This window comes from Chryseobacterium polytrichastri, assembly GCF_900142445.1.
In the GTDB taxonomy this organism is placed as follows: Bacteria; Bacteroidota; Bacteroidia; order Flavobacteriales; family Weeksellaceae; genus Chryseobacterium; species Chryseobacterium polytrichastri.
In genome coordinates, this window is the sequence record NZ_FRAV01000031.1 from 1 (window position 1) to 57671 (window position 57671).

Annotated in this window: 47 protein-coding genes and 1 pseudogene (1 of these 48 running past the window's edge); 27 read left to right on the forward strand and 21 right to left on the reverse strand. The window is 34.1% G+C overall.

Annotated elements, in window-relative coordinates; genetic code table 11:
• Positions 1-211: 211 nt before the first annotated feature.
• Both BUB80_RS17080 and BUB80_RS17085 read right to left on the reverse strand, forming a co-directional pair.
• On the reverse strand, positions 212-547 hold the full coding sequence (locus BUB80_RS17080) for a DUF3276 family protein (protein ID WP_034679055.1): 336 nt from the start codon (positions 545-547) through the stop codon (positions 212-214).
• Between the two features lie 99 nt (positions 548-646).
• Complete coding sequence (locus BUB80_RS17085) at positions 647-2317, reverse strand: ABC transporter ATP-binding protein (RefSeq protein ID WP_054511517.1); 1671 nt, start codon at positions 2315-2317, stop codon at positions 647-649.
• Between the two features lie 90 nt (positions 2318-2407).
• Between BUB80_RS17085 and BUB80_RS17090 the strand changes: the two genes are divergently transcribed.
• The 6 genes from BUB80_RS17090 (at position 2408) to BUB80_RS17115 (ending at position 7201) form a co-directional block, all read left to right on the forward strand.
• Complete coding sequence (locus BUB80_RS17090) at positions 2408-3313, forward strand: transcription antitermination protein NusB (RefSeq protein WP_073295372.1); 906 nt, start codon at positions 2408-2410, stop codon at positions 3311-3313.
• A 1-nt stretch (position 3314) separates the two neighbouring features.
• Positions 3315-3842, forward strand: a complete 528-nt coding sequence (locus tag BUB80_RS17095) for a DUF1573 domain-containing protein (RefSeq protein WP_073295375.1) — start codon at positions 3315-3317, stop codon at positions 3840-3842.
• Positions 3843-3846: 4 nt separating this feature from the next.
• Positions 3847-4221, forward strand: coding sequence for a preprotein translocase subunit YajC (yajC, locus tag BUB80_RS17100; RefSeq protein ID WP_073295378.1), 375 nt, complete (start codon positions 3847-3849; stop codon positions 4219-4221).
• Positions 4222-4455: 234 nt separating this feature from the next.
• Positions 4456-5190, forward strand: coding sequence for an SDR family NAD(P)-dependent oxidoreductase (locus BUB80_RS17105; RefSeq protein ID WP_073295380.1), 735 nt, complete (start codon positions 4456-4458; stop codon positions 5188-5190).
• Positions 5191-5389: 199 nt separating this feature from the next.
• Entirely contained in the window at positions 5390-6235 is an 846-nt protein-coding gene (locus BUB80_RS17110) for a mechanosensitive ion channel family protein (protein WP_073295383.1), read from the forward strand.
• Positions 6236-6430: 195 nt separating this feature from the next.
• Positions 6431-7201, forward strand: coding sequence for a hypothetical protein (locus BUB80_RS17115; protein ID WP_139262758.1), 771 nt, complete (start codon positions 6431-6433; stop codon positions 7199-7201).
• 125 nt (positions 7202-7326) lie between these two features.
• Here the strand turns inward: BUB80_RS17115 and BUB80_RS17120 are convergent, their stop codons facing one another.
• Both BUB80_RS17120 and aspS read right to left on the reverse strand, forming a co-directional pair.
• On the reverse strand, positions 7327-7911 hold the full coding sequence (locus BUB80_RS17120) for a hypothetical protein (protein ID WP_073295388.1): 585 nt from the start codon (positions 7909-7911) through the stop codon (positions 7327-7329).
• Between the two features lie 35 nt (positions 7912-7946).
• Positions 7947-9701 carry an aspartate--tRNA ligase gene (gene aspS, locus BUB80_RS17125; protein WP_073295391.1) on the reverse strand — a complete coding sequence of 585 codons (1755 nt, stop codon included), beginning with the start codon at positions 9699-9701 and terminating at the stop codon, positions 7947-7949.
• A gap of 292 nt (positions 9702-9993) precedes the next feature.
• Between aspS and BUB80_RS17130 the strand changes: the two genes are divergently transcribed.
• Both BUB80_RS17130 and BUB80_RS17135 read left to right on the forward strand, forming a co-directional pair.
• Positions 9994-11388: an MATE family efflux transporter gene (locus BUB80_RS17130; RefSeq protein WP_073295394.1), complete on the forward strand. Its 1395-nt coding sequence runs from the start codon at positions 9994-9996 to the stop codon at positions 11386-11388.
• A 156-nt stretch (positions 11389-11544) separates the two neighbouring features.
• Positions 11545-11664, forward strand: a complete 120-nt coding sequence (locus BUB80_RS17135; RefSeq protein ID WP_073295397.1) for a 30S ribosomal protein THX — start codon at positions 11545-11547, stop codon at positions 11662-11664.
• 59 nt (positions 11665-11723) lie between these two features.
• On the opposite strand, the gene BUB80_RS17140 is transcribed toward BUB80_RS17135, so the two are convergent.
• Entirely contained in the window at positions 11724-12383 is a 660-nt protein-coding gene (locus tag BUB80_RS17140; RefSeq protein ID WP_073295400.1) for a DUF937 domain-containing protein, read from the reverse strand.
• A gap of 145 nt (positions 12384-12528) precedes the next feature.
• On the reverse strand, positions 12529-13038 hold the full coding sequence (locus BUB80_RS17145) for a DUF2480 family protein (protein WP_073295402.1): 510 nt from the start codon (positions 13036-13038) through the stop codon (positions 12529-12531).
• A 162-nt stretch (positions 13039-13200) separates the two neighbouring features.
• Here BUB80_RS17145 and lpxB point away from each other — a divergent pair, with 162 nt between their 5' ends.
• The 9 genes from lpxB to BUB80_RS17190 all read left to right on the forward strand — a co-directional run bounded on the left by lpxB (position 13201) and on the right by BUB80_RS17190 (position 24240).
• Positions 13201-14304, forward strand: coding sequence for a lipid-A-disaccharide synthase (gene lpxB, locus BUB80_RS17150; RefSeq protein ID WP_073295405.1), 1104 nt, complete (start codon positions 13201-13203; stop codon positions 14302-14304).
• A 129-nt stretch (positions 14305-14433) separates the two neighbouring features.
• Complete coding sequence (locus BUB80_RS17155; protein WP_228433872.1) at positions 14434-16221, forward strand: ComEC/Rec2 family competence protein; 1788 nt, start codon at positions 14434-14436, stop codon at positions 16219-16221.
• Between the two features lie 144 nt (positions 16222-16365).
• Entirely contained in the window at positions 16366-17028 is a 663-nt protein-coding gene (locus BUB80_RS17160) for a succinate dehydrogenase cytochrome b subunit (protein WP_073295410.1), read from the forward strand.
• 15 nt (positions 17029-17043) lie between these two features.
• Positions 17044-19056: a fumarate reductase/succinate dehydrogenase flavoprotein subunit gene (locus tag BUB80_RS17165; protein WP_073295413.1), complete on the forward strand. Its 2013-nt coding sequence runs from the start codon at positions 17044-17046 to the stop codon at positions 19054-19056.
• A 24-nt stretch (positions 19057-19080) separates the two neighbouring features.
• Positions 19081-19848 carry a succinate dehydrogenase/fumarate reductase iron-sulfur subunit gene (locus BUB80_RS17170; RefSeq protein WP_054511535.1) on the forward strand — a complete coding sequence of 256 codons (768 nt, stop codon included), beginning with the start codon at positions 19081-19083 and terminating at the stop codon, positions 19846-19848.
• Positions 19849-19985: 137 nt separating this feature from the next.
• Entirely contained in the window at positions 19986-21524 is a 1539-nt protein-coding gene (locus BUB80_RS17175) for a TlpA family protein disulfide reductase (protein ID WP_073295416.1), read from the forward strand.
• 117 nt (positions 21525-21641) lie between these two features.
• Positions 21642-23048, forward strand: coding sequence for a 23S rRNA (uracil(1939)-C(5))-methyltransferase RlmD (gene rlmD, locus BUB80_RS17180; protein WP_073295418.1), 1407 nt, complete (start codon positions 21642-21644; stop codon positions 23046-23048).
• A 36-nt stretch (positions 23049-23084) separates the two neighbouring features.
• Complete coding sequence (locus BUB80_RS17185; protein WP_228433874.1) at positions 23085-23606, forward strand: DUF6452 family protein; 522 nt, start codon at positions 23085-23087, stop codon at positions 23604-23606.
• Entirely contained in the window at positions 23572-24240 is a 669-nt protein-coding gene (locus tag BUB80_RS17190) for a DUF6048 family protein (protein ID WP_073295421.1), read from the forward strand. The genes BUB80_RS17185 and BUB80_RS17190 overlap by 35 nt, the downstream gene beginning before the upstream one ends.
• Before the next feature lie 6 nt (positions 24241-24246).
• Here BUB80_RS17190 and BUB80_RS17195 read toward each other — a convergent pair whose 3' ends face one another.
• Entirely contained in the window at positions 24247-24714 is a 468-nt protein-coding gene (locus BUB80_RS17195; protein WP_073295423.1) for a hypothetical protein, read from the reverse strand.
• An 87-nt stretch (positions 24715-24801) separates the two neighbouring features.
• Here BUB80_RS17195 and BUB80_RS17200 point away from each other — a divergent pair, with 87 nt between their 5' ends.
• The 3 genes from BUB80_RS17200 to BUB80_RS17215 all read left to right on the forward strand — a co-directional run bounded on the left by BUB80_RS17200 (position 24802) and on the right by BUB80_RS17215 (position 34482).
• The gene (locus BUB80_RS17200; protein WP_073295425.1) at positions 24802-26820 is read left to right on the forward strand and encodes a M43 family zinc metalloprotease; all 2019 of its coding nucleotides are present in this window, start codon (positions 24802-24804) and stop codon (positions 26818-26820) included.
• Between the two features lie 629 nt (positions 26821-27449).
• Complete coding sequence (locus tag BUB80_RS17205; protein WP_073295428.1) at positions 27450-30473, forward strand: reprolysin-like metallopeptidase; 3024 nt, start codon at positions 27450-27452, stop codon at positions 30471-30473.
• Positions 30474-30861: 388 nt separating this feature from the next.
• Positions 30862-34482: a fibronectin type III domain-containing protein gene (locus tag BUB80_RS17215; protein ID WP_083547220.1), complete on the forward strand. Its 3621-nt coding sequence runs from the start codon at positions 30862-30864 to the stop codon at positions 34480-34482.
• Between the two features lie 97 nt (positions 34483-34579).
• On the opposite strand, the gene coaE is transcribed toward BUB80_RS17215, so the two are convergent.
• The 4 genes from coaE to ruvB all read right to left on the reverse strand — a co-directional run bounded on the left by coaE (position 34580) and on the right by ruvB (position 38017).
• Positions 34580-35206, reverse strand: a complete 627-nt coding sequence (coaE, locus tag BUB80_RS17220) for a dephospho-CoA kinase (RefSeq protein WP_073295437.1) — start codon at positions 35204-35206, stop codon at positions 34580-34582.
• 9 nt (positions 35207-35215) lie between these two features.
• Positions 35216-36082, reverse strand: a complete 867-nt coding sequence (locus BUB80_RS17225) for an MBL fold metallo-hydrolase (protein WP_073295440.1) — start codon at positions 36080-36082, stop codon at positions 35216-35218.
• A 103-nt stretch (positions 36083-36185) separates the two neighbouring features.
• Positions 36186-36794 carry an FMN-binding negative transcriptional regulator gene (locus BUB80_RS17230; RefSeq protein ID WP_073295443.1) on the reverse strand — a complete coding sequence of 203 codons (609 nt, stop codon included), beginning with the start codon at positions 36792-36794 and terminating at the stop codon, positions 36186-36188.
• Positions 36795-36994: 200 nt separating this feature from the next.
• Positions 36995-38017 carry a Holliday junction branch migration DNA helicase RuvB gene (gene ruvB, locus BUB80_RS17235; protein ID WP_054511546.1) on the reverse strand — a complete coding sequence of 341 codons (1023 nt, stop codon included), beginning with the start codon at positions 38015-38017 and terminating at the stop codon, positions 36995-36997.
• 137 nt (positions 38018-38154) lie between these two features.
• Here ruvB and hutI point away from each other — a divergent pair, with 137 nt between their 5' ends.
• From hutI to BUB80_RS17260, 5 genes are all read left to right on the forward strand, one after another.
• Entirely contained in the window at positions 38155-39378 is a 1224-nt protein-coding gene (gene hutI / locus BUB80_RS17240) for an imidazolonepropionase (protein ID WP_073295445.1), read from the forward strand.
• Positions 39379-39448: 70 nt separating this feature from the next.
• Positions 39449-40369: a formimidoylglutamase gene (gene hutG, locus BUB80_RS17245; protein ID WP_073295448.1), complete on the forward strand. Its 921-nt coding sequence runs from the start codon at positions 39449-39451 to the stop codon at positions 40367-40369.
• Between the two features lie 134 nt (positions 40370-40503).
• Positions 40504-41796, forward strand: coding sequence for an aldehyde dehydrogenase family protein (locus tag BUB80_RS17250; RefSeq protein WP_073295450.1), 1293 nt, complete (start codon positions 40504-40506; stop codon positions 41794-41796).
• Between the two features lie 186 nt (positions 41797-41982).
• A complete protein-coding gene (locus tag BUB80_RS17255) occupies positions 41983-42777 on the forward strand; it encodes a hypothetical protein (protein ID WP_073295453.1) in 795 nt (264 codons plus the stop codon).
• Between the two features lie 8 nt (positions 42778-42785).
• Positions 42786-43106, forward strand: a complete 321-nt coding sequence (locus tag BUB80_RS17260) for a hypothetical protein (protein ID WP_073295456.1) — start codon at positions 42786-42788, stop codon at positions 43104-43106.
• 59 nt (positions 43107-43165) lie between these two features.
• On the opposite strand, the gene pyk is transcribed toward BUB80_RS17260, so the two are convergent.
• Genes pyk through BUB80_RS17285 form a run of 5 tightly spaced genes read right to left on the reverse strand, consistent with a single transcriptional unit; the run spans position 43166 to position 47346 of the window.
• On the reverse strand, positions 43166-44611 hold the full coding sequence (gene pyk, locus BUB80_RS17265) for a pyruvate kinase (RefSeq protein WP_073295458.1): 1446 nt from the start codon (positions 44609-44611) through the stop codon (positions 43166-43168).
• A complete protein-coding gene (locus tag BUB80_RS17270; RefSeq protein ID WP_073295461.1) occupies positions 44604-45077 on the reverse strand; it encodes an IPExxxVDY family protein in 474 nt (157 codons plus the stop codon). The genes pyk and BUB80_RS17270 overlap by 8 nt, the downstream gene beginning before the upstream one ends.
• On the reverse strand, positions 45055-45816 hold the full coding sequence (gene rnc / locus BUB80_RS17275) for a ribonuclease III (RefSeq protein ID WP_073295463.1): 762 nt from the start codon (positions 45814-45816) through the stop codon (positions 45055-45057). The genes BUB80_RS17270 and rnc overlap by 23 nt, the downstream gene beginning before the upstream one ends.
• Before the next feature lie 9 nt (positions 45817-45825).
• Complete coding sequence (fabF, locus tag BUB80_RS17280; RefSeq protein WP_073295466.1) at positions 45826-47070, reverse strand: beta-ketoacyl-ACP synthase II; 1245 nt, start codon at positions 47068-47070, stop codon at positions 45826-45828.
• Positions 47071-47106: 36 nt separating this feature from the next.
• Entirely contained in the window at positions 47107-47346 is a 240-nt protein-coding gene (locus BUB80_RS17285) for an acyl carrier protein (RefSeq protein WP_002976354.1), read from the reverse strand.
• 412 nt (positions 47347-47758) lie between these two features.
• Between BUB80_RS17285 and BUB80_RS17290 the strand changes: the two genes are divergently transcribed.
• Positions 47759-48655 carry an oxidoreductase gene (locus BUB80_RS17290; protein WP_073295468.1) on the forward strand — a complete coding sequence of 299 codons (897 nt, stop codon included), beginning with the start codon at positions 47759-47761 and terminating at the stop codon, positions 48653-48655.
• Between the two features lie 73 nt (positions 48656-48728).
• Positions 48729-49532 (forward strand): helix-turn-helix domain-containing protein, encoded by an 804-nt coding sequence (locus BUB80_RS17295; protein WP_073295471.1) that lies wholly within the window; start codon positions 48729-48731, stop codon positions 49530-49532.
• Between the two features lie 679 nt (positions 49533-50211).
• Here BUB80_RS17295 and BUB80_RS17300 read toward each other — a convergent pair.
• From BUB80_RS17300 to BUB80_RS17320, 5 genes and pseudogenes are all read right to left on the reverse strand, one after another.
• On the reverse strand, positions 50212-50640 hold the full coding sequence (locus BUB80_RS17300) for a hypothetical protein (protein ID WP_073295474.1): 429 nt from the start codon (positions 50638-50640) through the stop codon (positions 50212-50214).
• Positions 50641-51407: 767 nt separating this feature from the next.
• Positions 51408-51617, reverse strand: a pseudogene (locus tag BUB80_RS24150) (RHS repeat-associated core domain-containing protein); the annotation flags it as partial.
• Positions 51618-51988: 371 nt separating this feature from the next.
• A complete protein-coding gene (locus BUB80_RS17310) occupies positions 51989-52231 on the reverse strand; it encodes a hypothetical protein (RefSeq protein WP_073295479.1) in 243 nt (80 codons plus the stop codon).
• Positions 52232-52235: 4 nt separating this feature from the next.
• Positions 52236-56000 (reverse strand): DUF6443 domain-containing protein, encoded by a 3765-nt coding sequence (locus tag BUB80_RS17315; protein WP_073295482.1) that lies wholly within the window; start codon positions 55998-56000, stop codon positions 52236-52238.
• A 79-nt stretch (positions 56001-56079) separates the two neighbouring features.
• A protein-coding gene (locus tag BUB80_RS17320; protein WP_073295485.1) for a hypothetical protein crosses the window boundary here: on the reverse strand, positions 56080-57671 show its 3' portion. Its footprint extends 1234 nt past the window's final position; 1592 of the gene's 2826 nt are visible here — the last part of the coding sequence; the start codon falls outside the window, past its right edge; it ends in the stop codon at positions 56080-56082.

The window sequence follows — 57671 nt, forward strand, 5'->3', positions numbered from 1 at the left end:
ATGTAGAATTTGGTTTTCTTCTTCAAATTTTACAATCTCAAAATATTCAATCAACAGTTCAGGTAAAAATAATTTAAGCAGTTCGGCATCATTTAGCATTATACAAAAATAGCATTTTTTATTTTCTCCCCAACTTTTGAGACTGATCCATATTGAGCATAAAAAAAGCATCTTTTTTCAGATGCTTGTGTTTTTAAGATATTGTTTTGGCTTAAACCTCGTCGTCAGAATCTATTGTGTAAGATTTGCTTTTGAAGTCCTTGTCATGCTTTTCTGATATTACATCCTCACCTTTTTCGTTAATGATGAAATCTGTGGATTCATTAAACATCTCCTGAAAACTTTTAAAATCCTCTTTGTAAAGATAAATTTTGTGTTTCTCGAATGTAGCCTCTCCATTCTCTCCGAAGTTCTTTTTGCTTTCGGTAATCGTAAGATAATAATCTCCTGCTTTCGTCTCGCGCACATCAAAGAAATAAGTTCTTCTTCCTGCTTTTAACACCTTCGTGAAAATTTCATTTTCATGGCGTTCCTTGTATTCACTCATTGTTAGATATTTTTTAATCTTGTTAAGAACAAATATAAAAGTTTTCTTTTAATCACAAAATTTTTTTTATGATTTATTTAACAATTCCGAACGAAATGGCTAAGCAGTTAAAGAATTGGTAATTTCGGTAAGATTAATAATTTTATCTGCTCTCTGAGCGCTAGACTCTCTGTGTGTGATAATTATGGACGTTGCGTTATGAATTTTTGTTTCTATATTTTCCAATATATTCTGTTCCGTTTCAGTATCCAAAGCAGACAGAGAATCATCGAAAATAATGATGTTTGGATCTTTAATTAAGGCTCTGGCAATACAAATCCTCTGCTTCTGGCCTCCCGAAAGCATTACACCACGCTCACCAACCAGTGTTTTATATTGATCTTTGAAGCCGGTAATGTTCTTATCTACATCAGCGATCTTGGCATATTCAACTACTTTTTCGTGGGAAGGGTTGTCTATTGCAAACCCAATATTAGTCTCAATAGAATCTGAAAACAGATAACTTTCCTGAGGAATATAGCCAATATAATTTCTGTAGTTGTCGAGGTTATGCTCTTTCAGGTTTTTACCATCAATTAAAATTTCACCTTCTGTAGGATCAATTAATCGGCAAAGAAGTAAGGCAATGGTAGATTTTCCACTTCCTGTCTTCCCCATTATAGCAAGAGATTGTCCGGCATCTATTTTAAAACTTAAATTATCTAAGGCTTTAATTCCGGTATTTGGATAAACGTAAGAAACATTTTTAAATTCAATATCTCCTTTAATAGGATAAACGTCGAAGTTTTCATTAACGATATCCGATTTTTTATCTAAGAACTCATTAATTCTCTGCATAGATGCTTCTGCTCTTTGGTTTACGGAAGTAACCCACCCAACCATAGAAAAAGGAAAAATCAAGGTGTTGATATACATGAAGAAATCGGCAATTTTACCGATGCTTAATTCTCCGTCAATATATTTTTGTCCGCCAATTAAAATAATAGCTACGTTCAATAATCCGATTACGAATAAAATAATAGTAAAGAAGTATGCTTCAGTTTTAGCTAAATCCAACGCTTTATCTTGATAGTCGGTTACTTTTACGCTGTAATTTTTCTTGATGTATTTTTCTTTTGCAAAAAACTTTACCACACGAATTCCCGAAAAGCTATCCTGAACAAAAGTGGAGATGGCAGACTGACTTTTCTGCATGATCTTCGACTTTTTATTAATAATGGAACTTACTTTATAGATTAGAAATGATAAAATAGGAAGTGGCAACAATGTCCAAAGAGTCATTGAAGCATCTGTTTTTACCATGTAAATACTTGTGATGAGTAATAAGACAATTAAGTTGGCCACATACATTACACCAGGTCCTAGGTACATTCTCACGGCTACTACATCTTCACTTAATCGGTTCATTAAATCTCCGATGGTTGTTTTTTTGTAGTCGGTAAGTGATAATTCCTGATAATGTTTGTAGATTTTATTTTTAAGCTCGTATTCAATTCTTCTTGAAGCTACAATAATAGTCTGTCTCATCATAAAGGTGAAAAACCCTGTTAGAAGTGAGCATCCAACAATAATGGCAACGTAAATTAAAACCTGTTTACTGAAACCAACATGGCCTTCTTTGGCAAAGCTGGCAAGGATATCAACAGACTTACCAACAAACTGTACCTTATAGATATTAAAGAAATTGCTGGCGATAATGAATAGTACCCCCCAAAACAATAATATTTTATGTTTCCAAAAATAAGGGTTTAGAGTTTTTAAAGCTTTCATAAAGTTTTACAAAATTACAAAAATACCATCACACTACGAATTTCATAAATTTTAAATTTCGTATCTTTGCACCCATAAAAAGCTCTTTGAATGTTAGGACGACGACAAATCCGTGAAAAAGTAGTAGAAAGTGTGTATTCTTACTACCAAAATCCAATAAAATTTGATGTTTTAGAGAAAAACATGTTCTCTGGAATAGAAAAAATCTATTATCTGTATATCTATGAACTCAACTTTTTAGTGGCGTTGAAAGATCTAGCAGAACATCAGATCGAAATCGGTAAGAATAAGTACATCAAAACCGATGCTAATACCAATCCTAATCAAAAATTCATCAGCAACCAGGTATTAATTAAGCTTGAAGAAAATCCTGAGAGATTATTTTTTACTGGTCAGCATAAACAATTGAAGTGGGATCTTCATGATGATTTATTGGTGAGAACTTTCCAAAGAATTACTGCAGGAAAGCGTTACCAGGATTTCATGAAAGAAGATGGGTATTCTTTTGAGGAAGATCAAAAATTTATTGGAAAATTATTTTTAAGATATATTGCTGAAAATGAAGATTTTCATGAATATCTTGGAGATAAAGAATTAACTTGGTATGATGATATTCATATTGCCAATTCAATGGTTCAAAAAACGATTGGTTTTCTAAAAGAAGATGAAGACAGTAGAACATTGATTAAAATGGTGAAAGATGATGAAGACAGAGATTTCGCAGGTAAATTGTTGAGAGACACACTGAACAACTGGGAAAGCAATGAGAAAAAGCTGAGCGAAAGATTAGAAAACTGGGATTTGGAAAGAGTTTCTTTAATGGACAAAGTTATTTTAACAACAGCAATTGCTGAGCTTGATAATTTTGCTTTTACCCCTTCAAGAGTAATTATTAATGAATATATAGAGATTGCTAAAGTATTTGCTACAGACAGATCAAATATTTTCATTAACGGAATTTTAGATAAATATTGTAAAGATCAAAATAGAATTTAACATGAAAAAGACGTTATCAATTATCGCTTTGTCTATTATAGGCCTTGGTTTAGTTTCTTGTAAAAAAGAAAATAAAGAAGTTCAGGGATCAGATGCTGTAGCAGTAGATTCTAGTGCTGCGAATAATTTGCCACCAGCTGATTCTTCGGCAGCTCATGTAGGGGAGGCAGCGGCTGCTCCAGCAGTAACAGCAACTCCGGCTCCATCTAACCAACCATTAACAACAGTTGCTTTATCTGAAAATAGCTTCGATTTTGGAAAAGTTAAAAAAGGAGATAAAGTAGAGCACGTATATGAAATTACAAACACTGGAAAGAATCCTTTGGTAATTTCTGAAGTGAAGCCTGGATGTGGATGTACAGTTCCTGATTTTACAAAAGAGCCTATCTTACCTGGCAAAAAAGGAAAAATTACGTTGCATTTTGATTCTTCAAGCTTTGACGGAAACGTAAGTAAGTATGCAGATGTTTTTGCTAACGTAGAGAAAGCGCCAATTAAATTAACATTTACAGCTAATATTCAACCATAATATAATGAATATACTAACAGTATTTTTACAAGCACCAGCTGGAGGTTCGTCTCCAATGATGTTGGTCATGATGGGAGTGATGTTTGTAGGGTTTTATTTCTTAATGATAAGACCACAACAAGCAAAGCAGAAAAAAGAAAAACTTTTTCAGGAGAATCTAAAAGTTGGAACTAGAGTAGTTCTTACTTCTGGTCTTCATGGAAGAATTGCTCAGGTTCAGGATGACGGTTTCGTTATTGAAACATTATCTGGGAAATTGAAATTCGAAAAAGCAGCAGTTTCTAGAGAATTTACAGAAACTCGTTTTGGAGAAAAAGCAGTAAAAGCAACTGATAAACCAGTTGAGAAAAAAGAAATCGAAACTACTGAAAATAAATAATTTTTAGTTTTTAAAATATTACGTTTCGGCGCGGTGAGCTTTGCTCACCGCGCTGATTCTTTTATAATAAGTATCTATTCATTTTGTTATTCCGCAGGAATCTAAACTCCTAAAAAATAATATATAGCTAGATCCTTCTAGGATGGCAAACATGGTGTTTAGTTTATGGACTAATAATTTGTGCTATTCGTGAAAAAATTTGTGAAATTTGTGTTTAAAAAATATCTTTACCCAATGAATCAAAACACAAACAAAACCGTTCTTATTCTGGGCGCAAACTCCGATGTAGCCAAGCAATGTATCATTCAATATCTTGAAAAAGGATTTTCAGTGATTGCAGCTTCCCGAAATACACAATCGCTTGAGGATTTTGTTACCAGTAATAATATAGACTCATCAAAAATTACGGTTTTATATTTTGATGCAGCCGATTTTGATTCACATCAAAAATTTTATAATGAACTTCCTATAAAACCTAATATTGCGGTGTATGCAGCCGGTTTTTTGGTTGATAACGAAAAGGCTCTGAGAGATTTTAAAGGCGCTCAACAAATGATGATTACCAATTATATGGGAGCCGTTTCTATTCTGAATATTATAGCAATGGATGAAGATAATAGGAATTTAGAAAGAATTATCGGACTGTCTTCGCTTTCAGGGGTGAGGGGCCGGAAAAGTAATTTTGTTTATGGAAGTACAAAAGCGGCATTTACTCAGTATTTAGCGGGATTAAGACAGGAGTTAGCATCTAGAAAAATAACCGTAAATGTTTTAGTGATTGGCTATATCAGGACAAAAATAAATGAAGGATTAGAGTTAAATGAATCTTTGATTATGGAGCCAGATTACGTAGCCAGATTTATTGTGAATGCAAAAAGCTCTTTTAGTATTGTTCCTAACTTTAAGTGGAAAATTATTTATCATATTTTAAAAGTTTTACCAGAAAGTCTCGTGGCTAAATTACCATAATATTTTTCGCTGTATTTCTATTTTTAACAATATCTTTTCATTGATTTTTCATAATCAGTTTATTTATCGTTTTCAGTGTTTTAGATTGATGTATGTTTCAGATTAATAATAGTTTACATACGTTCAGGTTTGGTGTTTTTTTTATTATTTTTAGGAGTTGATTACTATTTAATAGATCAATAATAAAATAAAAAAACAGATGAACGATTTAAAATTGAACAACATTGAACAGCAATGGGATACCTTCATGTATTCAGCTATTGCATGGGCACCCAAGATTATTTCAGCGGTGATTTCAGCAGTTCTTATATATTTTATAGGATCTTGGCTTATACGAATGGTCAATAGATTACTCGAAAAAGCTTTTACAAAGCGTAATATGGATGCTTCTTTACAGCTATTTCTTTTAAACATTATTAAGTGGGGACTCAATATCATGCTCTTTATTATTGTGGTAACACAACTGGGCGTACAGACTTCTGTATTTGTCGCAATAATAGGAGCAGCTGGTTTAGCGATAGGTTTGGCATTACAAGGCTCACTGACCAATTTTGCAGGCGGTATTATTATTTTATTGTTAAAACCATTTAAAATAGGCGATTTTATTTCGTCTAGTTCAGGAGTTTCGGGGACGGTAAGTGCAATAGATGTTTTTCATACAAGAATCATAACTCCACAAAATCAATTGATCATTATTCCTAATGGAGAGATTTCAAATAAGAGCATCACTAATTTTACACAATTAGGAACACGAAGAACATGGTTTGATATTGGAGTTTCTTATCATACAGACCTGAAAAAGGCAAAAGAAATATTATTAGAAGTTATTAACAATAATCAACATGCTCTTAAAAATCCTACGCCACAAGTTGTAGTAACTGAACTTAGGGATAGCACAATCAATTTATCTATAAGAGTTACGGCATCCAATGAAAATTTTTGGGCAATGAATGAAGAATTAACCATAGAATGTAAAGTAGCTCTAGACCGTGCCGGAATTGAAATCCCTTTTCCACAGCGAGATATTCATGTTTACAATAAATAAATGATTCTTATTACTTTTGAGACTCATTACCATTATTCCTGCGTTTGATTAATGCAGGGATTTTTTTAATATCTAAAATATTATGGAATTGATCAATTTCTTGCTAAAAACAACAATAAGTGAAAATATAGAAAATAAAGAGATCGTCAGGTACATTTATTATTTGTAATTTGTGCCAAAATAAAATATAACTTCATGAAAACAGTTTTTACTTTTGTATTGATACTTGGAATAAACATGTTCCTATCTGCTCAGAAGGTTGATTACAAAAATAATATCATTGCAGTGGATGGTAATAAAATAGGAAAAGTTGAAGTCCAGAAACAAAACTTTGGTCTTACTAAAAATTTCAATCTTTATTCGATAGATGGCGAAAAATTAATAATTGCTGTTTTGAGTACAGAATTTGAAGGTGATAAAAATGACAATACGAGTATGTATTATCGCTTTACTTTTTTACCTACAAATCAGGTTGGAATTTTCAAACTGTCAACATTAGGGATGGAGAAAGGTTTTGTAAACTTAATTGGCAAAGGAGGAATTATTGATGGAAATACACTCAATGCGAATAAAGTAACAGAGCTGATTGCTTCAAAAGGAGTGTCTCCAAGAACGGCTGTCAATTACACGTTGGTAGCTCGTAACAGGAATTGGCCAATTGAGTTGAGGGAAAACAAATCTATTGAGCAGGGAGAAACAATAGGTTTCTTTAATTATACAGGAAGTATGGGTAGTCAAGATGCCTATGAATTTTTTATTCCCGGTGGTATTATGGTGGCTAAAGTAAGTTTTGCAGGGGGAAATAATGCGCAGAATTTTGAATTGTTTACGGCTAGTGATAAAGTTCGAAGAGTAGTTCCAATTCCACAGAAAGATAAAGTAACTTCGCTTTCTTCAAGTATAGATCCTAATCTGCTTACACTCAAAAGGATTACGGCTTGGCTAGTGCAGAATAATTATCTGTAAATTAATTTTAAATGAATGACTTTAAATATAATGTGGAGAAAAACTTCTCCACTTTTTTATGCAGTTAAAATGATGTTTTCGTACTGATTTTTATCAATTCTTGTTTGGTCATTTTTTATCAAACATTATATTGTTTGAGCAGTTTCCATAATACCTAAATCTATCAAAAACTCCAAATCTATATAATAGTTATTGGGAATATATTTATCAAAGTAAACTTTTGTGGTGGAATGTTTTTGAAAAATTTCGTTTAAAGTAATCTTATCAATGTTTGTAAATGCTGTGAGGATTGGTAAAGATTTATCATAATTTTGAATTGTAATTTTGGTTTTTACGAATTCAATATCATTTTTATTATAGAAAATGTTAGCATAATCATTTTGATTTTTGCCGACACCAAAAACATAACTTTCTATCACAGCATGACTCAAATCTATATTTTTAAAGATTTTATGGCGTTTTATATCTTGAACCACAATGTCTTTATGAAAATTTTCCAGTGGAAAGCCTTTTTCGCTTTCGATAGTAGAACGAATATATAGGTAAATGGGAGCAACAATCAGAATTCCTATTACAAAATAGCCTCCTTTGAAATCCAGAGTATCACTGTGTTTTGAATAACCAATTCCGTGAAAAAGTGTAAATAAACCTATAAGCCAAAGAATGGCAATTGGTATTTCCCATGCTTTCCATTGATGTTTTTCTTTCATAATAAAAAAGCGGAGATTTTTTCTCCGCTCTAAATTTATGCTTTTAAATTCAATTGTAATTCCAATTCATCGAGCTGTGCTTCTGCAATAGCAGCTGGCGCATCGATCATTACATCTCGTCCTGAGTTATTTTTAGGGAATGCGATATAATCTCTGATTACCTCATTTCCATCAAGAATCGCCACCAAGCGGTCAAATCCGAATGCTAAACCACCATGAGGCGGAGCTCCGTATTTAAAGGCGTTCATTAAGAATCCAAACTGAGCTTCTGCTTCTTCTTTTGAGAATCCTAAAAGATCAAACATTCTTGATTGAAGATCTTTGTCAAAAATTCTGATAGAACCTCCACCGATTTCGTTTCCATTCAATACCATATCGTAAGCGTTGGCTCTTGCCTTTCCGGGATCTGTTTCCAATAAATGAATATCTTCAGGTTTTGGAGAGGTGAAAGGGTGGTGCATGGCATGGTAACGCCCGCTTTCTTCATCAAATTCCAATAACGGGAAGTCAACAACCCAAAGTGGTGCAAATACATCTCCTTTTCTTAATCCTAAACGGTTTCCAAGTTCCATTCTCAATGCAGAAAGCTGCGTTCTTACTTTGTGCTCGTTTCCAGAAAGGATTAACATTAAATCGCCTTCTTTCGCTCCAAACTTTTCGATGATCTTCGCTAAATCTTCTTCATTGTAAAATTTATTTACAGAAGAAGTTTTTACCCCATCATTTTGGAATTTAGCCCAAACCATTCCTGAAGCTCCAATTTGAGGACGTTTTACCCAATCAACTAATTCATCGATTTGCTTTCTTGTGTAGTCTGCGCAACCTTCAACATTGATTCCGACAACCAATTCAGCGTCATCAAATATTTTAAAATCCTTTCCTTTTACTAATTCGTTTAATTCTACGAACTCCATTCCGAAACGAATGTCCGGTTTGTCATTTCCATATTTCTGCATCGCATCGGCGAATGTCATTCTTGGGAAAGTTCCAAATTCCTGACCTGTAATATCTTTGATCAAAGTCTTAGTCATTCCTTCAAAAACATTCATCACATCTTCCTGCTCTACGAAAGCCATTTCGCAGTCGATTTGTGTAAATTCCGGCTGTCTGTCGGCTCTTAAATCCTCATCACGGAAACATTTCACGATTTGGAAATATTTATCCATTCCACCAACCATCAACAATTGTTTGAAAGTCTGTGGAGATTGTGGTAAGGCGTAAAACTGTCCCGGATTCATTCTGCTTGGTACAACGAAGTCTCTTGCTCCTTCCGGAGTAGATTTGATTAAAACTGGAGTTTCAACTTCGATAAATCCTTCGTCTGAAAGATAATTTCGTACTTTCTGCGCCATTTTGTGACGGAAGATCAATTTATCTCTTACCGGAGCTCTTCTGATATCCAGATAACGGTATTTCATTCTTAATTCTTCACCACCATCTGTTTCATCTTCAATAGTGAAAGGCGGAAGTTGAGATTCATTAAGAACTTCTAATTTTTCAACTAAAATTTCAATTTCTCCTGTTGGAATGTTTGGGTTTTTGCTTACTCTTTCGATTACTTTTCCTGTAACCTGAATTACGAATTCACGTCCCAATTTTTTTGCATTTTCCATCAATTCCGCTGAAGAGCGGTCTTGGTCGAAAACCAACTGAGTAATTCCGTAACGATCTCGAAGATCTATCCAAATCATAAATCCTTTATCACGAATGGTTTGTACCCATCCTGAAAGCGTAACTTCTTCATTAAGATTTTTCAGAGATAATTCTCCGTTTGTGTGCGATCGAAACATAATTATTTGTTTAAAGTTCAATGTTTAAGGCTCAAAGTTTTGAGTCTTTAATTTTCGTTTGCAAAGATAAGATTTTTGAAGGTTTTAAAAACAAAAAAACTTGTGAAAGGAAGTTTTGATTTATTATTGTAAAGTTGCAGTCAATGAAAGAAGATTCTATTCGATCAATATTCTTATGAATTTAGTTTTATCATACATTGCTGTGCGTTTTGTTTTTTATTATTGATAGACTGAGGAATATTAATTCTTAGTAAGCTTTGAATGTGTAATTTTGAAAGCATTCAAGAGAATCATGAAAAAATATTTAAATTTCTTAAAAAGAGCATTTAACGGTGAAGATGTAGATTATACCAAAATCAGTATCAGAAGTGCAGTGCTTCTTTTGGCAATTCCTATGATGTTGGAAATGGCAATGGAATCTGTTTTCGCATTGGTAGATCTGTATTTTGTAGGACACCTTAAAGAAAGTGGATATGCTATACAAACAGTGGGTTTAACAGAATCTGTTCTTTCTGTCATGTATTCTATCGCCATTGGGATGAGTATGGCAGCAACCGCTTTAGTCGCGAGAAGAATTGGGGAGAAGAATCCTGAACAAGCCTCGAGAAGCGCTGCACAGGTTTTATTTGTTTCTTTTATGGTGACTCTTATTCTGAGTGTATTTGGTGTGATTTATGCCGAAGAAATTTTGATTCTCATGGGATCTAAACCCGAAGCCGCAGCATACGGTAAAGATTTTACAAGACTCATGATGGGAAGTAGTGTTATCATCATGCTTTTGTTTTTAATTAATGGAATTTTCCGAGGAGCAGGAAATGCAGCAATCGCTATGAAAAGCTTATGGATAGCGAATATTGCTAACATTATATTGTGCCCTATTTTGATCAAGGGTTTCGGACCGATTCCTGCAATGGGATTAACAGGCGCTGCTCTGGCTACTACAATAGGAAGAAGTATTGGAGTTGTTTACCAATTATATCATCTCTTGGTTGCTGATACTCAAATTAGAATCAAATTACACTATTTTAAACCTGATCTTAAATTGATAAAATCTGTTGTAAAAATTGCAACACCCGGAATTTTTCAATTTGTGATTGCATCTTGTAGTTGGATATTTCTTGCTAAACTGGTTGCGACAACAGGAGAAGAAAATGCTTCAGCAGGATATCAAACAGCACTTAGATTAATGATGTTTTTTATCCTTCCGGCTTGGGGATTAAGTAATGCTGCTTCTACGTTGGTAGGACAAAATATGGGAGCTAATGAAATATTGAGAGCAGAGCAATCTGTAATGAAAACGGTAAAATATAATGTTGTTTTCATGCTTGTTGTGAGTCTGATCTTTTTCTTTTTGGGAGACTTCTTGGTAGGCTTTTTTACACAAGAAGCTGAGATTAAAAACTATGCAAAAAATGCGTTGCACATTATGAGCGTTGGATTTGTTTTTTATGGAATAGGAATGGTCATGATTAATTCTTTTAACGGAGCAGGAGATACATGGACGCCGACTTGGGTTAATTTCTTTGGGTTTTGGATGTTTCAGATTCCATTCGCTTATTTTCTTTCAGAATATCTGGAAATGGGACCAAAAGGCGTTTTTATTTCTATTCCGGCTGCAGAAACGCTAATAACAGTGGTTGCATTTATTTTATTTAAAAAAGGAAAGTGGAAAACAATTAAAGTCTGAGAAAATGTTGCGAAAGTTAGAAGCTTCCATTTACGTTCGAATAATAACTTCCAGCGTCCACCGATACTTAACATTATAAAAATTTTAACAAGCTAATGCTTTGAGGTCTCAATCTGATTGACTAAATTCGTATAAATCAACAAAATACTTTAATTTATGGGAAAAGGAGATAAGAAATCCAGAAGAGGAAAAATTAATAACGGAAGCTACGGAAAGAGAAGGCTTCGAAAAGCTTCAAAGTCATTTGCAGTTGTAGAAGAAAAATCTAAGAAGTAATGAAAATAAAAAATGCCGAAGATCAATTCTTCGGCATTTTTTGATATAATCAAATTAAACTATTTTCCAAAAAGACCTCCCAGGATATCTCCTAGTCCGCCACCTCCTTGTTGTTTCTGTTGGGTGTTTCCACCTCCAAGAACGCTTCCTAAAATATCATTTAGAGGATTTCCTGAAGATTGTGATTGTCCATTTCCAAGAACACTTCCTAAAATGTCATTCAATGGGCTAGAGCTTTGAGTTTGAGCTTGGTTAGAAGCATTTCCTAAAATTCCTCCCAGAAGATCTCCTAAACCTCCTGCACCAACATTGCTTTGTTGTTTTTCTTTCCCAATATATCCCATGATAACCGGAGCTAACATGGCCAAAATAGGCCCAATCTTATCAATTGAAATTCCTGTATTTTGTGATAATTGATTCTCCACATTTTCTTTGTCTCCCCCGAAAACATGACTTAGAATAGATCCTCCTTCAGATTGTCTTGCCTCTAATTGCGAAGAGTCATTTAAAATACTTCCATCATGGTCTTTATCTAATGCATTATTTAAAGATTCAGCTTCTTTAGCATCTTGAGATTTATTTCTAAGATAAGAAATAACCAATGGTGCTGCTACGGCTAGCAAAGCTATTACTTGGTTCTTACTGATGCCAAATTTATTCTCAGCTTGCTGTGCAACTTCGTTACCTGTGTTGCCTGTAAGTAAGTCAATTAAACTCATGTTTGTGTTTGTTTTATTATTAAGTAAACCAAAGTTATTGAAAAATATTCATCAATATTTTTTTTAAATTTAAAATTAGTATTAAAGTTGATGAAATTATTTAAGTGACTGATTAATAGGTTGTATATTTTTAATATATGAAAACTTAATTTTTCAGAATTGGGACATTCGAACACGCCTCTCCAAACATCAAAGATTTTACGATTGGTTGTAACTGTTCAACCAATTCTATATAAGCATTTTCAGGGATTTCTTTGTCGGAACAACCTTTTACCAAAACTCTCTTACCTCTCATTTCCTCAAAGTCGTAAGTCTGGACGGCGTTGTGCATTAAGATAACCTCAAGATCTTCAAGATTTCCGAATACTATTTTTTTTGCGACACTTGTAAGCTTAGCCGTTAATACAAAATAAGCCCAAAGAGGAACGATAGCATCTGCTGAATTGTAGATGTAAATATAAGTATCCTGATATTCTTCAGTATTGATTAATGCTACTTTTTCGCGGAAATCTTTTTCTTTCAATATCATTTCCATAAAAAGGAAGTCTTTAAGGTCAATTCCCTTTCTTATCCCTTTAGGAACCAGATCGGAAAGATCAAAATTTATCAAACCGCTTTCTGCAACTTTATTTCTGATTTCAAATTCTTCTGACATTTTTTATCATTATCTTTGAACAAATTTACAAATTAAGATCTTATAAAGCTCTAATTTGTTCTCTATCCTTGTCATAGAAACCTCCCATAATTAAAAATCATTCAATAAAAATAAAAGGAGGTCTTTGATGATTATAAAACAAATAAAAAGGTTTCAACAAAAATGAAATATTATATTATCGCAGGAGAGGCGTCTGGAGATTTACACGGAAGCAATTTAATGAAATCCTTAAAACAGAAAGATTCCAACGCAGAGTTTCGTTTTTGGGGTGGTGATCTGATGAAAGAGCAAGGGGGAATATTGGTGAAACATTACCGTGACCTTGCATTCATGGGATTCTTGGAAGTAGCAATGAACCTGAGGACGATCCTAAATAATATTAAAATTTGTAAAGAAGACATTAAGGCCCATCAACCAGATGTTTTAATTTTGGTTGATTATCCCGGTTTTAATTTAAGAATAGCAAAGTTTGCAAAAGAGCTCGGAATCAAAGTAATCTATTATATTTCTCCACAGCTTTGGGCTTGGAAAGAAGGGAGGGTAGAGATTATCAAAAAATATGTTGATGAAATGATGGTGATTCTTCCGTTCGAGGAAGACTTTTATAAAAAACACGGGGTTCATTCTCATTTTGTCGGCCATCCGTTATTGGATGCTATTTCGAGTTTGAAAGAAATTAATGCTGTTGATTTCAAGAAAGAACATGGTTTAAATGAAAAAGAAATCATAGCTCTTTTACCCGGTTCCAGAAAACAGGAAGTGGAAAAAATGCTTGAAATAATGCTTTCTGTGAGACCTCATTTTAAAGATTATCAATTCGTGATTGCTGGTGCGCCAAGTCTTCCGAAGGAGTTTTATCAGAAATATGTTGATGATAACGTTCATTTTGTTTCCAATAAAACCTATGATTTGTTAAGATGTTCAAAAGCAGCTTTGGTAACGTCTGGAACAGCGACGTTAGAAACGGCTTTGTTGAATGTTCCTGAAGTGGTTTGCTATCGAGGAAGTAAAATTTCTTATGCTATTGCCAAAAGATTGGTTAAAAATATCAAATATATTTCTTTGGTTAATTTGATTATGGATCGTGAGGTGGTGAAGGAATTGATTCAAAATGAACTGAACACTAAAAGTCTTGTTGAAGAATTAAATAAAGTTTTGGAAGGCGAGAAAAGGAATCAAGTTTTAAAAGACTACGAATTACTGCGAGAAAAATTAGGAGGAAGCGGAGCAAGTGATCATGCAGCCGATGTGATTTTAAAAGTTTAAAATATTGATTGAGTTATATATATCGTAGGAATTTTTTCTACGATTTTTTATTTTTAAGAGGAATCAGACCTTGCTTTGTAAATTCTGAACAATTGACGTGTTATTTTTATTTCAAATAAATATTTTTGAGTGGCACAAATATTTCGATTGAATAAACAACCACTTTTGATTCTGGTCACCTGTTTCATTCTTGGGATTTTTTTTCAAGATGAATTTCCTCTGGATGGAAATTTAATTTTTATCATCATAGGTATTTGCCTACTGATTTCAATTTCTATATTTTTCAGATCTTACTTTTTATTTAAGCTAAAGCCTTATATGCTGGGTTTTATGTTTTTCGGTGTAGGAGTTTCTCTTCATTTTTTCAACTCCTTTTCTTCTGAAAAAAGGATTGATTCTCAAAACCAAACGATTGTTTTTAAAATTTCTAAAAAACTGAATTCAACAGATAAATACAAAAAGTATGAAGTAATTGCTCAATCAGAAAAAGAAGATTTTAATTCTATTCTGTATGTTCCGAGAAATAGTAAAGAACTTGATTTTAAGCATTATTACAAGGCTAAGGTATATGTAACGCAACCGAAGTCTCCTCCTTATGATTTTCAATTTGATTATGCTAAATATTTACAACGAAAAAATATTGATTGTCAAAGTTATTTGTCAGATGGAATTTCTTCTGCTTTGAGAAATGATTTAAGTTGGAATGAAAACATTCTGCAGAAAAGGCTTGAAGTTCTTCAAAATATTGATCAATCTACAATGTCATCCCAAAGCCGAGAATTTTTAAAAGGAATTATTTTGGCAGACAGAACAGAAATAGATTCAGAAACTGTACAGGATTTTAATAGATCAGGGTTGATGCATTTCTTAGCAATATCAGGAACTCATATTGTGGTCATTTTCGGAGTGTTTTACTTTTTATGTATGTATTTCCTTCCTTTAAAATTGAGGAAATATGTAATTGTTTTAAGTTTGATGTTTATCTGGTTATTTGCTTTATTCATCGGGTTTGGAAACTCAGTGTTACGTTCTTGTATTATGTTGAGTGTGTATTTTATTTATGTTTTACTTCAAAGAAAATCAGATGTTTTACATTCATTGGCATTGTCTGCTTTTATTATTTTGATTCTGGATACCCAACAGATTTTTGATGTAGGATTTCAATTAAGCTTCATGGCTGTTCTTGGGATTTTCTGGTTGAATCAACCTATTTTGAAACACTTTCCAAAGCAAGATAATTACTTAAAAAAGATACTTTTCAATACAATATCAATTTCGGTTTCGGCACAATTGGCAACGCTTCCTTTGGTGTTATACTATTTCCATCAATTTTCCTTTATTTCAATTGTGGCGAATTTTATCATTGTTCCTTTTTCGGAGGTCATTATTGTCTTTTCATTTTTAATGACTGGTTTGATTGCTTTTAACATGGATTTTACTTTAATCAATGTTGTGTATGATTTTATCATTAGAATTTTGTTGAAAAGTATTCATTGGTTTGCTGATTTTGATTCAATTTTTTTTGAAAATATTTCAATGAATTTGATTGAGGTGCTGTTACTTTTCCTGGTCGTTTATCTGCTGAGATTTGCTATTTTAAAATTTAATTATAGGAATTCAGCACAGCTTGTAATGGCAGTTTTTGCGTTCTTAATTATTAGAATAGGTTGTAATACAATCGAATATCAAAATGAAGAAGTTTTAATTCATGACTTTGGTAAACATAAAGTACTTTCTGTAAGAAAAGGAAATGAAGTTTGTTTTTGGGTTGAAAATAATTTAAATATTGATAAGATTACTAAATATATTATTAATCCATACAAATCTTCAAGGAGATTACAAGCTGTTGAAGTGAAAATTTTTCCAACTTTAACACAAAAGGCGGTATATAAGGGTAAAGTTTACAATATAAATTAATTGTTACCAATTTTCGTTTTTCCTTTATTTATAATACTTTATAGCTTTATTTAGAAAGATTATAAACTGACTAATAGTGAGATTTCTCACTTTTGAGTATAGTTAACATTTCTTAATTTTGTAGAAATTCAAATTTAAACTTATATGGCAGGTTTAACGAGTTCTACAATAGGTAGAAAATATGCTATGGCATTATCAGCTATGTTTTTGCTGATTTTTCTTATACTGCATTTAACGACAAACTTATTATCCGTTATCAATCGTGATGCTTTCAATACAGCATCTGATTTCATGGGGTATAATCCTTTTGTTCAGTTCCTCATGCAACCTGTTCTAGGTTTTGCAGTTCTTTTCCATTTTATTCTGGGATTTGTATTAGAGGTGAAGAATAACAAAGCGCGTCCTGTAAAATACGCTGCAAACAATGCTTCTGTGAATTCTTCATGGATGTCTAGAAATATGATTATTTCTGGTGCTGTTGTTTTAGCATTTTTAGGATTGCACTTATACGATTTCTGGTTACATGAAATTAATTACAAGTATGTAGAAGGATTAGCTCCTGATGCAGAACGTTTTTGGCCAGAATTGCACGAAAAGTTTGCTGATTTCTGGAGAGTGGCAATCTATGTAATTTCTTTTGTTTTATTGGGATTACACTTAGCTCACGGTTTTCAGTCTTCATTCCAATCAATTGGGGCAAGACATCCGAAATACACTCCGGTAATTAAAGCTTTAGGAAAATGGTACTCAATCCTTATTCCTGCAGGATTTATTTTTATTGCGATTTTTCACTTTATAACTCAATAATATCAATATACTAATATGAGTAAATTAGATTCAAGAATTCCAGCTGGTCCTCTAAAGGATAAATGGAAAAATCATAAAGACCATATGAACCTTGTTGCACCAAACAACAGAGATAAGATTGATATTATTGTTGTAGGTACAGGTTTGGCAGGAGGTTCTGCAGCTGCTACTTTGGCAGAGCAGGGATATAATGTAAAAGCATTTTGTTATCAGGATTCTCCAAGAAGAGCGCACTCTATTGCTGCTCAAGGGGGGATCAACGCTGCTAAAAATTATCAGGGTGATGGTGACTCTACTTATAGACTATTCTATGATACAATCAAAGGAGGTGACTATAGAGCAAGAGAAGCAAACGTATACAGATTAGCTGAAGTTTCTGCTAATATTATTGACCAATGTGTTTCCCAAGGGGTTCCTTTTGGAAGAGATTACGGCGGACAATTAGATAACCGTTCATTTGGTGGAGTTCAGGTTAAAAGAACTTTCTATGCCAAAGGGCAAACTGGTCAGCAGTTATTATTAGGTGCTTATTCTTCATTAAGCCGTCAAATCGGTAAGGGTAGAGTAAAAATGTATAACCGTCATGAAATGCTAGACTTAGTAATTGTAGACGGAAAAGCAAGAGGTATTATCGCAAGAAACCTTGTAACTGGTGAAGTTGAAAGCCATTCTGCTCACGCTGTAGTTATTGCTTCTGGAGGATACGGAAATGTATATTTCCTTTCTACAAACGCAATGGGTTCAAACGTTTCTGCAGCTTGGAAAATTCACAAGAAAGGAGCATATTTTGCAAACCCTTGTTATGTGCAGATTCACCCGACTTGTATTCCTGTTCACGGAACACAGCAGTCTAAACTTACTTTGATGTCTGAATCATTAAGAAACTCAGGAAGAATCTGGGTTCCTAAAAAGATTGAAGATTCTGTAGCAATCAGAGAAGGTAAATTAAGAGCTGAAAGTATTAAAGAAGAAGATAGAGATTATTATTTAGAGAGAAGATATCCTGCATTCGGAAACTTGGTTCCTCGTGACGTTGCGTCTAGAGCAGGTAAAGAAAGATGTGATGCTGGTTTCGGAATCGAGAATAATGATACGAAAGAAGGGGTTTACTTAGATTTCTCTACAGAAATCATCAAGAAAGGTAAAGAAGCTGCTATTGAAAAGCATATTCACAATCCTAGTGATCAGCAAATTTACGACCTTGGAAAAGCTTGGATTGAAGAAAAATACGGTAACCTATTTGTAATGTACGAAAAGATTACTGCTGACGATCCTTACAAAACTCCAATGAAAATTTATCCTGCAGTTCACTACACAATGGGTGGTGTTTGGGTTGATTATAACCTTCAGTCTACAATCCCTGGATGTTTCGTAATTGGTGAAGCTAACTTCTCAGACCACGGTGCAAACAGACTTGGAGCTTCTGCATTGATGCAGGGTCTTGCAGACGGATATTTCGTACTTCCTTATACAATTGCAGATTATCTTTCTGCAGATATTAGAACAGGAGCTATTCCTACAGATTCAGCTGATTTCATTGAAGCTGAGAAAGGAATTAAAGATAAAATAGATTTCTTCTTAAATAACAAAGGAACTCATTCTGTAGACCACTTCCATAAGCAATTAGGAAACATTATGTGGAATAAAGTAGGAATGGGAAGAACTCCTGAAGGATTAAGAGAAGCGATTAAAGAAATTGAAGAAGTGAAAAACGATTTCTGGAAAAACGTAAAAGTTCCGGGAGACGTTGAAGGTATGAACACTGAGCTTGAAAAAGCATTCAGAGTAGCAGACTTTATTGAACTTGGACAATTAATGGCTATTGATGCATTACACAGAAACGAATCTTGTGGTGGACATTTCAGAGAAGATCATGCGACTCCGGAAGGTGAAGCAGAAAGAGATGACGTCAACTTCAAATATGTAGGAGCTTGGGAATATCAGGGTGATGATATCAAGCAGGAAGTTCTGCACAAAGAAGATCTTATCTATGACAACATAGAAGTTAAAGCGAGAAGTTATAAATAATCTCCAACCTATAAATATAAAATTATGAGTGCAAAAAAAGGCCTTCATCTTACGCTGAAAATTTGGAGACAAAAAAATAGTAAAACTAAAGGTCAGTTTGAGACCTATAAAATATCGGATGTTTCTACAGATTCTTCATTCTTAGAAATGTTAGACATCCTTAATGAGAATATTATTAACGAGGGAAAAGAGCCTATCGCTTTTGATCACGACTGTCGTGAAGGAATTTGCGGAATGTGTTCTCTTTACATTAATGGTAGAGCTCACGGTCCGGATACGGGTATCACAACTTGTCAGTTGCACATGAGAATGTTCAAAGACGGTGAAACTATCGTTATCGAACCTTGGAGAAGTGCTGCTTTCCCAGTTATTAAAGACTTAATGGTAGACAGAAGTGCATTCGACAGAGTAATGGCTGCGGGTGGTTTTATTTCTGTGAATACCTCAGGAAATACATTAGATGCTAATGCTATTCCGGTTCCTAAAGAAGATGCAGACAAAGCAATGGATGCTGCGGCTTGTATCGGATGTGGAGCTTGTGTGGCTACTTGTAAAAACGGATCTGCAATGTTATTTGTTGGAGCTAAAGTTTCTCAGTTTGCTTTACTACCGCAAGGTAGAGTAGAGGCTAAACGTAGAGTTCTTAACATGGTTCAGGCAATGGATGAAGAAGGATTCGGTAACTGTTCAAACACTGGTGCGTGTGAAATAGAGTGTCCTAAAGGAATTTCTCTTGAAAACATTGCTAGAATGAACAGAGAATACATGGCAGCTCTAGTAGACCAAGGATAGAATTGATTTAAATACATGAAAAAGATCGTCTCCTCAGTGGTAGACGATCTTTTTAGTTAAATCTTTCATAAAAAATGCTTTTAGATTGTATTAAATATACTGAAAAACTTATTTTTGTTAAATTATAAAATTCAATAATGAAAAAATATCTTTTATTGTTTATCATCGCAGTGTTTGTGATGTCTTGCTCTAAAAAAGTTGAAGTAAAAGGAAAAATCAGTGGAGGGTCTCCATTAGAAAGAATAGAGTTTATCGAAGCTTCTGGTGTTGCTACGTTACCGTTGGCAAACATTGGGGTAAAGAATGATGGTACTTTCGAAGGAAGTTTTGAAGCTCCTAAAAGCGGAATGTACGTTATTTCTTATGGAGGTAAGCAGAATTTGGTTTACTTAAAAGCTGGTCAGGCTCTTAATATTTCTGGAAACGGACCTACTTTCCCTTCAGAATATGTGATCACTGGTGATGCTAAAAAGAATAATGATTTCTTTACTGCAGCTCAAAAATATCTTACAAATTATGCTCAGGGTGTGAATATGAATGAGCTAATGACGAAAGATGAGGCTACATTCATTAAAGGGATTCAAAAAGTAGAAGCTGATATCAATAAAAATATTGACGAAAACGTTAAGAAATTCAATCCTGATAACGAAGTAGTTCAATGGAAAAAGAATGATATCGCAAGTACATTACTTTCTATTATGACTCAGTACGATATGAGTCATAAGCAAATGGGTAATCCTTCTTTTAAAGTGACTAAAGCTTTTACAGATTATGAAAATAAGCTACAAGCTAATAAGGATGAAATGGTGAAAAGTAATCCAGCTTACAGAAGTTACCTTTTATCTAAAATGAGCCCTGATTTCCAAAAGTATGCAGAAGCAAACAGCAAAGGAAAAACGGACGTTACTACTTCAGAATTATTCGATCAATTCTTGAAAGGTAAAAAAGATGTTTCACAAATTACCAAAGATTATCTTTTGGCATTTGTAATGGCTCAGTCTGATATTCACCCGAATACTCCTGAGAAAACATCGGATAAGATCAAAAAAATCATTGACGAAGATATTAAAGACGCTACTATTAAAGCAGATCTAAAGAAAATTCAGTTTGCGATCAACGGATTCAAAATTGGGGATGTTGCTCCAGAAGGTGCATTGGCAAAACAAGACGGTAAAGCTTATAAGCTTTCTGAAAATAAAGGAAAACCATATATGCTAGCATTCTATGCTTCTTGGAATCCTTACATCGGAGAAGCTACTGTTCCTGTATTGAAAGAAGTTGCAAACTTCTACAAGTCTAAAATGAATTTCGTATTCGTAAATGTAGACGATACTAAAGATCAGTTTGTAAAAACAAGCAATTCTTTATTGAAAGGAATTACAGGTGTAAATGTATATGCTGATGGAGGATTGAATTCTGATATGGCTAAAAAATATGGAGTGTACGGATTCAAATTACCTTGCTTCATCATTATCGATAAAGATGGAAAAATTGCTAGCAAGCCATTCTTCAATCTTGGTGATCCGGAATTGGTAACTGTTTTAGATAAACAAACAGGCCTTTCAGCTCCGAAAGTAGATCCAAACATGCAGTTGCAACAAGGTATGGGTGTAGATCCTTCTGCTCAACAGCAGGTTCCGCAGCCTTCAAATCCGCAACCGGCTCCTAAAAAATAGTAAACTTTAACATAGATAAAAACCTTGTCCTTCGGATAAGGTTTTTTTTATTGTATTTTTGCAAAATGAAGCCGCAAGGTTTCATTTGATTATATTAGAAAAAATAGAAAATAGGGAATGAGAAAGAAGAAAGATATTATTCTTGAAAATATTAAATTGTTTGGTGCAGGAGCCAAAGGCATCGCAATCGGAAAAACAGAAGAAGGAAAGACTGTGCTGGTTTCCGGTGGGGTTCCAGGAGATGTAGTGAATGCTAGAGTGAAAAAATCTAAGTCCAAATATTATGAAGCTGAAACAACTGAGGTGGTTACAAAATCTCCATTCAGAGTAGATGCTAAATGTATTCATTTTGGAACGTGTGGTGGTTGTAAATGGCAGAATATGAGCTATGAAAAGCAACTTGATTTTAAGCAAGAAGAAGTATACAATAATATAAAAAGAATTGGCGGAATTGATGATTTTGAAACCGTTCCAATCTTAGGTGCTGAAGAACAATATTTCTACAGAAATAAAATGGAGTTCTCTTTCTCTAATGCGAAATGGCTTACTCAATATGAGATAAGTTCTGAAGAAAATTTCGGAAATAGAGATGCACTTGGTTTCCATATTCCGGGAATGTGGAGTAAGATCTTAGATCTTAAAGAATGTTTGCTTCAGGAAGATCCTTCCAATGCGATTCGTTTAGCTGTAAGAAATTTCAGTGTTGAAAACGGGTTGGATTTCTTTGATGTTAGAAATCAAGAAGGGTTTTTAAGAACATTAATGATGAGACAAAACTCTAAAGGTGAATGGATGGTTTTATTCCAACTTTATAGAGAAGAAAAAGCGAACAGAGAAAAACTTTTCCAATATTTATTAGAGAAATTCCCGCAGATTAAAACGTTGGTTTATGCTATTAATCCAAAACAAAACGATTCTATCTACGATTTAAATGTAAATATTTATTTCGGTGATGGATTCTTAATGGAAGAAATGGATGGGTTGAAGTTCAAAATTGGTCCAAAATCATTCTTTCAAACCAATTACAAACAAGCTTTAGAACTTTACAGAAAAACGTTAGAGTTTGCCGATTTAAAAGGTGATGAAGTTGTTTATGACTTATATACAGGAACAGGAACAATTGCTCAATATGTTGCCAGAAATGCAAAGCATGTGATCGGAATAGAATCTGTTCAGGAAGCAATTGATGCTGCTATCGAACATGCTGAATTAAATGGTCTTACCAATACAACGTTCTATTGTGGAGATATGAAAAATGTCTTCAATGATGAGTTCTTGGAAAATCATCCAAAAGCAGATGTATTAATTACAGATCCACCAAGAGATGGAATGCACCAAAAAGTGGTTGAGCAGATCTTGAAATTGGCACCGGAAAAAGTAGTATACGTAAGTTGTAACTCTGCAACTCAGGCTAGAGATTTAGCCTTAATGAAAGATCATTACACATTAGTTAAAATTTTACCGGTAGATATGTTCCCACAAACGCACCATGTGGAGAATATTGCATTACTGATTAAAAAATAATTTATTTACATTTGAAGATCAAAATATTAATATGAAATGTCAGTTCCATCTGACCAAATTAAAAATATAAACGTACAGATGAAATATTTTAAATTCCTCATATTGACGTGTTTTTTAGAAATGCTTTTTTCTTGCGGAGGAGATGACGATATCTGTGAAAGCGGAGAAGGAACACCTAGAATGAAGATAGGCATTAAAAGTTTTGAAACAGATAAACCTGGGGTTATAGATTCATTGTATGTAGCGGTGGATTATGGCTCTGGGACTAAGGTTCAATTGGGAAAAACCGCAGTCGTATCATCTAGATTGATACCTTTACGTGTTGATGATGCTCCTTACACAGATATTTATTTTAGAACAAGGCTTAATGGTGCCGAATCCAAGGTTAGGATAAATTATACAACAAAAGCTACGTATGTTTCTCCCGGTTGTGGAATTAAAAAAACATACGGGAATTTAACGACAGAATTAATTACTCCTACTGTTGTAAAGAAAGTAGAAGTAGACTTAAATCAAATAGAGAATGAAGACAAAACTAATATTTTCCTTCTTTTTTAGTATACTAAGTTTGTTGAGCTTTGCTCAGGAAAAGAAAGAAGTAAAAGAAGTGAAAAAAGAAAAATGGACATATAAACCTAATTTTATGGTTGGTTTTGATCTTCTAAATGCAGGAAGTTCTTTCTTTTCAGATAGAAAAATGTATCAGGGATTTATATCATCTAAAATTAAAAATGATCTTCACGCAGTTATTGATGCTGGATTTGATTCTAATGTATATCAGAAAAACGGTTATGATGTGAAAGCAAATGGTCCTTTTCTTAAACTTGGTGTTTTCTATATGCTGGCAAAAGATGCTGAAAATGAATTCAACGGTTTTTATGTTGGAGGAAAAGCGGCGGGTTCATTTTATACTCAGGAATATATGGCCGTTCCGGTGCGTGGATTTGGGGGAAGCAGTACTTCAATAGCGTATCCATCCTCTACGCAATCCTCATATTGGTTAGAAGGAATGATAGGAGGTAGAGTTCAACTATTTGAATCTAATTTTTATATAGATGTTAATCTTCAGCCTAAGTATTTAATATATACAACAAAGCAAGACGAAATCCAACCAATGATCGTTCCTGGCTTTGGGAAAAGCTCGTCTAAATTTGCAATGGGATTCGCTTGGAATATTGCGTATAAGTTTTAACAAATACTATTTTTTTTGAGGATTATGCTTTTCTTTTACATTGCCCATAAGAGCTTTGTAGAGATTTTCTAATTCTTTTGGAGGAATACCAGCATCGAAAGTGGAAGAGGTATATTCTTTTCCATTAGCATAGATTATTATGGTTGATGCCAAAGCTTTGTCGGAATATCTACCGGTAGTAGGTGATACAAACGAACCTATTTTTGATAACTCAATCAAATCTACCTGTTCGGTAATGTTTTTCCATTCGTTTGTAGATATAGATTCATTTTTTATATCCCCATTAAGGGATATTATTTTTGAGTTGAGTGTAAAGGTGATAAGTCTGTTGGTTCCTCTTGTCTGTTCTTTTAATTCAATTTTTAGCAATGAGGAATTATTTCTTAGGTTATTATGATCATTCTTTTGTTGAGATTTACAACTGATGTTAAGCAAGAAAAAAAAAGAAAGTAGAAGTAAAGTGTAGGGTTTCATTATTTTTATAAATTTATTTATTTTACAAACGTATTGATGATTTTTTTGTTGAAAAACTAATATATTTGCAAAGTTAATAAAAAAAATATGCGAAAATCTACTACTTCAAAATCACTTTTTTTGTTACCTCTATTTTGTGCTGGTTTAATGGTGGCACAAAACACTAAAGGGACTAGAAAAAAAATTGAATCTATTGAAAAGACCCCACAAGAGCTTGTCCAGTCTAACGGTTTCGAAAGATGTGGTACAACGGAATATGAAGAATTTTTAAGAAAAAATTTTCCGGGAAGACTATCTGTTGATCAGTTCGAAGCGTGGTTGAAACCATTAATTCAAAAAGCTAAAAATGAGAAATCACAGAATGGAGGTATTATTACTATTCCTGTAGTTGTTCACGTTATTCATGGTGGACAAGCTTATGGTTCTGCTCCAAATATTATAGATGAGCAGGTGATGTCACAGATTATAGTAATGAACCAAGATTATCGTAAATTAATGGGGACCCCAGGGTTTAATAATAGTGCTGTTGGGGCTGATGTACAACTTCAATTTGCATTGGCAAAGGTAGATCCAAATGGAAATCCGACCAATGGAATTGATAGAGTGAATTTGTGCCAATCAACTTTCAAGAAAGATGTTATTGAAGCTTTTGTAAAACCTGAAACTATTTGGAATCCCAATCAATATATGAATATGTGGAGTGTAGCATTTGCATCTCCAAATACAAATTTATTAGGATATGCTCAGTTTCCGGATGGATCAAATCTTCCTGGTTTAGATCCACTAGGAGGGTATGATACTACTGATGGTGTGGTTGCTAGTTACAATGCATTTGGAAGTAATGATTTTGGAAACAATTTCATTTTAAATTCTACTTATAATAAAGGGAGAACAATGACTCATGAAGTGGGACATTTTCTAGGCTTGAGGCATATTTGGGGAGATTCTGCTTGTGGAGATGATTTCTGTGCGGATACGCCTACAGCTCATACTGCAAATTATACTTGCATAGATATTGCAAGCTGTAATGATCCGTCAGTATTGGAGATGGTTCAAAATTATATGGATTATACTAATGATGCTTGTATGAATATCTTTACGATTAATCAAAAAGATAGAATTACAGCAGTAATGAATAATTCAGCTAGAAGAGCCTCATTAAAAACATCTACTAAAGATGTTGCAATTCCGTTATTTGCAAATGATGCTGAAATTAAATTAGAAAGAACATGTGCAACAGTAACTTGTGAAGCTGTACAAAGTATTCCTGTATCCCTATTTAATAGGGGAACAAATGTTCTTACTTCAGCTAAGATAAATTATACTATTAATGGGGTAGCACAATCTCCATACAACTGGACTGGTACCCTACCTCAAGATAAACTTCAATTATTAAGTCTTCCTGTTGCTGCTGGAACGATAGGTGGTCCAATGACTATTAGCATTGAAACAGCGAATGGTGTAGCAGATCAAAGAGCTTCGAACAATACTGTTACTTCAACTTATGTCGGAGCGCCAATGCCTGTAACTAATAATGTAATATTTAATCTTCAATTAGATTATTACGGATCTGAAACAAGTTGGACATTGAAAAATAGTGCAGGAGCTACAGTTTATAGCGGTAATAATTATCCTGATGTACTTGATCCAAATACGATGCCTATTCCGGCATTAATTACCCAAAACTGGACACTAAACCCAGATGATTGTTATACATTCACAATTTCTGATTCTTATGGGGATGGTTTTGCTTTTTATGGTGGATATTTTAATATTAAAACCCCAGCAGGAATTACTTTAATTTCTGGTGGTAGCTTTACTACTTCTCAAAGGAAGGTAATGAAAGTTTCAAATGCTCTAAGTACAAGCGAAGTGAATAAGAAAGATCACTTTGGAATATATCCAAACCCTGTTAGTGATATTTTAAATATTACGAATGTTTCTAATAAAGCTACTTTCCAAATTCATAATGCAGTTGGACAGGTTGTAAAAGGAGGAAATATTGATAATAATCAAGTTAGAGTAAGTGATTTCGTAAAAGGAACTTATATTATTACGATAAAAGATAATACAATTTCAGAAAGTATTAAGTTCATCAAAAACTAGTGATTTTTTTTCATTAAGCAAAAAATATTCAGACTTTCTGAGATCACTGAAAAAGTTAGCTTTTTATAGATTAGAGCTTCAAAGTGGTCAAGTATAATATTTTTTACTTGATAAGTTTCAATATTTACAGTATTATAGGACAGTTAGTAAATAACGGAAATATCAACTCAGTAAAAATTAAAGCTTCTTAATTGGTAGAAGGTGGATATTTAATTACAATTGAAGAAAAAGATTTATTCAAATCTAAATTCATCAAAAAAATAATTAAATGCCTTAACAATAATGTATCCTCAGGTTTTTACCTGGGGATTTTTTTATTGAATGAAGGTTTTTTGATATAGCTCATTCAGAATGATGTAAAAAATGTGTATTGTGACTTGTTTTAGTAATAGCAAATTTGCTGTAGAGATTGAATGTGTAAATATCTATAAAAACGTATTATTTATGAAGATATAATGTGAATATCTTATATAATTTAGAATGTAAAACAGATTGTAAAAATGGTGGGGATTTGCCTTTTATATATTGAATAAATATCTTTTGATGAATTTTAAAAGATTAATTGTTTTATTTTTGAGAATAATAAGTGTAAAATAGCTATATTTGGCGAAATATATAATTAAATATTTATGAAGAAAATACTTACTATCTTACTTTGTAGTTTAGTTGGTGGCTCTGCGATTGCACAATGGACACCTAGTACTGCTAAAATAGATAAAAAAACAAGATCTGGGGATGTGAAGGCTGTTACTGTGGCCTCATATTTTAAATTAGATCTGAATCAATTGAGAGTTCAATTGAAAGATGCACAGGAAATGGGCCGTAATGCTAAACCTGTTATTATTTCTATTCCTACACTGGATGGAAAAATTCAAAACTTTAACGTTTACAGCTTTCCTGTAGTAGTGAAAGAACTTGCTGATCAGTATGAGTTGGGTTCTTATATAGGAACAGCTGTTAATGATCCTACACAGAGTATTAGATTTTCTGTAGCGCCAAATGATTTCCAATCTATGTTATTTAACAATGGAAATTATGAATTTGTAGAGCCTGTTGATAAATCAACTGGATTATACTCAGTACACCCAAAAACAGCTAAATCTGGAGATAAGGCCTTTATGTGTAGTACTGAAGAATCTCCTTCTGCTGTAAAGCAAATTAATGAATTGATGAAAAAGGGTAAATCTTTTTCAAGTCAAATAGGAAACACAAATAAGAGCTACGATCAGAAATACAGAACAATGAGGTTAGCAATGTCTGTAACTGGTGAGTATACTCAGAAATTTGGAGGTACTGTTGCTGGTGCTTTGACGCAGATAAATGCTACAATGACAAGAGTAAACGGTGTTTTCGAAAAAGATTTTGCTTTACATCTTAATTTACAAAACTATACTAATATAATATATACCAATGCTGCAACAGACCCATATTCTATACCTTCAGTTGGTACTGACCCAAATAACAGTAGTAATGCTGATGGTTGGAATGTTCAGCTTCAACGAGCGCTTAGTGTGAATGTTGGAAGTGCAAACTACGATATAGGACATCTTCTAGGCGATAGTGGAGGTGGTGGAAATGCAGGATGTATAGGATGTGTTTGTATAGATCCTACAGGAGCTGCTGCTACTTCTCTTTCTAAGCAAAAAGGTTCAGGATTCACTTCTCCTGGAGACGGTATTCCTCAAGGGGATAATTTTGATATTGATTATGTTGCTCACGAAATGGGTCACCAGTTAGGAGGTAATCATACATTCTCTCACGCTCTTGAAGGTGCAGGTACAAATATGGAACCAGGCTCTGGGTCTACAATCATGGGGTATGCTGGTATTACTGGTGCTACTACTGATGTTCAGGCGCATTCAGATTCTTATTTTCATGTGATAAGTCTAGATCAAATAAATACTAATTTGATCAATAAAACGTGTGATGTTGAGACTCCGATTGCGAATACTCCACCTGTAATTGCAGATATGGAAGACGTAAATATACCTAAAGGTACGGCGTTTGTATTGACAGCTTCAGCTACAGATGCTCAAAATGATCCAATGACTTATACTTGGGAAGAAATAGATAATGCAAGTGTTGTTATTAATAAAAATAATTTAGGAACAACTGCTACAGGAGCTTCGTTCAGATCGATAGTACCTACAACAAGTCCGACAAGATATTTTCCTAAATTATCTTCTGTATTAGCAGGAGTTTTGGATAATTCTAATAACGGTTGGGAATCTGTGTCACAAGTAGCAAGAACAACAAATTTTGCAGTTACAGTAAGGGATAATAATCCAAATCCTGCTCAACAGCAAGCAGATTATAACCTTCAAAAGGTTATTGTTGGAAACGATGGTCCTTTTAAAGTTAATACTCAGTATGCAAATGCTGGTGCTGCAACCATAGTAGAGTGGGCTGTTGCCAATACAAATGCAGCTCCATATAATGTGGCTAATGTTAAGATTGATTATACTACAAATAATGGAACTTCTTGGACTGTTTTAGCGGCTTCTACTCCAAATGATGGAACTGAAAGTTTTACTTTTCCTTCATCATTAAATGGTCAAGTTATTAAATTAAGAATTTCATCTATTAATAATGTATTCTATGCGATAGGTGCAATTAATGTAACGGTGTTTTCTGCATGTGATGGTTCTGCTCCTACAGGAGTTGTGGCAAGTAATATTACTTTGAACGGAGCTACTATAAGCTGGACACCAATGTCAAATGCGACTTATAATATTCGTTACAGAAAAGTAGGTCAGCTTACGTGGATACAAACAACATCTGCTACACCAACTATTACATTAACAGGTTTAAGTGATGGAACAGCTTATGAAGTTCAGGTATCTGCTGTGTGTTCAGGAACTCCTGGAGCTTACTCAGCTTCAACAAACTTCTCAACTTCACCAGTTACTTATTGTACAGTAGGAAGTACTAGTGGACAGTATAACTTCATTTCTAACTTAACGTTAGGAGCAGTAAATAATACTACAACTGGAGCAGCTGGAACAACATATTCAAACTTTACTACAAACCCATCATTACAACCTATCTTGTTGCCTAATAGCACAAACAATACAATTAGTACTTCTATTACTGTAACTTTAGCTGGTGCTGCAATGAATGGAATGGCTATTTGGATTGATTTCAATAAGAATGGAATTTTTGATGCAAACGAAAGGGTTCTTAACATGCCTGCAAATGCTTTACCAGTAGGAACAACTGTTAAGACAGGAACATTTACAGTTCCATCAACAGCTGTAGTGAATTCTCCATTAAGAATGAGAGTTGTTACTGTTTTAATGACGGCAGCATCTGCAGGCAGTAGTATTCCAGATTCATTTGCTTGTGGGGCTTTCCCTAATGGAGAAGTTGAAGATTATAGTGTTATTGTATCTGCACCATTGGCGACAAATGATCTTGCTAACCCTAAAGATGGTATTCAGATTTACCCTAACCCAGTATCTGATATCTTAAATGTTACTAAAGTTTCTGATAAAGCTACTTTCAAAATTTACAGTGCTGCAGGTCAGTTAGTAAATAGCGGAAATATCAACTCAGGAAAAATTAACGTTTCTGAATTAGTAAAAGGTGGATATGTTATTACAATTGAAGAAAAAGGAAAAGATTTATTCAAATCTAAATTCATCAAGAAATAATAAAAATCCCATAACAATAATGAATCCTCAGGTTTTTCCTGAGGATTTTTTTTATGATTAATATTTAAGGTATGGTATAGGGAATTTTTGATAAAAAACACTGTTGAATTGGTAAATTAATAATAAAAAATCATTAGATTTGTTTAATTAATACAAAATGCAGAATATTATGATTAAATTCTTTACTCCTTTATTAAATCTCCGATGTACAAGTAATATTGATCTTATAAAAGATTCAATACTTAAAACATTTGACAGCTTGTCAAGCTACCTGTTTTCTGTAAAAAATATAATTTTCCCAAGAAAGAATTATATTAATAAATATACAGAAAACCTAATGATAGATTCAAATTATATTGGTACTCAATTTCATTTTAATATTTAATTTATGAAGAAACTTCTACTTATTTGCCAATTGCTCTTTTGCACATTTCTCATGGCTCAAGTCAATTACTCACAAAATTGGACTGCCGCGGGACTTAATAATTGGACGTCTACAGGCTCTGTTTTTTCTAGTACTACTACTGCAAACCAGATTTGCGGTACTACTGGGGGAACAATACGAGGAAATAGATACAGTGGAAATGCAGGAGATTTTACTTCTCCTAATATTCCAGGAAATAATCAAGGTGTTATAACAATGTCTTTTGATTATAAAGTTACCGATTGGTCTGCTGGAACAGTTGCAACTACTGCTGCAAATGTTGGTACTATTGAAGTACAATATTCAAGTAATACTGGAGGGCCTTGGTATACTGCTTACACTGTTAACTCTACAAATCACGTAGCAGCGAATACTTGCGCAACGAGAACTGTAACATTCAGTCCCTCAGCAGGTAATTTGTATGTGAGATTTTATGTAACATCAGCTGCTAGCGGAGATAGTTATTATTATTTTGATAATGTCACAATGACTCAAGGTGCAGCTCCAACTTGCTTGGCTCCGTCTGCTATTACATTGACCAATACGGCAGCAACTAGCGCAAATATTTCTTGGACAGCTCCTGCTACTCCACCTGCAAATGGTTATGATGTATATTATAATACAACGGGTGTGGCTCCCACAGGTGCTACTGTTTTAAATGCGACCAATTCTGTACAAACTACTGCTACAAGTGCAACTATTCAACCATTAATACCTATTACAACATATTATGTTTGGGTAAGATCTATCTGTAGTGCAACCGACAAAAGTACATGGACCCCAATGCAGTCATTTATGACTTTGTGTGTACCTGTATCTGCTCTTCCTTGGACAGAAAACTTTGATGCAATGACAACTTTAGGAGCAGGGATTGTTCCACCTTGTTGGAAGCAGATTACTGGAACTAGTGCATGGAATTCTTCAAATGCTACAGCGTCTAGTACGTCTCCTGGAGCGAGGTCTGTGCCTAATTATATGAGAATTGCATATGGTAATACAAATGCCAGCCAACTCTGGACACCAGGTTTTGCATTGACTGGAGGTAAAGTGTATGAATTTTCATTTTATTATCATACTGGCGGAACAGATAGTAGTAATATAGGATTTACAGGTAATGTTTTGGTAAATTCTTCACAATCTTCTGTAGGAGCTACAAACTTAGGAACATTCATCACTTCAACACAAGGTACTGCTAATTATACTCAGTATAAAATATATTATACTCCTACAGTTACAGGATCATATAATTTTGCTGTAAATGCATCATCGAATGGTACTCCTTGGTATTTAGGTGTTGATGATTTCAAAGTGAGAGTTGCCCCAACATGTACAGACCCACAAGGTTTAACAGTTTTGAATACTACAACTTCAAGTACTACTATACAATGGACACTACCAACTCCTGCGCCTGCAGGTGGTTATGATGTTTATTATACTACAAGTGCCGCAACTCCTGCTGCAGGCGTTACACCTCAATATTCTGGTGTTACCGGACCTACCCAATTAATAACCGGATTAGCTGCAAGCACAACTTACTACATTTGGATAAGAGCAAGATGTAGTGCTACAGATATTGGTGATTGGACAGGACCTCTTTCGGTTTACACGAATTATTGTGTTCCTACTGGAGGCGCATTTTCAACAACCACTTATTTGAAGAATATTACAACTACAGGAGGATTTACCAATCTTGCTTATACTGCTTCCACATATAGTGCATATGTAAACAATTCTGCTACAAGTTTCTCTGCTTTACCGGGAACTTCTGTAAATGTTAGCATGAATTCTGGGACAAGTTCGTACTATTATTATTTATGGATAGACTGGAATAATGATATGGTGTTTGATCCTCTAACGGAAACGGTTTATTCTACAACTAATGCTGGGACAGCAACAACTGCTATTAACACTACTGGTCACCCTTCAGGCTCTTACAGAGCTAGATTTGCAACAGGGCAGTATGGGGCTTTGACTCCTTGTGGGGCATCTCCTTATGGTAATTATGTGGACTTTACTTTTGTTATTAGACCTTGTTCAACTACGGCACCTACCAATGTGTATGTAGATACAGTTAGCCATATTGCTGCAACGGTACATTGGACAGCTTCTACAAATAATCTTGCCTATAAAGTATATTGGAGAGAAGTGGGAACTACTGGATGGCCAAATTCATCTGTAGTACTATCACCACCTACAAACAGTTATGTTATTACAACAGGTTTACTGCCTGCTAAGAACTACGAAGCAATAGTTGTTGCTATTTGTAATACTACGGAAGGTACGGCTACTCCTGTAGCATTTGCTACAAAATGTGATCCTACACCTCCAAATGTTACTATATCTGCTATTACTTCAAACTCTGCATTGATAACTTGGTCACCTCTTGCAGCAAGTTCAACATATGTAATGAGATGGAGAATTGTAGGAAGTGGAGCAGGGGGATGGAATCCTAATATACCTTTACCTGTAGCTCCTGCAAATACCTACACTTTAGGAGGATTAGACCCTTATGTTTCTTATGAGGTTCAAATAGCAAATATTTGTACTGGTGGTACGCTTAATCCATGGTCAAATCCTAAGGTGTTTACAACAGAAAGAATATGTCAGCAACCGCCTCCAGGATTAACCATTAGTAATCTTTCTCCTACTTCAGCAGTTGTAGTTTGGGATCCATTCCCAGGAGCAACGTATATCTTAAGATATAGAAAAGTGGGTATTCCGGGTTGGACAGTTGTACCAGTTCCAATAAACACTCTTACATTAACAGGATTGTTGGAATTAACGAAATATGAAATGCAGGTTGTGAATGTGTGTACAGGTACTCCGGGTACTTATACTCCGCCTTACTTCTTTACAACGCCAACTGTAACTTACTGTAACATGGTTTCTGCAAGTGCAGCAAATGAATTTATTTCAAAAGTAACAGTGAAACCAAATGGCAAACCTATGATGGAAAATACTTCGTTAGCATCTACTTATACAGATTACACAGGTAATCCTGCTAAATTTATAGAACTAATTCAAGGATCTACAGGAAATGAAATTTCTATTGAAAAATCATGGTTAGGTGCAAACAATGAAGAAGGTATTGCAGTTTGGATTGATTTTGACAGAAACGGATATTTCGATATCAATGAAAGAATTCTTGCTTCGGCTCCTAATACAACGACTCCTATTAAAGGAACATTCAATGTACCTGCAGATGCGTTTATCAGTTTAACTGATTATAAATATGTGGTGATGAGAGTCGCATTGCAGAAAGGTGCTATTCCTGTAAACTGTACAAACTTTACGAATGGAGAAGTTGAAGATTACACAGTGAGAATTTCTAAGACGGCTGTTCCTAGTGGTGTTAATCAAGATGATATTATGATTTATCCTAACCCGGTAAGCTCAGTATTGTACGTTAAGAATATTAGCACAAAAGGGAATTATAAGATTTATAATTCAGCAGGACAATTAGTGTCTAAAGGCATTATCTTGAATAATAAGATAGATGTAAGCAACTTGATAAATGGAGTGTACGTTATAGACATCGAAGATGCTAAAGGTACAATTCAGAAGAAATTTATTAAAGAAAAATAATTAACTATTAAAAATAGAATAAGCTCTCAGAAATGGGAGCTTATTTTTTATCAGATCAATAAAAAACTCGCTAGATTGTTTCTAACGAGTTTTTGTTTTATTCTATATCAAAGATGATTCGTTCGGTTTGTTCCTTTAAATCTTCCAAATTTGTATTGTTGTAAATGATGCAGTCTGCCATCTTTATCTTATCTTTTTCAGGCATTTGCTTTTCCATAATGGTTTCTACTTCACGGTAAGTTTTTCCGTCTCTGTCCATCACTCTTTTTGTTCGTATATTATCTTCAGCAGTGACGAGAAGAGATTTGTAGCATTGTTTATGAAGTTTTAATTCAAACAATAAGGCAGTTTCTTTAAAGACTAAATATTTAGACTGTTTTGCCAGCCATTCTTCAAAATCAATTCGAACTGCAGGATGAATGATTTCATTCAATTGTTGAAGAAGATCTTTATTGTTAAAAACTTTTTCTGCAACAAATTTTCTGTTGTAAATTCCATTTTCGTCGTAAGATTTTTCGCCTAAAAGTTCCTTAATTTTAAACTTTAATTCTTCATTCTCATTAACGATTGTTTTAGCTCTGTCATCCGAGTAATAAACGGGAAATCCAAACTCCTCAATAAAATGGGCAACGGTAGTTTTTCCTGAACCAATTCCACCCGTTAAACCAATGATCTTGGATGATGGTGGTTCTGTACTTTTTGTTTCTGAATGTAATTCTTCCATACTTAAAAATTAATATCCAAAAACGTCGTTAAAGCTAAAGGTTTCATCGAGTCTAACTCCTTTTTTAGTCATTTTAAGACTTGCCAATTCGTTATGAGCATCATGTTCAAAGAACAATAAATATTCGTTATCTACACATTGTTTAAGGAATTTTCCTTTTTCCTCCATCGTTAGAAGAGGTCTTGTATCATAACCCATCACGTATACCTGATTGATGTGTCCAGCAGTTGGAATAAGGTCTGCTGCGAAAACAATCGTTTTTTCCTGATATTGGATTACGGGAAGCATTTGCTTTTCTGTATGCCCGTCCACAAAAATAACGTCCATTTTCAAGTCTGGAGCAAAACCATAATTTCCGTTTGCCGGAAGGGGTAAAAAGTTCAGTTGCCCACTTTCCTGCATAGGAAGAATATTTTCTTTTAAAAAGCTTGCTTTCTCTCTGGGGTTAGGCTCAGTAGCCCATTGCCAATGGTTTTCATTGGTCCAGAAGTGGGCATTTTTAAATGCAGGTCTATAGCCTGTTTTGTCATCATTCCATTCAATAGCGCCACCACAGTGGTCAAAATGAAGATGAGTCAAGAAAACATCTGTAATGTCTTCTTTTACAAAACCATATTTACTTAAGTTTTTATCTAAATTATCATCTCCCCAAAGAGAGTAGTGACCGAAGAATTTATCATCCTGCTTGTTTCCAAGACCACAGTCTACCAAGATTAATTTTTTGCCGTCTTCAATTAGTAAAGAGCGGGTTCCCAATTCAATTAAATTTTTTTCGTCTGCTGGGTTTGTTTTCTCCCACAGACTCTTTGGGACGACACCAAACATTGCGCCGCCGTCCAGCTTAAATTTTCCACATTGTATCGGATATAACTTCATATATATTTTGATTATTTTATTTTAATTAATAAAAATTATTTGATGTTTCTAAATTATAAAACTTTAATGGAAAGTCTAATATTTAGATTATAAATTCTGAGATCTATTTAATGAGTTTCATTTTTTCAGCAATCTTTTTCCCATTCTCATCTGAATTTTCAAGATTCGAAATAATATTTTCAAAGTCTGCTTCTTTTCTGTTTTGAGAAAGTTTTTGCTTAATAAATATTTCAGTAGGAATGATTTTCATGCCAAAAGCTCCTTTCATTTCCTTTTCTACAAACGCTCTTCCCATCTTATCTACAAACATGGGACACTTCTGGAAGGTTTCATATTTTGAGGTTAACTTTTCAAGGTGGCTGTAAAGCTCTTCTTGATTCATTAGTTCTACTTTTCCGTAGATCTGAACTGCTTCATAATTCCATGTTGAAACATTAATATGATCATACCAACTGCTGGAAATATAGGTGTGAGCTCCAAGGAAATCACACAGAACTTCATCTCCATTTTTTAAGGTTTTAGCTTGTGGATTAGCTCTGGAAATATGAGACTCAATATAGATGTTTTCAGGATCATCTTCATTAAGCATCATCATTGCATGCGTTGCTCTGATTTTATCTAGTGAAGAAATAAGTAGAGCAAAAGAATTTTCCTTGATGATCTCTTTCATCAATTCATAATCCTCACTTCTGTATAATTTAGGGATAAACATAAATTTTCTTGTACTTTATTTTAATCACAAAATTTATAAACGCCTAAGTTTTTAGCAAATGAAATTTTGAAAATATGAATTTCACATGAGAAGAAAATCAAAGATTTTTCAAGCTTATGTGTTATTTTATTCGTTTCACTTTTAACTTAAAACTTATGTGTTACAATCTTTTGTGTCTTTTGCGGTTAAAAAACTTAAATCTAGAATAATTCTCCTGGATTTCTAGGAATGGCAATGTTTAAATGTTTGTATGCTTTATCAGTAACTTCCCTTCCTCTTGGCGTACGAATGATAAACCCTTCTTGAATCAAGAACGGTTCATACACTTCTTCCAATGTTTCAGGATTTTCCGCAATAGATGTAGCCAAGGCTGAAATTCCGACAGGCTTTCCCTTGAAATTTTCAATCATGACACGCATAATTTTATTATCCATTTCATCTAATCCAAATTCGTCTACATTTAAAGAGTTTAAGGCGTATTTTGTAATATTAATTTCAATTTCACCATTTCCTTTTATTTCTGCAAAATCACGAACTCTTCTCAGTAAAGCATTAGCAATTCTGGGGGTTCCGCGACTTCTTCTTGCAATTTCAAGAGCAGCATCTTCATAAATCTTTACGCCTAAAACTCTTGAACTTCGGATAATGATCATTGATAAAAGTTCAATAGAATAATATTCCAATCTGCTTTGAATACCGAATCTTGCCAACATTGGTTTCGTCAGCATACCACTTCGGGTTGTTGCGCCTACTAATGTAAATGGATTTAGGCCAATTTGGACACTTCTCGCATTAGGTCCGCTTTCTAGCATAATGTCAATCTTATAATCCTCCATAGCAGAATATAAATATTCTTCTACAATGGGAGATAGACGATGAATCTCATCAATAAAAAGGACATCATTTTCTTCAAGGTTAGTTAATAAACCGGCTAAACTTCCAGGTTTATCCAACACAGGACCTGAAGTTATTTTGCAGTTTACGCCCAATTCATTGGCGATAATGTTGGCTAAAGTAGTTTTACCCAAACCTGGAGGGCCGTGTAATAGAACATGATCAAGAGCTCCGCCACGTTTTTTTGCAGCAGTAACAAAAACTTCAAGATTTTCCAACGTTTTTCTCTGTCCGGCAAAATCGTTAAAGCTCTGGGGACGAATTTGTTCTTCCTGTATAAGCTCTTCGTGGGAGTAGTTTTCTTTATCTGGATGTAAAAAATCTGGCATTAATTCATTTCATTTACTTCAAAGATAGGGAATTTAGACTTAGGTTGAGGTAAAGCTTAAAGTAAAAAATGAAGCGTAAAAGATATTTTTTGAGTATTTTTGGTTGAAAATTTTAAACCCATTTTTAGGATAAGCAAATGAAATTAATAGGACCATTCAAACAAGTTGTAACACTTGCAAATCTTCCTTTAAGAGGAAAGTTGTCAGACGAACAAATAGAGATTATCGTAGATGGTGGAATTTTAATTGACAACAATAAAATTCAAAAAGTTGGAAATTTTGAAGAATTAAAAGCAGAAAATCAATATATAGAGATCGAAAAAATAGAAGGTGAACAAATTGTTCTTCCTGCTTTTGTAGATTCTCACACACATATTTGTTTTGGCGGAAATCGTGCCAATGATTTCGCAATGAGAAATGCAGGCAAAACCTATTTGGAAATTGCTGAAAGTGGTGGCGGAATCTGGAGCTCTGTTCAGCATACAAGAAATGCTTCTGAGGAAGAATTACTAAAAACCTTACTAGAAAGAATTGATTTCTTGATTTCTCTTGGAATTACTACAATTGAAGTAAAAAGCGGATACGGACTGGATGTAGAAAATGAAGTGAAAATGCTTCGAATGATTAAAAAAGCACAAGCACAAACGAAAGCTACTTTGGTTCCGACTTGCCTTTCAGCACATTTAAAGCCTCGAGATTTTGAAGGAAGTAACCAAGAATACCTAAATTATATCATCACTGAAATTTTACCAAAAGTAAAAGAAGAAGATTTAGCCAAGCGAGTAGATATCTTCATTGAAAAATCTGCTTTCCAACCTGAGGAAAGTAAAGCCTTTTTACTTGAAACTAAAAAGCTAGGTTTTGATATTACGGTTCATGCAGATCAATTTACGCCTGGAAGTTCAAGAATTGCGGTAGAAGTTGGGGCAAAATCTGCAGATCATTTGGAAGCTACGATTGATGAGGATATTGAGTTTTTAGCACAATCGGATACGGTTGCTACAGCGCTGCCGGGTGCTAGTTTAGGATTGGGAGAAAAATTTACACCTGCGAGAAAATTATTGGATGCAGGAGCAATATTAGCTATTGCTAGTGATTGGAATCCTGGTTCTGCTCCGATGGGAAATTTAATTACCCAAGCCTCTATCTTAGCCACTTTTGAAAAACTGACTACAGCTGAGGTTTTAGCGGGAATGACTTTCCGCTCGGCATTCGCACTTGGTTTGGACGACAGAGGAAAATTAGAAAATGGATTGAAAGCCGACTTTGTTACTTTTAAAACGAGTAATTTCCAGAATGTTTTATACAATCAAGGGAGCTTAAAGGCTGAGCATATTTATATTGACGGAGTTATAGTCTAACCGTATACTTTGTCATGCTGAAAGCATCTAAACACACACATGATAAAAAACGTGTAAAATTATCAAAAAAATGAATAATATTTGGCAAGGTAGATTTGACGGAGAAGAAGCTCTTTTCCACAGAGTTTTTCAGAGAGTAAAAGAAGAAAATAATTACGATACTATTTCAACTAATGATTTCGTTTTGCACGGGTTTGCTGTGGAAGAGGGGGTGAGAAGAAATAAAGGAAGATTAGGTGCGAAAGATGCTCCAGATATTATCAGAAAAAATATGTCTAATTTTCCTGTAATTCTTCCTGATTTTACATTGCTTGATTTTGGAAATGTTACTTGTGAGGATGGGGATTTAGAGGATACTCAAAACACACTTGCTAAGAATATTTCAAAAGTTCTTTTGAAAGGGGGGAAATCACTTGTTTTTGGTGGTGGGCATGAAGTAACATACGCCCATTATTTAGGAGTGAAAACTGCTTATCCAGAACAAAAGATAGGAATCATTAATATCGATGCTCACTTTGATAACAGGCAACCTGAAAATGGAGTAGGAGCGAGCTCTGGAACCGGATTTTGGCAGATTGCTCAGGAAGGGGAAATCAATTCTTTACACATCGGAATTCAGAGAAATTCTAATACGCTTAAATTATTTGACACTGCTCATCAATACGGGATGAAATACATTCTGGCAGATGAATTGTTTTTTGAAAACCTTTCGTCTATTTATCAAAGAATCGATGAATTGCTAAACGAGGTAGATTTTGCCTATCTCACTATTTGTATGGACGTTTTTAATGCTTCTATTGCGCCGGGTGTTTCGGCAGCTGCCTATAACGGAATTTTTGCTGACGCTACATTTATGCATTTTTACAGACATATTTTAAAGAATCCTAAATTGATTGCGTTGGATGTGGCAGAAGTTAATCCAAGCTATGATATTCAGGATAGAACGGCAAGATTAGCCTCTTGCTTGATGAATGAATGGTTTATGGTATAACAAAACTTATTTATTCAATAGAAAAAATCATTATTTTATTTAATATAAAGGAACAAATTTTGTTGCTTTCATCATGCTTTTAAAAGAAAAGCATTTATAAATTCATTATTTGAATTTAAATTGAGAATTACGTTATGGAACAATTAATTGAAAACAAGCTTATTAAAGCTGACTTGGCTTTTTCGAGTTGGAAAAAAATGTCGTTTGAGGAAAGACAAGTATTAATCAGAAAAGCTGCTGAAATTTTAAAGAATAATTCTGAAAAATTTGGTACAATCATTACCACAGAAATGAACAAACCCATTTCGCAATCTATTGCTGAGGTGGAGAAATGTGCGTTAATGATGAATTATTATGCTGATGCAGAAAATATTTTAAAAGCAGAAAAAATTGATTCTGAATTTACGTATTCTGAAGTTCATTATGTTCCAAAAGGAGTTATTTTAGGAGTAATGCCTTGGAATTTTCCTTTTTGGCAGGTATTGAGATTTGCTGTTCCTGCAATGTTGGCGGGAAATACGGTTGTTCTGAAACATGCCTCAATTTGTTTTGGAAGTGGTAATGCAATTGAAGAAGTATTATTAGAAGCTGGTTTTCCAGAAGGTGTTTTCCAAAATCTGGAAGTTGGACATACAGAAGTAAAAGGAATTCTTGAGCATGAAATTGTAAAAGGAGTAAGCCTTACGGGTAGTGGAAAAGCTGGAGGAGAAGTGGCTTCAATAGCAGGTTTAAATATCAAAAAATCATTACTTGAATTAGGAGGAAGTGATGCTTTTATTATTTTTGATGATGCAGATTTGGATGAAGCTGTAAAATCAGGTGTAAAATCAAGGCTGCAAAATTGTGGACAAACTTGTACTGCTGCAAAAAGATTTATTATTGATGAAAAAATAGAAGATGCATTTCTTCCAAAATTTATCGAAGAATATAAAAAATACATTCCTGCAGATCCGATGGATAAGGAAACCTTAATTGGTGGAATGGCAAGACCTGATTTAGCAGATGATCTGGAAAATCAATTTACAAGAGCGTTAGAAAATGGTGCCGAAATTATTATTCCATTGGAAAGAATTTCTGACACTGAATTCAATCCTGGGTTAATAAGAGTACAAGAAGGAAATCCTATTCTTCAGGAAGAACTATTCGGGCCATTAGGAATGATAATGATCGCTAAAACGGATGATGAAGCTTTACAGATGGCAAATGATATTCCTTTCGGGCTTTCTAATTCAGTTTGGACAAATAATAAAGAGCGTCAACTATTCTTCATTGAAAACTTAGAATCAGGAACGGTAAATATCAACAGAATGACAAGTTCTGACCCACGTTTTCCTTTTGGTGGTACAAAGTCTTCAGGATATGGAACTGAACTTTCTTTGCATGCTTTAAAGGAGTTTGTGACCGCTAAAACAATTGTAGGGAATTAATGTTGTGTAAAAATTGATTAATAATAATGTTTTCCATGGTTTATAATAAGAACTACTGTGATTTCAAGGATTTTTTTATACAAAGAAAATATTTACTGTTTTCTTATAAAAATGTTTTATTCACACAATTTTGATTAAGTATTTTTTTTATATAGTTTTGAAATTCTAAATAAAAAAATTATAACCATGAAGAAGTTTGCTGTTTTATCGGCGTTAATTATCTCATTATTTGCTTGGAATGCATGTAGTGATAATAATGAAAATTTATCTCAAAATGAAGAGGTGAAAGTTGAAACATTTAAAAATTCTAAAGATTTATTTAAATTTTCGACTATTCATAGTCAGTTACTTAGAGAAGCTGATAAAAAAATGAAATCTAAGGCAGATTTTATATCTTTAAGTAAAACATCTAATTCTGTTGACACCCTTGAAATAGTTCATTTTTATGAAAAAGAAGCGTTCAATTATTTTTCGAACAATCCCATTAAATTCAATGGAGAAACAATTACTATAGATAATTGGGTTTCTGTTGATGATAAAGTTAAAATGAATATTGTAAGAGACTTTGATAGTAAAGATCCGATATATATATCAACTGATGTGAAAAATTATTATAACGAAATTAAAAATATTATTGATAAGTCTGATGAACCATCTGATGTAACAGTTGCCTTAGAAGGAATGTTTACTAAATTAGAAAGAGAAAAATTTTCGAATCAAGATAAGCTAGCGATACAACTTATGATTGGGGTTGCTAATGATTCTTTTGAATATTGGTATAATTATGCACAAATTAATCCAGATCCAAAATCAAAAAGTTTCTGGACTAGGGGTAACATTTATGCTGATGTTGTTGCGGGTGCTCAATCAGCCTTATGGGGTGGGGCTGTAGCTGGTCCTCCAGGGGCTATTATGGTTGGTATTAGCGGTGCATTTATTGGTTCTGGAGTTAAGCAAGCTTTAAGTAATGTTTTGAATTAGACTTATATATGAGTGAAAAAAAAATTACGATTATTAGAAAGCCCTATATGCCCGATTATTATAGAAATTACCGTATCTATTGCAATCGGAAACGTATAGGAGATATTGAGCTTGATTCGGAATTTAGTTTTCAAATAAATGAAGATTCAGAAATCTGCTTAAAAATTGATTGGTGTCGAAGTAATATAATTAAAATTGACAATTCCTTCAGTGATGATATAAAAATAGAAGTGTTTCCAGCAGCAAGAGGATGGAGAATGTTATTTTATTTTTATTATATGAGTCTTGGATGGAAAAATTATTTGACATTAAAAGTACTCAAATCATAAATATATAAAAACAAAAAACTCTCGAGAATATCGAGAGTTTTTTGTTTATGTGATTGAGATTAAACCGTAGTCAATCTTAATGTATTCGTTTTACCACCTTCATAAGATGGAGTAGCGTTGATGTTGATTACGAAATCTCCAGTTTCAATATAACCGTGATTATGCGTCAACATGTTTACTTGGATAATTGTTTCATCCGTAGGCTTTTTCATATCATAGTAATAAGCACGAACTCCCCAAAGTAGGTTCAACATCGTGATTACTCTTTTATTTCCACTGTAAACAATAATATGAGAATTGGGTCTGTGTGCAGAAAGTTGGAAAGCTGTATATCCAGAATGCGTTAAAGTAACAATCGCTGAAACGTTTGTTGTTTTTGCAATTCTAACCGCTGCAAGACATACTCTGTTTGTGATGAATCTCTCATCAATACAGTTATAGTCTTTCTCCATTGGCTCATTCTTGTGTTGATAGAAGCTAGTCTTCTCAATATTCAATACAATCTTAGCCATATTTTCAACAACCTGAATAGGATATCTACCTACAGAAGTTTCTCCTGAAAGCATTACCGCATCAGCACCGTCCAATACAGAGTTGGCAACATCGTTTACCTCTGCTCTTGTTGGGGTTAAGCTATTGATCATCGTCTCCATCATTTGAGTTGCGATAATAACCGGCTTAGAATAGAATCTTGCTTTTTCAACCAAGTTTTTCTGAATCGCAGGAACTTCTTCCATTGGAACTTCTACTCCTAGATCTCCACGAGCAACCATCAAACCGTCACATTCTAATAGAATTTCGTCGATGTTTTTAACACCTTCTGGTTTTTCAATTTTAGCAATAATTGGTGTTTTAAATTTCCCGTTTGGATGCTTCTTGATAAGCTCTTTCAAGTCAATAATATCCTGAGCATGACGAACGAATGATAAAGCAATCCAATCAACCTCCATGTCTAGCATGAAATTAGCATCCTGAATATCTTTTTCCGTTAGTGCAGGAAGAGAAACATTTGTATTAGGTAGGTTAACTCCTTTTTTAGAACTTAAAGGTCCCCCTTGAATTGTCTTTGCTTTTACTGTATCTATTTTGTTGGTTTCAATAACCTCCAACATTAGTTTTCCGTCATCAATAAGGATTTTTTCACCAACATTTACGTCCTGAGGAAATTGTTGGTAAGTCATATAAACCTTAGTAGAATCTCCTTCCATCTTTTCATTGGTGAAAGTTAGAATATCTCCAGGATTAAGATAAGATCCCTCTTTTACAACGCCTACTCTTAACTTAGGACCTTGTAAGTCTCCTAAGATACTTACAGAATATCCATGTTCTTTATTTAGTTCTCTAATACTATCAATATTAGTACGAACCAAGTCGTAATCTGCGTGAGAAAAATTTATTCTAAAAACGTCAACGCCTGCTCTCATAAGTCCTAACATTACTTCTTTTGATGATGAAGCCGGTCCAAGCGTTGCGATAATTTTTGTCTTCTTTAAATGCTTATTCATAATACTGGATAATTTGATAAAGTTCTTCGTCAGAACTTAGTGTGTAATCTTGAATTGGAAACACAAGATTTTCAGGGAGCGAAATTACGGAAAAATCAGTAAACTGTTCCGAACTATGCAGAATATATTCTACATCTACCTGATTATTTAATAAAAATTTAACATTCTGTTCTTCTGTGAAGAGTTCAGTTTGTGATTTTTTTTCTCTACTTTCGGTTGATTTGTTGGAAATGAAAGTAAAACAAGTCTTTGTAAACTTGTGGTATGCTTCAAATCTTGAAAAATAATAATCATAATAAGCGCCATGAAAAATCCAATCTTTTTTTCTGGAAAAATTAAGGTCGTTAATTTGATTTATTTTGTAAAAAAACTCATGATCGGGTACATTTTTGGCTAATCTTACCAATCCTATGGCAATATCTTCAAATTCTGTATCGTCTAGATCATATAGTTTTTGAATTTCCAAGTATATTCTCTTTTTTGTTTAAAATATAAAATGCCCTCTGCGCTGCCTTTTCCTCTGCTTTTTTCTTGGAAGTTTCCGAAGCATTAGCAATTTTATCGTCTCCAAGCCATACATGACATCGGAATACGATAGCTTTATTTACTTGGATCTCTTCGCAAGTTTCGTACTTTATATTCACTTTTTTCTTTTGGCTCCATTCGAGCAAAAGACCTTTGTAGCTTACAATTTTATTTTCAAGCTTATTTATTTCGGATGGCGTTAAAAGTCTTTCCAATATGATTCTTTTACAAGTTTCATATTGAAAGTCTAGATAAACAGCACCGATTAATGCTTCAAATAAATTTCCGGAGATATTCTCACCTAATGCTACAGAGCCTTGTTTTTGTAATAGATCTGTAAGTTTTAAGTCTTCACCTAGCTTATTAAGATTCTTCCTATTAACAATTTTAGATTTCATTTGTGTTAGATATCCTTCATTAGCTTGAGGATATGCTTGAAACAAATGACAAGAAATAATTGTACCCAAAACAGAATCTCCCAAAAATTCAAGTCTTTCGTAATTACTGTCTTGATTTTTAGAAGAGCTTTTTAAAGAAAAAGCTTCACGGTAAAGGTCAACATTTTGCACCTCAGCACCAAGCACCTTATTCAGGTGTGTACTAAGAAATGAATCTCTTTCCGATAATTTTCTTTTTCTTTTTTTGAGAAGGAATTTAGAAAAGTATTTCTGTAACTCCATTCAGTAAATTTAGATTTTCGTAAATAGAACGCAAGCATTGTGCCCACCAAATCCAAAAGTATTACTCATGGCTACTTTTACGTCTTTCTTCGCGGCTTCGTTAAATGTAAAATTAAGTCTGCTGTCGATCTTTTCATCATCAGTAAAATGGTTGATGGTAGGAGGAACAATACCATGAATAATAGTTCCTAATACAGCAATAGCCTCAATAACTCCGGCAGCACCCAAAAGGTGACCTGTCATTGATTTTGTAGAATTAATCTGAATGTTGTAAGCATGCTCTCCCAATAATTTTGAAATCGCGCTAGATTCTGCAACGTCTCCTAATGGAGTAGATGTACCATGCATGTTGATATGATCTACTTCATCAGCAGTTAGCCCTGCGTCTTCTAAGCAATTTTTCATTACTAAATAAGCTCCTAAACCTTCAGGATGTGGTGCTGTCATGTGATGTGCATCTGCACTCATACCGCCACCTTTTAATTCTGCATAAATTGTTGCTCCACGTTTTACCGCATGTTCATATTCTTCAAGAATAATAGCACCTGCACCTTCACCTAATACAAAGCCATCTCTGTCTTTATCAAAAGGTCTTGAAGCTGTTTTAGGATCATCATTTCTTGTAGAAAGAGCCATCATAGCATTAAATCCGCCAACACCACTAGCTGTAACGGCTGCTTCAGAGCCTCCGCATACAATCACGTCTGCTTTTCCTAGTTGGATTAGCATCTTTGAGTCAATAATAGCATTTGCAGAAGAAGCACAAGCAGAAACAGTAGTATAATTTGGTCCGTGGAAACCATACTCAATAGAGATGTGTCCAGGAGTAATATCTGCGATCATTTTAGGGATGAAGAAAGGATTAAATCTAGGAATGTCTGTATTTGCCCATCCTAAAACTTCTGTTTCAAAAGTTTCTAAACCTCCGATTCCTGAACCCCAAATTACGCCGACTCTGTTTTTGTCTACATTGTCTTCCATGATTCTAGAATGTGTAACTGCCTCTCTGGCAGCCACCATTCCAAGCTGAGTATTTCGATCCATTTTCTTTGCTTCTTTCTTATCGAAATGTTGCAATGGATCAAAATCTTTCACCTCACAAGCGAATCTTGTCTTGAAGTTTTTGGCATCAAAAAGAGTAATCGGAGCAGCACCGCTCTCACCTTTAAGAAGATTTTCCCAGTATTCTTTTGCATTATTTCCAATCGGTGTTATTGCGCCAAAACCGGTTACAACTACTCTTTTTAATTCCATAAACTTTTTAAATTTTCTTTTTTGTTGAAGAGAATATTATTTATTTACTACTTCTTCGATATAAGCGATAGCGTGCCCTACAGTAGTAATTTTTTCAGCTTGATCATCAGGGATTTGAATGTTAAATTCTTTTTCAAATTCCATAATTAGTTCAACTGTATCCAATGAATCAGCTCCTAAATCGTTAGTGAAGCTAGCTTCAGGAGTTACTTCTGTTTCTTCAACGTCAAGCTTATCAGCGATGATAGCTTTTACTCTTGATGCAATGTCTGACATAGTAAATTATTTTTTTTAATTGTTAGATGCTGCAAATATATAAAATTCTTTACGATAAAACATTTTTTTAGTCTTTTTTGTGGGTAGACTATTCTTATTTTAAAGCTGAAAGTTTTAGTCTTTTAGTTTTCAGGGGGTTATATTTTAATATTTTTTATGCTTAGATAATTAAATAAATAATATACTCTATCTATCTGTGTAGATGGATTTAGTTTTTGGGTTAAAATAGTTTTTTTAAGGTCTTAAAATGTTTTTTGATAGAAGTTTTATATTCGTTTTTGTTCTTGATAATTCTTTTTGCCAGCAAAATAATTTTTTAAATGACTCTTTTGGCAAAGTGAAATTGAGCTTTTTAACAAAGTAAAGATGTGTTGAATTGATGGAAATTTGTATCAAATAAAATTCAATAAAAATGAAAAATGTTTGGTTTATTACAGGAAGTTCAAAAGGTTTAGGAAAAAGCCTTGTTGAAGAAGTATTATCAAAAGGAGATTATGTAGTTGCGACTGCCAGAAATCCTGAACAATTAAAAGATTTGTCAGAGCAATATCCCGATCAGTTGCTGGCTTTGCAATTAGATGTGCAGATTAAAGAACAGATTTATGATACGGTTGCAGAAGCAATAGGTCATTTCGGTAGAATTGATGTTTTGGTAAATAATGCAGGTTTTGGAATTACAGGAGCTACTGAAGCATTTACAGATGAACAAGTGCGAAGTCAGTTGGAGGTTAACTTATTTGCTCCGATAGAAGTGACAAGAGCGGTATTGCCTCATATGCGTAAACAACGTTCCGGACGCATTTTGCAAATTAGTTCTGTTGGAGGAAGGGTAGGAAATGCCGGGCTTTCTATTTATCAGGCTGCTAAATTTGGACTTAGTGGTTTTTCAGAGTCTCTAAATAAAGAAGTTTCCCCTTTAGGGATTAAAGTTACTTCGGTTGAACCTGGGGGCTTTCGTACCGATTGGGCTGGTCCTTCAATGAGTTTTGCAAAAGATGTGGAAGGATATGAAGAAACTGTGGGTGGTATTAAACAATATTTAACATCAGGAAAATTTCTTCCAATGGGTGATCCTGCAAAAGCGGCAAAGGCTATGGTTGATTTAGTAAATCATCCTAATCCGCCTGTTCATTTGATTTTAGGAAGTGAAGCTGCCACTATTTTGAAAATGGCTGATGAGAATAGAAAAGAAGAATTTGAAAAATGGCTGGATGTTACTGTTTCTACAGATCATGATGAAGCGGTGAATGTTTTTGAGTCTGAATTTGGAAAGCAATATTTAGCGCATAAAGGGATTGCTCTAGAATAAATATATATGAATGATGGGGTTGGAGGTGGATTTCTGTAACCTCATCATTTGATTTTAATTATATTTGTATTACATGAAATCAACAAGAGAAAATCTGGGAAATATTGTTTATTCCTGCTATGCGCAGCTCAGCAGACAGGGCGAACATTTTGTTCCCGATCATGTGTTGAGTTACCAAATTGCTGGAGATCTGACTTTCAATGATGGGATTAATGATTATTCAGCCACCGATGGTTCGATACGTTTTTTAAGAAGAAATCAATTGTTGAAATTCACAAAAATACCTCCTGCGAATGGAGATTTCAAGTCCTTATCAATTTGTCTTAATCAGCAAATACTAAAAGATTTCAGCTTGGAATATGGATTAACCTCCGAAAAGAAGCAATTTAGTCAACCATTATTACTAATCAACGAAAATGTTTTGTTGAAAAATTTCATGGAATCTTTGTTGGTTTATCAATTATCAGATCAGCTTTTGGATAAACGTTTGGTAGAATTAAAAATAAAAGAATTGCTTATTCTATTACTTCAATACGATCCAGAATTAAAAAATATTTTATTTGATTTTAATGAGCCTGGAAAAGTGGATATTGAAGCTTTTATGAACAAAAATTATCACTTTAATGTACATTTAGACCGTTTCGCTTATCTTACAGGAAGAAGCTTGGCTACTTTTAAACGCGATTTTGAAAAAGTTTTTAATTCGACTCCAGGGAAATGGTTGCTTCAAAAAAGACTTCAGGAGGCACATTGTCTTTTGGAAAAAGGGAAAATGGCATCCGATATTTATATGGATCTTGGGTTTGAAGATCTTTCGCATTTTTCATTTGTATTTAAAAAGCAATACGGATTATCCCCGAGTAAGGTAATTTCCTAAATTATTAGTAGTCTTTAGTTAAAAATTAAATTGATTTTGAATAAAAGAAAAAGAGAATCTATACCTACAGATTCTCTTTTTTAGTGTGGAGTTGGAGGATATAAAATTATTCCCTATTCATAACGGTTTACAATAATGAATTTATGTTTGCTACCACCATTGTTACCACATATATTTGTATGTCTTCAAAAGAAATTCGATTTTCTATGAGTGATCTTTTATAGGTTTAATTTTAAACTGATTATAAATTTTATTTGGTAATTCTTTTGAATATTGGTAAAAGTATAAAATTTTTCTCGTAAAAAAAGCTAGTAACTCCACTCAACTTCTCAGAATTTACCTACTTCATTTTTCTTGTGAGAATATTTACTTTTAAATATTTCTCTGTTAGGAGACTCCAAAAAGTATGAATTTTTGGTTGAAAAAAATGGGGATTTTCCTACTTTAAATTTCAATTAAAAAGTTTAAAGACTTCTTTAATAAAAACGTAGCAGCACTATAGTTTTGTTTCCAAATGGAAAACGAAACTACATACAAAAACAAAAACCACCGCTATTGCAGTGGTTTTCTGATATAAATTCCCAGTGGAATATGAGCAAGATACTCATACCAGCGTTGGGGTATAAAATTTTTGCACCAAAATAGATGACAACTCTAGGACATCATTACCATCTGGATATTACAAATCAAAATACGTATTAATATGTTCATTATCCTCTTGATTATTAAGATTACACTCCACAATAATTACATGTTTGTTTGCTAAATCAATATAATTTTCGAAGATTTTCTTTATATTATCAATTAAAAACTCAAAGGATTTCATATGGAAGCCGATATTACTAACAACAATATTATTCTTCTTTCCATCTATTATCAATTTAAGTAGAATAATATTTAATTTACCTAACATGTCATCAACTCTAATTTCAATATTAGTTAATTGATTAAAAAGTTGTATTAATTTATTCCTTTCATTTTTATTAATATCTTCATAAAAATAAGATATTTTTACAGCATGTTTATAACTAAAGTTTACAAAAATATATTTATCTTCATTTGCTAAAGTTTTTAAATCTTTTGAGTTTATTATAGATATTTTATTCATTACTTCGTTGGTTTTACAGGGAATTTATATACTTTTCCATAATTAATTGGATTTGCATTATCAAATTTAGCATTTTTCATAAGTATGTCCATGTATTTATAGTCACCAGTTAATATTTTATATTGGATAGCAGAATTCATTCTATGGTTACCATCATTTAAATAAAATTTTCCCTCCCATTTAAATCCTGCTACTCCTACAGGCTGATTAAATGTACCATTCATCATTTGTTCTAAATAATTTGCTGTTATAGCTGGATCTATTCCTGAATTAAGACTTTTGAAACCTTGAGCTCTTGCTTCTGCTGCAATTTTTGACGTTATAGAGATCTCTTCTGCTGCACCTATAGCTCTTCCATAATTACCAAACATTAATCCACCACCACTTCCTTCATCCTGCATTATTTCTATATGGGAACTGTTCATTAATCTGAAAGATCTATCTAAACTAGATTCACCTGAATTATAAAATGGATTATCTCTTCTTGCTCTATACTCAGCCATTGGATTATAATATGCATTTTGTATTAATCCAAATAATCTGCTTCCGTCAGGAGAGTAATCCAATGGAACGTGTTCTACTTCTCCTACATTTACTGGTGTTCCTTTTTTCTTCCTACTAAATAACCAATCAATAGCTTTTTCTAGAAAACCTTTGTTAGGCGGATCACTAAATCCATTAAAACTAAGCCCTGTAAAGTAATTACTTCCGGAAGATTCAGAACTTGTAGACATATTCATCTGCATCGCTCTTACCATAGCTTGTGCAGCTTCTCCTGTATAAACAGTTTCATTACCATCCGGATCAATAAACATGATTGGGTTGTTAACGGCATAATTGTAGGGGCTATGTCTTCTGTACTTCTCAGCCATGGCATCTATTACACCCCATCTTCCAATATCAGCCATGTACATTCTCGCACCATAGTCGTATTGCCCTGTCTCCTGAAGCTCCTTACCATTGTATTTATAATTATACAACACCGCTCAACTTTTCAGAACTTGTCTACTTCATTTTTTCTCGCGCGAACATTTACTTTTTGAGCGCTTCTCTGTTCGATGGTCCCAAAAATATGGATTTTCAGTTGAAAAAAAAATGTGGATTTCCCTGTTTTAAATTTCAATTGAAAAAGGTTAAAGACTTTTTTGCTAAAAATTCAGCAGCTCTATAAAACAACAAAACCACCGCTATTGCAGTGGTTTTTCATTATGTCTTTCATGTGGGGTACGAGCAAAGATGCTCGCACCAGCAGGGGGAATGCCTGGTCTTGCCTACTCATGGTCGTAAGAAAAATTCTTCCGACCATGACTACTCAATTGAGTGGCTTTTTGTTTTTATAATTTAGGATTTAACTATTAATATATCTTTTTAATAATTCTAATATTGCATCTCTTAAATTAGAGTGGTCTATTCTAATCATTGACTTATTTTTAGTCAGTGAAAATGTTATAAACAAAGTATAGAAGTCTTGTTCTCGTTCTCCATCAAATTTCACAACAACAATGTCTCCATTCTTTCTTACTAAATCTAAACAATCTATTAGGTCTGTCATCGACGGATTTTCCAGTAGTATATTCTTAATTTTTTCCATAATTTTACTTTATTAGCATTTTAGAAATTTGTGAAACTTCTGTAATTTGCCCAGTTGCAACCTTATTGGCAATGTTATAGATTTGCTGTACTGGTACTGTTTTTAGTCCATTTTGTTTTGCAAAATACATAAAGGCTTGAACTGCTGTCCTTTTATTTCCATCTACAAACATATGTCCGTGTGATATGGACCTGAAAATTGATGCACCTTGCTCAGCAGCGGTATCATAATACATTGCAGAGTTAATAGCACTACTTGGACTACCATTTAATAAAACTCCTCCTCCCTCAGTTCCTACATTTATTGATACAATTTCATCAGCAAAAGAAGTAGGATTAAAAACCTTTGATTTACTAAATAGCATGCCAAAGCCTTTTCCTGCAACTTTTCCTATAATACCTCCAGCTAAAGCTCCAGCTGATATATTAACAGCTTCGTGTATAAATCTGTCATTAGCAGAATTATATTCTTTATGCTCTACAAAGTAATCATCGTCTCCTCCAAAAAATGAATTGACAGCATTACCTATTTGAGCCCCAAGATTACCTGTATTTTTATGGTATTTCTTTCCATCAATAGTTACAAGCGTTTTAAGTGATTCCTTTTCCGACATCCCAGAAGAAGAGCCCGCTTTACGAGCATTTTTCGTTTTAGGATCATCCGCTCCATACTGAGTAAAATTAAACCCACTAAAATAATTTTCAGAACTCGTAGACATATTCATCTGCATCGCTCTTACCATAGCTTGTGCAGCTTCTCCTGTATAAACAGTTTCATTACCATCCGGATCAATAAACATGATCGGGTTGTTTACGGCATAATTGTAAGGACTATGTCTTCTGTACTTCTCAGCCATGGCATCAATAACACCCCAACGTCCGATATCAGACATGTACATTCTTGCCCCGTAATCGTATTGGCCTGTCTCCTGAAGCTCCTTACCATTGTATTTATACGATTTGTAGCTTCCCTGTCCGAAATAGGCATTCCCTGTTTTCAGATGATTCATCCCGAAAGGATAATAATCATTGTTATCGGTAATTTCAAGAGCGCCCGCGCTGTTTCTCGCGAAACTTACCCTTACGTTTCCTAAATGATCTACGTACTGGTAAATATACTGATCTTTCTGATAATCGTAGAACCCTTCTGCGGTTGGAAAGAACTGCAAGTCGGGTGTTTTAAGATCTACAATAACTCCGCCACCGCCAAAAGGAGGATCAATTGTTGGGTCAATAGGATCAATAGGTCTATCCAGTGAAAAAGCCTGCGGCTGCATTGCTCTGCTGGATAACGAAGTAGCCTCAAGTATCTCCCAAGCACCACCTCCTCCTTTGAAATTTTCTGTTTTCAAATATTGAAACCCATCTATATAATCAGTTGTTTTTTTTGTAGTGGTAGAACCTGAAACACCTGTTAATACAGTCGTACTTTCTTTAACAAGCTTTGTTCCGTTTGCACTGTATCTGGTGTTGACGGTAACATTTTCACTTCCAATTTTATTCAATACCAAATGATTCGGAAGATCCAGATAATTGTACTTGATTGTAGAAATACCTTTATCAGGCATCGTGGTCATATTCCCATTCAAATCATAGGTGATGGTATTTCCTCCGCCTTCATACCCTGTAGGGTTTTGAGAAACATCATTAATAATCGTTACCTGATTTCCTCCTGTACCATACACATATCCTAAATTATCAATGACTGTAGCGGTATTGGTTCCACTTTCCAATACAGAGGTTCTGTACAGTTTGGAGATGTTTCCGTTTACATCATAATCCAGAGATTCTGTATTTTCTTTGCTGTATGGGTTGTCAGGGTTTTGGTAATAGCCTGCGGATAATCTATTCAATCCATCATAAGCATACCCGTATCTTTTCGGGGTAATAGATGGATTTACACCAACTGTTTCTACTGCTCTCCAATCTACTTCTGTAATGTAACCGTTGTATTTCGGTTTTACATTTTTTCCTGAAAACTGAGTGGGATCAGGATTTTCAATTCCTTCTTTCTGGGTGTATTTAATTTTGTAAGAAAACAGTTTCCCTCCCAGATCAGGTAATGACATCTGATCTTTGTTGATATCCGTCATCCAGCCTCTGATGTTGTAGGCATAATCAATACTTTGAAGGTTATTTCCTACTTTTTTGTTCTTTAGCTGAGAGAGCTCATTGTATTCATTTTGAGTCAATAGTTGTTCCGGTTTACTATCTACCTGATGGTAATGCTGGAACAATCTGTTCTGGTTATCATATACAAAACGTTCTTTAATAATGATTCCTTCTTCATTAGGCTTTCTTACATGATAAGTATTAACTTTTTGGGGAATGCCTGCAAAATCAAGCTCAGATTCTGTTTTGGTATGACCACCCAAATGGTTAATAGAATAGCTTCCTATTACTCTCCCTTTTTCATCATAATAACTAAAACCTTTCGTCCAGTTATTATCTTCAATGTTTCTTACATAGGAAGCTACAGGAAGTGTTCTGGTATTTTTACCCGTTGTACTTTGCCCCGGTTGTTTCAACACTTTCTGTCCACTAATGATTGAAGGGACTATTACCTCCGCTGGAAGTGTGGGATAGGTATCATAATAATTAACCGATAAAATGGTGATGCTTCCCGTAGGAAATGCATTTTTGGTGTAATAGATATTCTCTCCGTTTTGTACGATCGGAGTAGTATCTTCTCTTTTCTCGTTATTGCCTGCATTGGCCACCATATTGTTAAGGGCAGTCTGCATCGCGATTCTTGTTGCCGTATTGGCAAAGAAACCTGAATAAACTATTCTTCCGAACTGGTCATATTTAGTGAAAGTCCATCCTTTTTGATTGAAATTATTGGTGGTAGATCTTAAGTTTGCATCCTGAGAAAGGATCAATCTGTTTTGTTTATCATACACCATAAATTCCCAACTCTTACCCGGGATCTTCTTTTCTACCAGTCTGTTTTTACTGTCATACCTGTATTGATAACAAAGGTTGTCTAAGGTCCCCTCCGGAATAGTTCCTAAAACAGAAGTCAATGGTGGGATCACAAAAGCCAATTGCTTATAGTCATTATACACATAATAGGTATCTGCATATTGGGAAGCATTGATTACTTTTCTGATCAATACCGTTTGTCCTGAACCGTCTTTAAATTCTATGGTTGTATTACCATCTTCATCGGTTACAGAATTTTTAACCAATTGCGCTGTCGGATATTCGGAAATATTCCCAATACTTCCAGAGTAATATTTTTCGGTAGAATTCCAAAGCGTAGAGATCTCATATTTTTTCACGTGATCTGCCTGACTGTTGAGATCATAGCCAAAAGTGATGGGTTTGTCTGTCCATGTATTTCCTACCTGTTTTTGTTGTAAAACCCTTTCCAAAGGAGAGTTTTCCAATATTTTTTCAGTATAGGTTTTTTCTCCCGCATAAAAATTGGTAGCATCCGATACGGGATAAGGACTCACTCCTGAAACCTGAGGATAAATATTTCCGTTCGCTGTAGATGATTGCGGAACCGGAAGATATTCTCTCGTCTGTCTTCCCAGTTCATCATAGACAATGGGGGTTACGATATCTTTTCCTGTAGGAGAAGATTTTACACTGATGACCTGTTTTGGTCTTCCCAAGAAGTCAAAATACTGAACCGTTTCAATCTTTTTGACGCAGGTAGAATCTAAACAGGTGGTACTCTGTATATAATTTTCTGAATTTGTTTGTGCGTGACATACAATGGCAACAAACAATATGCTGAATATATTTAATATCTTTTTCATAATTGATAATAGGTAAGTAATAAATTATGGGGTCATTGGTAAAATAATTACTCATAGCCCTTTACTTATTACTCATAAATTATTGTTTGTAGTTGTATTTATATTTCTTTAGAACCTTTCCTTTTTCATCAACAATCTGATCGAGTCTGCCGGCTTTATCGTACTGATACATTTCACGGATACCTGATGGTGGGGTCATACTTTTCATCCCAATCAAAGGATCATAAACATAAGTGGTGATCTGATAATTTCCGAGGGCTGAATTATTTCTGAAAAGATCCAAAGCATTCTGAAAACTTTGCTCTGAACTCACATCAATATCGGCGTCAGATTTAGAGACAATATCTGCGATGTAGGTTGATACTTGATCATACGTTGCGCCTTCAATTTTGGCAATAGGCTGCGTTTTGCTGTATCCCCAAACCACTGAAACCGGAATACCTTCTTTTGTGGTGTACTGTTCTAAATTCCCTTTGCTGTCATATCGGTTGAAAGTAACTTCTTCGGCAAGGTTATTCTGAGTATCATAAGATACCGCAGAGCTTGGTAATTTATTGACCGGATTATCATACTTTGTTTCAGCTCTGGACATTAATTTCCCGTTATCAGAAGCGTTTTTCTTGATGATTGAGGTTGTTTCCAATGGAATACCGATGATATTGGCATTAATCAACTTTTGGTTGTTTTTATCTAAGGCATATTGGTACGTGGTTTCCTGAATACTTCCGTCGAAAGAAGTGACTCTTTCTAGATTAGGAGCGTAGTTATTAGAATTTTTAACAACTTCTTTTTTTGTTTCTGCAAATCCCGAATCAAAGAAATTTCTTGATGTTACCTTCTCTTCTTTAGTCCAAACTGTTTTCACTTGAAAGAAACCTCCCGGCAGGTAATATTCAGGACCATTAAAATCCTGTATTGTATAGTCAAAAATACTTTCGGATAATTTTTGATTGGCATCATTATAAACTTCCGTTTTTTCTGCTAACCCTCCTCTTGTTAAATTATAGTTTGGCCAAAATTGATTACCTTGAGAAGGGAAGGCGTCAGGTGCTTTGAAATAGTATTTGGTATATCCTGTATTATTTCCATTGGAAACTTTTACATTTTTATAGATCATACTTGGAGCTGCTGCGATTATTCCATTCAATGTACCGCCATCCACAAAATACCCACTAGAAACGGTAGGGTTAGTGAAAAAATTATAATCGTATTCTTCAAACTTTGTGGGAATAGAATCAGTATGTACTGTTGAAACCTCCTGATTAAAATATTTTATCTTTTTTATACGAGGAAGTCCTTCTTTACTATGCTTCCATGTTGAAATTTCTACCGGTTCCGCCAAATGCTTTGCCTCAAAATAAACTTCCCCATAAGGGATTGTAATACTTGGATCAGCACTTACCAGAGAGACATAATATTCGCCTGCATCTGCTGCTAAAAATGGGATAAGTTGTCTGGTAGGATAATCGGGATCAGGATCTACAGCAGGACCAATGTTAATAGGTACCGGTTGATAAACGCTTCCCACTTTTTTATAAAATGCAAGAGACCAATAGTTACCCGCTATCTGCCCTGCACTAATATCTACAGCTACATAATAAGGAGCATAAGGAAAGGTACTTCCATTATTAACAGGTACTGTGAAGAAGTGTTTTTTAATAACATTACTGA

Coding starts and splice junctions, on each gene's coding strand:
- pyk (WP_073295458.1), bottom strand. CDS start 44,611: ATGAATAAGCATTTAAAGAAGACAAAAATTATCGCAACGCTTGGACCG.
- yajC (WP_073295378.1), top strand. CDS start 3,847: ATGAATATACTAACAGTATTTTTACAAGCACCAGCTGGAGGTTCGTCT.
- BUB80_RS17200 (WP_073295425.1), top strand. CDS start 24,802: ATGCGAAAATCTACTACTTCAAAATCACTTTTTTTGTTACCTCTATTT.
- BUB80_RS17145 (WP_073295402.1), bottom strand. CDS start 13,038: ATGTCAGAAGAATTTGAAATCAGAAATAAAGTTGCAGAAAGCGGTTTG.
- BUB80_RS17225 (WP_073295440.1), bottom strand. CDS start 36,082: ATGAAGTTATATCCGATACAATGTGGAAAATTTAAGCTGGACGGCGGC.
- ruvB (WP_054511546.1), bottom strand. CDS start 38,017: ATGCCAGATTTTTTACATCCAGATAAAGAAAACTACTCCCACGAAGAG.
- BUB80_RS17140 (WP_073295400.1), bottom strand. CDS start 12,383: ATGAGTTTAATTGACTTACTTACAGGCAACACAGGTAACGAAGTTGCA.
- BUB80_RS17310 (WP_073295479.1), bottom strand. CDS start 52,231: ATGGAAAAAATTAAGAATATACTACTGGAAAATCCGTCGATGACAGAC.
- hutG (WP_073295448.1), top strand. CDS start 39,449: ATGAATAATATTTGGCAAGGTAGATTTGACGGAGAAGAAGCTCTTTTC.
- BUB80_RS17085 (WP_054511517.1), bottom strand. CDS start 2,317: ATGAAAGCTTTAAAAACTCTAAACCCTTATTTTTGGAAACATAAAATA.
- BUB80_RS17215 (WP_083547220.1), top strand. CDS start 30,862: ATGAAGAAACTTCTACTTATTTGCCAATTGCTCTTTTGCACATTTCTC.
- BUB80_RS17300 (WP_073295474.1), bottom strand. CDS start 50,640: ATGAATAAAATATCTATAATAAACTCAAAAGATTTAAAAACTTTAGCA.
- BUB80_RS17175 (WP_073295416.1), top strand. CDS start 19,986: ATGAAAAAATATCTTTTATTGTTTATCATCGCAGTGTTTGTGATGTCT.
- BUB80_RS17170 (WP_054511535.1), top strand. CDS start 19,081: ATGAGTGCAAAAAAAGGCCTTCATCTTACGCTGAAAATTTGGAGACAA.
- BUB80_RS17295 (WP_073295471.1), top strand. CDS start 48,729: ATGAAATCAACAAGAGAAAATCTGGGAAATATTGTTTATTCCTGCTAT.
- BUB80_RS17090 (WP_073295372.1), top strand. CDS start 2,408: ATGTTAGGACGACGACAAATCCGTGAAAAAGTAGTAGAAAGTGTGTAT.
- BUB80_RS17165 (WP_073295413.1), top strand. CDS start 17,044: ATGAGTAAATTAGATTCAAGAATTCCAGCTGGTCCTCTAAAGGATAAA.
- BUB80_RS17135 (WP_073295397.1), top strand. CDS start 11,545: ATGGGAAAAGGAGATAAGAAATCCAGAAGAGGAAAAATTAATAACGGA.
- BUB80_RS17190 (WP_073295421.1), top strand. CDS start 23,572: ATGAAGACAAAACTAATATTTTCCTTCTTTTTTAGTATACTAAGTTTG.
- BUB80_RS17130 (WP_073295394.1), top strand. CDS start 9,994: ATGAAAAAATATTTAAATTTCTTAAAAAGAGCATTTAACGGTGAAGAT.
- aspS (WP_073295391.1), bottom strand. CDS start 9,701: ATGTTTCGATCGCACACAAACGGAGAATTATCTCTGAAAAATCTTAAT.
- BUB80_RS17185 (WP_228433874.1), top strand. CDS start 23,085: ATGTCAGTTCCATCTGACCAAATTAAAAATATAAACGTACAGATGAAA.
- BUB80_RS17285 (WP_002976354.1), bottom strand. CDS start 47,346: ATGTCAGACATTGCATCAAGAGTAAAAGCTATCATCGCTGATAAGCTT.
- BUB80_RS17195 (WP_073295423.1), bottom strand. CDS start 24,714: ATGAAACCCTACACTTTACTTCTACTTTCTTTTTTTTTCTTGCTTAAC.
- BUB80_RS17260 (WP_073295456.1), top strand. CDS start 42,786: ATGAGTGAAAAAAAAATTACGATTATTAGAAAGCCCTATATGCCCGAT.
- hutI (WP_073295445.1), top strand. CDS start 38,155: ATGAAATTAATAGGACCATTCAAACAAGTTGTAACACTTGCAAATCTT.
- BUB80_RS17250 (WP_073295450.1), top strand. CDS start 40,504: ATGGAACAATTAATTGAAAACAAGCTTATTAAAGCTGACTTGGCTTTT.
- BUB80_RS17080 (WP_034679055.1), bottom strand. CDS start 547: ATGAGTGAATACAAGGAACGCCATGAAAATGAAATTTTCACGAAGGTG.
- fabF (WP_073295466.1), bottom strand. CDS start 47,070: ATGGAATTAAAAAGAGTAGTTGTAACCGGTTTTGGCGCAATAACACCG.
- BUB80_RS17205 (WP_073295428.1), top strand. CDS start 27,450: ATGAAGAAAATACTTACTATCTTACTTTGTAGTTTAGTTGGTGGCTCT.
- BUB80_RS17160 (WP_073295410.1), top strand. CDS start 16,366: ATGGCAGGTTTAACGAGTTCTACAATAGGTAGAAAATATGCTATGGCA.
- BUB80_RS17230 (WP_073295443.1), bottom strand. CDS start 36,794: ATGTTTATCCCTAAATTATACAGAAGTGAGGATTATGAATTGATGAAA.
- BUB80_RS17255 (WP_073295453.1), top strand. CDS start 41,983: ATGAAGAAGTTTGCTGTTTTATCGGCGTTAATTATCTCATTATTTGCT.
- BUB80_RS17115 (WP_139262758.1), top strand. CDS start 6,431: ATGAAAACAGTTTTTACTTTTGTATTGATACTTGGAATAAACATGTTC.
- rnc (WP_073295463.1), bottom strand. CDS start 45,816: ATGGAGTTACAGAAATACTTTTCTAAATTCCTTCTCAAAAAAAGAAAA.
- BUB80_RS17290 (WP_073295468.1), top strand. CDS start 47,759: ATGAAAAATGTTTGGTTTATTACAGGAAGTTCAAAAGGTTTAGGAAAA.
- BUB80_RS17120 (WP_073295388.1), bottom strand. CDS start 7,911: ATGAAAGAAAAACATCAATGGAAAGCATGGGAAATACCAATTGCCATT.
- BUB80_RS17315 (WP_073295482.1), bottom strand. CDS start 56,000: ATGAAAAAGATATTAAATATATTCAGCATATTGTTTGTTGCCATTGTA.
- BUB80_RS17110 (WP_073295383.1), top strand. CDS start 5,390: ATGAACGATTTAAAATTGAACAACATTGAACAGCAATGGGATACCTTC.
- coaE (WP_073295437.1), bottom strand. CDS start 35,206: ATGGAAGAATTACATTCAGAAACAAAAAGTACAGAACCACCATCATCC.
- BUB80_RS17095 (WP_073295375.1), top strand. CDS start 3,315: ATGAAAAAGACGTTATCAATTATCGCTTTGTCTATTATAGGCCTTGGT.
- lpxB (WP_073295405.1), top strand. CDS start 13,201: ATGAAATATTATATTATCGCAGGAGAGGCGTCTGGAGATTTACACGGA.
- BUB80_RS17105 (WP_073295380.1), top strand. CDS start 4,456: ATGAATCAAAACACAAACAAAACCGTTCTTATTCTGGGCGCAAACTCC.
- rlmD (WP_073295418.1), top strand. CDS start 21,642: ATGAGAAAGAAGAAAGATATTATTCTTGAAAATATTAAATTGTTTGGT.